Origin of the sequence: Phyllobacterium sp. SYP-B3895 (assembly GCF_009647635.1) — a bacterium.
Taxonomy (GTDB): domain Bacteria; phylum Pseudomonadota; class Alphaproteobacteria; order Rhizobiales; family Rhizobiaceae; genus Phyllobacterium; species Phyllobacterium pellucidum.
Genome location: NZ_WJIG01000004.1, coordinates 284,122 through 340,801, shown reverse-complemented (window position 1 = coordinate 340,801; position 56,680 = coordinate 284,122). Strand labels below are relative to the sequence as shown.

General features: G+C 58.7%; 57 protein-coding genes (2 of these 57 running past the window's edge). 39 read left to right on the top strand and 18 right to left on the bottom strand.

Translation table 11 applies throughout. The features are described from left to right. Nucleotides 1-165, bottom strand: partial view of a TIGR02281 family clan AA aspartic protease gene (locus GF108_RS19335; protein ID WP_153669992.1) — the start only. It extends 1,020 nt beyond the left edge of the window; only the first 165 of its 1,185 coding nucleotides appear in the window; the start codon lies at nt 163-165; the stop codon falls past the left edge of the window. Nucleotides 166-552: 387 nt separating this feature from the next. On the opposite strand from GF108_RS19335, the gene GF108_RS19330 reads away from it, so the two are divergent. The 6 genes from GF108_RS19330 to GF108_RS19305 all read left to right on the top strand — a co-directional run bounded on the left by GF108_RS19330 (nt 553) and on the right by GF108_RS19305 (nt 6,747). Beyond that, nucleotides 553-2,148, top strand: a complete 1,596-nt coding sequence (locus GF108_RS19330; RefSeq protein ID WP_027232278.1) for a peptide ABC transporter substrate-binding protein — start codon at nt 553-555, stop codon at nt 2,146-2,148. Between the two features lie 226 nt (nt 2,149-2,374). Further along, nucleotides 2,375-3,298, top strand: a complete 924-nt coding sequence (gene oppB, locus GF108_RS19325; RefSeq protein ID WP_027232277.1) for an oligopeptide ABC transporter permease OppB — start codon at nt 2,375-2,377, stop codon at nt 3,296-3,298. After that, nucleotides 3,291-4,430: an ABC transporter permease subunit gene (locus tag GF108_RS19320; RefSeq protein WP_153669991.1), complete on the top strand. Its 1,140-nt coding sequence runs from the start codon at nt 3,291-3,293 to the stop codon at nt 4,428-4,430. Before oppB ends, GF108_RS19320 begins: the two co-directional genes overlap by 8 nt. Nucleotide 4,431: 1 nt before the next feature. Continuing rightward, nucleotides 4,432-6,036 (top strand): ABC transporter ATP-binding protein, encoded by a 1,605-nt coding sequence (locus GF108_RS19315; protein ID WP_153669990.1) that lies wholly within the window; start codon nt 4,432-4,434, stop codon nt 6,034-6,036. Nucleotides 6,037-6,112: 76 nt separating this feature from the next. Further along, nucleotides 6,113-6,352: a type II toxin-antitoxin system VapB family antitoxin gene (locus GF108_RS19310; RefSeq protein WP_153669989.1), complete on the top strand. Its 240-nt coding sequence runs from the start codon at nt 6,113-6,115 to the stop codon at nt 6,350-6,352. Continuing rightward, nucleotides 6,349-6,747, top strand: coding sequence for a type II toxin-antitoxin system VapC family toxin (locus GF108_RS19305; RefSeq protein ID WP_153669988.1), 399 nt, complete (start codon nt 6,349-6,351; stop codon nt 6,745-6,747). The genes GF108_RS19310 and GF108_RS19305 overlap by 4 nt, the downstream gene beginning before the upstream one ends. Nucleotides 6,748-6,756: 9 nt before the next feature. On the opposite strand, the gene GF108_RS19300 is transcribed toward GF108_RS19305, so the two are convergent. From GF108_RS19300 to GF108_RS19290, 3 genes are read right to left on the bottom strand one after another with little or no spacing between them, the layout of a single operon-like run. Next, nucleotides 6,757-7,692: a carbohydrate kinase gene (locus GF108_RS19300; protein ID WP_153669987.1), complete on the bottom strand. Its 936-nt coding sequence runs from the start codon at nt 7,690-7,692 to the stop codon at nt 6,757-6,759. Continuing rightward, nucleotides 7,689-8,132, bottom strand: coding sequence for an RbsD/FucU family protein (locus GF108_RS19295; protein WP_153669986.1), 444 nt, complete (start codon nt 8,130-8,132; stop codon nt 7,689-7,691). Before GF108_RS19295 ends, GF108_RS19300 begins: the two co-directional genes overlap by 4 nt. Nucleotide 8,133: 1 nt before the next feature. After that, nucleotides 8,134-9,330 (bottom strand): ROK family transcriptional regulator, encoded by a 1,197-nt coding sequence (locus GF108_RS19290; protein WP_370462259.1) that lies wholly within the window; start codon nt 9,328-9,330, stop codon nt 8,134-8,136. Nucleotides 9,331-9,581: 251 nt separating this feature from the next. Here GF108_RS19290 and GF108_RS19285 point away from each other — a divergent pair, with 251 nt between their 5' ends. The 7 genes from GF108_RS19285 (at nt 9,582) to GF108_RS19255 (ending at nt 15,570) form a co-directional block, all read left to right on the top strand. Beyond that, a complete protein-coding gene (locus GF108_RS19285) occupies nt 9,582-10,616 on the top strand; it encodes a sugar ABC transporter substrate-binding protein (RefSeq protein ID WP_036814663.1) in 1,035 nt (344 codons plus the stop codon). Between the two features lie 92 nt (nt 10,617-10,708). Further along, the gene (locus GF108_RS19280) at nt 10,709-11,791 is read left to right on the top strand and encodes an ABC transporter permease (RefSeq protein WP_027232270.1); all 1,083 of its coding nucleotides are present in this window, start codon (nt 10,709-10,711) and stop codon (nt 11,789-11,791) included. Further along, nucleotides 11,791-12,570: an ATP-binding cassette domain-containing protein gene (locus GF108_RS19275; protein WP_027232269.1), complete on the top strand. Its 780-nt coding sequence runs from the start codon at nt 11,791-11,793 to the stop codon at nt 12,568-12,570. The genes GF108_RS19280 and GF108_RS19275 overlap by 1 nt, the downstream gene beginning before the upstream one ends. A 25-nt stretch (nt 12,571-12,595) precedes the next feature. After that, nucleotides 12,596-13,288, top strand: coding sequence for a D-lyxose/D-mannose family sugar isomerase (locus GF108_RS19270; protein ID WP_027232268.1), 693 nt, complete (start codon nt 12,596-12,598; stop codon nt 13,286-13,288). A 123-nt stretch (nt 13,289-13,411) separates the two neighbouring features. Then, nucleotides 13,412-13,723 carry a DUF3302 domain-containing protein gene (locus GF108_RS19265; RefSeq protein WP_370462258.1) on the top strand — a complete coding sequence of 104 codons (312 nt, stop codon included), beginning with the start codon at nt 13,412-13,414 and terminating at the stop codon, nt 13,721-13,723. Then, nucleotides 13,720-14,868, top strand: a complete 1,149-nt coding sequence (locus GF108_RS19260) for an HlyD family secretion protein (protein WP_153669983.1) — start codon at nt 13,720-13,722, stop codon at nt 14,866-14,868. The genes GF108_RS19265 and GF108_RS19260 overlap by 4 nt, the downstream gene beginning before the upstream one ends. A gap of 78 nt (nt 14,869-14,946) precedes the next feature. Continuing rightward, on the top strand, nt 14,947-15,570 hold the full coding sequence (locus tag GF108_RS19255) for a nucleoside triphosphate hydrolase (RefSeq protein ID WP_153670283.1): 624 nt from the start codon (nt 14,947-14,949) through the stop codon (nt 15,568-15,570). A 4-nt stretch (nt 15,571-15,574) separates the two neighbouring features. Here the strand turns inward: GF108_RS19255 and GF108_RS19250 are convergent, their stop codons facing one another. Beyond that, nucleotides 15,575-16,375, bottom strand: a complete 801-nt coding sequence (locus tag GF108_RS19250; RefSeq protein WP_370462234.1) for an IclR family transcriptional regulator — start codon at nt 16,373-16,375, stop codon at nt 15,575-15,577. A 167-nt stretch (nt 16,376-16,542) separates the two neighbouring features. Here GF108_RS19250 and GF108_RS19245 point away from each other — a divergent pair, with 167 nt between their 5' ends. The 9 genes from GF108_RS19245 to GF108_RS19205 all read left to right on the top strand — a co-directional run bounded on the left by GF108_RS19245 (nt 16,543) and on the right by GF108_RS19205 (nt 23,658). After that, nucleotides 16,543-17,310 (top strand): SDR family NAD(P)-dependent oxidoreductase, encoded by a 768-nt coding sequence (locus GF108_RS19245; RefSeq protein ID WP_153669981.1) that lies wholly within the window; start codon nt 16,543-16,545, stop codon nt 17,308-17,310. Beyond that, nucleotides 17,307-18,218, top strand: a complete 912-nt coding sequence (locus GF108_RS19240; protein WP_370462233.1) for a 2-dehydro-3-deoxygalactonokinase — start codon at nt 17,307-17,309, stop codon at nt 18,216-18,218. Before GF108_RS19245 ends, GF108_RS19240 begins: the two co-directional genes overlap by 4 nt. Before the next feature lie 13 nt (nt 18,219-18,231). Continuing rightward, the gene (locus GF108_RS19235; protein ID WP_153669978.1) at nt 18,232-18,870 is read left to right on the top strand and encodes a 2-dehydro-3-deoxy-6-phosphogalactonate aldolase; all 639 of its coding nucleotides are present in this window, start codon (nt 18,232-18,234) and stop codon (nt 18,868-18,870) included. Between the two features lie 9 nt (nt 18,871-18,879). Continuing rightward, on the top strand, nt 18,880-19,749 hold the full coding sequence (locus GF108_RS19230; protein WP_153669976.1) for an SMP-30/gluconolactonase/LRE family protein: 870 nt from the start codon (nt 18,880-18,882) through the stop codon (nt 19,747-19,749). Between the two features lie 130 nt (nt 19,750-19,879). Continuing rightward, a complete protein-coding gene (locus GF108_RS19225) occupies nt 19,880-20,386 on the top strand; it encodes a ferritin-like domain-containing protein (RefSeq protein WP_027232259.1) in 507 nt (168 codons plus the stop codon). A 233-nt stretch (nt 20,387-20,619) separates the two neighbouring features. After that, nucleotides 20,620-21,465, top strand: a complete 846-nt coding sequence (locus GF108_RS19220; protein ID WP_153669974.1) for a transporter substrate-binding domain-containing protein — start codon at nt 20,620-20,622, stop codon at nt 21,463-21,465. A gap of 84 nt (nt 21,466-21,549) precedes the next feature. Further along, complete coding sequence (locus tag GF108_RS19215; protein WP_153669972.1) at nt 21,550-22,212, top strand: amino acid ABC transporter permease; 663 nt, start codon at nt 21,550-21,552, stop codon at nt 22,210-22,212. Nucleotides 22,213-22,216: 4 nt separating this feature from the next. Beyond that, nucleotides 22,217-22,879, top strand: a complete 663-nt coding sequence (locus GF108_RS19210) for an amino acid ABC transporter permease (protein ID WP_153669970.1) — start codon at nt 22,217-22,219, stop codon at nt 22,877-22,879. A gap of 11 nt (nt 22,880-22,890) precedes the next feature. Further along, a complete protein-coding gene (locus tag GF108_RS19205) occupies nt 22,891-23,658 on the top strand; it encodes an amino acid ABC transporter ATP-binding protein (protein ID WP_113281367.1) in 768 nt (255 codons plus the stop codon). Here GF108_RS19205 and GF108_RS19200 read toward each other — a convergent pair. From GF108_RS19200 to GF108_RS19185, 4 genes are all read right to left on the bottom strand, one after another. Next, a complete protein-coding gene (locus GF108_RS19200; RefSeq protein ID WP_153669968.1) occupies nt 23,636-24,043 on the bottom strand; it encodes a DoxX family protein in 408 nt (135 codons plus the stop codon). The genes GF108_RS19205 and GF108_RS19200 overlap by 23 nt on opposite strands. Before the next feature lie 136 nt (nt 24,044-24,179). After that, a complete protein-coding gene (locus GF108_RS19195) occupies nt 24,180-24,356 on the bottom strand; it encodes a Flp family type IVb pilin (RefSeq protein ID WP_027232253.1) in 177 nt (58 codons plus the stop codon). 352 nt (nt 24,357-24,708) lie between these two features. Further along, a complete protein-coding gene (locus tag GF108_RS19190; protein WP_153669966.1) occupies nt 24,709-24,885 on the bottom strand; it encodes a Flp family type IVb pilin in 177 nt (58 codons plus the stop codon). A gap of 224 nt (nt 24,886-25,109) precedes the next feature. Further along, nucleotides 25,110-25,466 carry a hypothetical protein gene (locus GF108_RS19185; RefSeq protein ID WP_113281366.1) on the bottom strand — a complete coding sequence of 119 codons (357 nt, stop codon included), beginning with the start codon at nt 25,464-25,466 and terminating at the stop codon, nt 25,110-25,112. 225 nt (nt 25,467-25,691) lie between these two features. Here GF108_RS19185 and GF108_RS19180 point away from each other — a divergent pair, with 225 nt between their 5' ends. The 6 genes from GF108_RS19180 to GF108_RS19155 are packed head-to-tail and all read left to right on the top strand — an operon-like array spanning nt 25,692 to nt 31,571. Then, the gene (locus GF108_RS19180; RefSeq protein WP_153669964.1) at nt 25,692-27,047 is read left to right on the top strand and encodes an LLM class flavin-dependent oxidoreductase; all 1,356 of its coding nucleotides are present in this window, start codon (nt 25,692-25,694) and stop codon (nt 27,045-27,047) included. 28 nt (nt 27,048-27,075) lie between these two features. Beyond that, complete coding sequence (locus GF108_RS19175; RefSeq protein WP_153669962.1) at nt 27,076-27,969, top strand: ABC transporter ATP-binding protein; 894 nt, start codon at nt 27,076-27,078, stop codon at nt 27,967-27,969. Between the two features lies 1 nt (nt 27,970). Further along, on the top strand, nt 27,971-29,044 hold the full coding sequence (locus GF108_RS19170; protein ID WP_153669960.1) for an ABC transporter substrate-binding protein: 1,074 nt from the start codon (nt 27,971-27,973) through the stop codon (nt 29,042-29,044). 24 nt (nt 29,045-29,068) lie between these two features. Next, a complete protein-coding gene (locus tag GF108_RS19165; protein ID WP_153669958.1) occupies nt 29,069-29,914 on the top strand; it encodes an ABC transporter permease in 846 nt (281 codons plus the stop codon). Further along, nucleotides 29,914-30,699 carry an ABC transporter permease gene (locus GF108_RS19160; RefSeq protein WP_153669956.1) on the top strand — a complete coding sequence of 262 codons (786 nt, stop codon included), beginning with the start codon at nt 29,914-29,916 and terminating at the stop codon, nt 30,697-30,699. Before GF108_RS19165 ends, GF108_RS19160 begins: the two co-directional genes overlap by 1 nt. Before the next feature lie 11 nt (nt 30,700-30,710). Continuing rightward, a complete protein-coding gene (locus GF108_RS19155) occupies nt 30,711-31,571 on the top strand; it encodes an NADPH-dependent oxidoreductase (protein WP_153669954.1) in 861 nt (286 codons plus the stop codon). A gap of 6 nt (nt 31,572-31,577) precedes the next feature. Here the strand turns inward: GF108_RS19155 and GF108_RS19150 are convergent, their stop codons facing one another. Then, nucleotides 31,578-32,402 (bottom strand): class I SAM-dependent methyltransferase, encoded by an 825-nt coding sequence (locus tag GF108_RS19150; RefSeq protein WP_153669953.1) that lies wholly within the window; start codon nt 32,400-32,402, stop codon nt 31,578-31,580. Nucleotides 32,403-32,732: 330 nt separating this feature from the next. On the opposite strand from GF108_RS19150, the gene GF108_RS19145 reads away from it, so the two are divergent. The 4 genes from GF108_RS19145 (at nt 32,733) to GF108_RS19130 (ending at nt 38,562) form a co-directional block, all read left to right on the top strand. Beyond that, nucleotides 32,733-33,794, top strand: coding sequence for a siderophore-interacting protein (locus tag GF108_RS19145; RefSeq protein WP_153669951.1), 1,062 nt, complete (start codon nt 32,733-32,735; stop codon nt 33,792-33,794). Nucleotides 33,795-33,803: 9 nt separating this feature from the next. Next, on the top strand, nt 33,804-34,688 hold the full coding sequence (locus GF108_RS19140; RefSeq protein WP_153669949.1) for an AraC family transcriptional regulator: 885 nt from the start codon (nt 33,804-33,806) through the stop codon (nt 34,686-34,688). A gap of 134 nt (nt 34,689-34,822) precedes the next feature. After that, nucleotides 34,823-36,970 (top strand): TonB-dependent siderophore receptor, encoded by a 2,148-nt coding sequence (locus GF108_RS19135; protein ID WP_153669947.1) that lies wholly within the window; start codon nt 34,823-34,825, stop codon nt 36,968-36,970. Nucleotides 36,971-37,116: 146 nt separating this feature from the next. Next, nucleotides 37,117-38,562, top strand: coding sequence for an amidohydrolase family protein (locus GF108_RS19130; RefSeq protein WP_153669945.1), 1,446 nt, complete (start codon nt 37,117-37,119; stop codon nt 38,560-38,562). Between the two features lie 5 nt (nt 38,563-38,567). Here GF108_RS19130 and GF108_RS19125 read toward each other — a convergent pair whose 3' ends face one another. The 3 genes from GF108_RS19125 to GF108_RS19115 form a co-directional block, all read right to left on the bottom strand. Then, nucleotides 38,568-39,617 (bottom strand): AI-2E family transporter, encoded by a 1,050-nt coding sequence (locus GF108_RS19125; protein ID WP_246664029.1) that lies wholly within the window; start codon nt 39,615-39,617, stop codon nt 38,568-38,570. Between the two features lie 149 nt (nt 39,618-39,766). Continuing rightward, on the bottom strand, nt 39,767-40,258 hold the full coding sequence (locus GF108_RS19120; RefSeq protein WP_027232239.1) for a DUF1269 domain-containing protein: 492 nt from the start codon (nt 40,256-40,258) through the stop codon (nt 39,767-39,769). Nucleotides 40,259-40,408: 150 nt separating this feature from the next. Beyond that, nucleotides 40,409-42,085 carry an alpha/beta-hydrolase family protein gene (locus tag GF108_RS19115; RefSeq protein ID WP_246664028.1) on the bottom strand — a complete coding sequence of 559 codons (1,677 nt, stop codon included), beginning with the start codon at nt 42,083-42,085 and terminating at the stop codon, nt 40,409-40,411. A 212-nt stretch (nt 42,086-42,297) separates the two neighbouring features. Here GF108_RS19115 and GF108_RS19110 point away from each other — a divergent pair, with 212 nt between their 5' ends. Further along, the gene (locus GF108_RS19110; RefSeq protein WP_153669943.1) at nt 42,298-42,609 is read left to right on the top strand and encodes a hypothetical protein; all 312 of its coding nucleotides are present in this window, start codon (nt 42,298-42,300) and stop codon (nt 42,607-42,609) included. A gap of 21 nt (nt 42,610-42,630) precedes the next feature. Here GF108_RS19110 and gltS read toward each other — a convergent pair whose 3' ends face one another. Continuing rightward, nucleotides 42,631-43,824, bottom strand: a complete 1,194-nt coding sequence (gene gltS, locus GF108_RS19105; protein ID WP_153669941.1) for a sodium/glutamate symporter — start codon at nt 43,822-43,824, stop codon at nt 42,631-42,633. Between the two features lie 219 nt (nt 43,825-44,043). Here gltS and GF108_RS19100 point away from each other — a divergent pair, with 219 nt between their 5' ends. From GF108_RS19100 to GF108_RS19075, 6 genes are all read left to right on the top strand, one after another. Next, nucleotides 44,044-45,969 (top strand): adenylate/guanylate cyclase domain-containing protein, encoded by a 1,926-nt coding sequence (locus GF108_RS19100; RefSeq protein ID WP_172982678.1) that lies wholly within the window; start codon nt 44,044-44,046, stop codon nt 45,967-45,969. Nucleotides 45,970-46,223: 254 nt separating this feature from the next. Then, complete coding sequence (repA, locus tag GF108_RS19095) at nt 46,224-47,501, top strand: plasmid partitioning protein RepA (protein ID WP_246664060.1); 1,278 nt, start codon at nt 46,224-46,226, stop codon at nt 47,499-47,501. 7 nt (nt 47,502-47,508) lie between these two features. Continuing rightward, entirely contained in the window at nt 47,509-48,573 is a 1,065-nt protein-coding gene (repB, locus tag GF108_RS19090; RefSeq protein WP_370462232.1) for a plasmid partitioning protein RepB, read from the top strand. A gap of 205 nt (nt 48,574-48,778) precedes the next feature. After that, nucleotides 48,779-50,095, top strand: a complete 1,317-nt coding sequence (gene repC / locus GF108_RS19085; protein WP_153669935.1) for a plasmid replication protein RepC — start codon at nt 48,779-48,781, stop codon at nt 50,093-50,095. Between the two features lie 258 nt (nt 50,096-50,353). Continuing rightward, the gene (locus tag GF108_RS19080) at nt 50,354-52,144 is read left to right on the top strand and encodes a HAMP domain-containing protein (RefSeq protein ID WP_153669933.1); all 1,791 of its coding nucleotides are present in this window, start codon (nt 50,354-50,356) and stop codon (nt 52,142-52,144) included. After that, nucleotides 52,072-52,860 (top strand): EAL domain-containing protein, encoded by a 789-nt coding sequence (locus GF108_RS19075; RefSeq protein ID WP_153669931.1) that lies wholly within the window; start codon nt 52,072-52,074, stop codon nt 52,858-52,860. Before GF108_RS19080 ends, GF108_RS19075 begins: the two co-directional genes overlap by 73 nt. 39 nt (nt 52,861-52,899) lie before the next feature. On the opposite strand, the gene GF108_RS19070 is transcribed toward GF108_RS19075, so the two are convergent. The 4 genes in view from GF108_RS19070 to GF108_RS19055 are tightly spaced (at most 5 nt apart) and all read right to left on the bottom strand, a layout consistent with a single transcriptional unit that may run on beyond the window. Further along, nucleotides 52,900-53,973 (bottom strand): D-TA family PLP-dependent enzyme, encoded by a 1,074-nt coding sequence (locus GF108_RS19070; RefSeq protein ID WP_153670277.1) that lies wholly within the window; start codon nt 53,971-53,973, stop codon nt 52,900-52,902. After that, nucleotides 53,963-54,838 carry a MurR/RpiR family transcriptional regulator gene (locus GF108_RS19065; protein WP_153669929.1) on the bottom strand — a complete coding sequence of 292 codons (876 nt, stop codon included), beginning with the start codon at nt 54,836-54,838 and terminating at the stop codon, nt 53,963-53,965. Before GF108_RS19065 ends, GF108_RS19070 begins: the two co-directional genes overlap by 11 nt. Before the next feature lie 5 nt (nt 54,839-54,843). Then, complete coding sequence (locus GF108_RS19060) at nt 54,844-55,914, bottom strand: ABC transporter ATP-binding protein (RefSeq protein WP_153669927.1); 1,071 nt, start codon at nt 55,912-55,914, stop codon at nt 54,844-54,846. Nucleotides 55,915-55,918: 4 nt separating this feature from the next. Next, nucleotides 55,919-56,680 carry the 3' portion of an SDR family oxidoreductase gene (locus tag GF108_RS19055; protein WP_153669925.1) on the bottom strand. 27 nt of this gene lie beyond the right edge of the window, so the window shows 762 of its 789 coding nt (coding positions 28-789); its start codon lies off the right edge, out of view — the gene reads right to left on this strand; it ends in the stop codon at nt 55,919-55,921.

Sequence of the window (56,680 nt, the reverse complement as noted above, 5' to 3'; positions counted from 1 at the left end):
GCCCTTCGACGGACGACCATTCAAGAGGTCTTCGCCGAAAAAATAGAGCGCGATTCCACCGGCTGCGATGAGCAAGATGACGATGATAATGAAGCTGTATGCGCTCCAGAAGGTTTCGCGTGGCGGCATTCCGCCGTTCCTGTCGTTCCAATCGACGTTAAGCATTGGCCGCTTTCAAAATTCATTATGAAAAAGTCTTGAGTAACCCACTATGCAACAGGAGGTGGGAGCCATGAAATACGACCTAGTGCTACGAATTCATGCTATCACCTAGCCGATACCAGGGGTTTCGCGTCCGAAATTGAGTCCTAGAGGGCAGTTTTCCACATGATCCGCGGTTGTTTGGTCCCGAATCTGAATCTGCCGCATTTTCTCGATAAAACGGCGCCAAATGACCATCTGGTCCATATGGTGCAACAATTTTTTGACGTGCTCGTAAGCCCCGAGAGAACAAAATATTACGACTAAAGCATTACACCCTCCTTGCGTTTGGGAAAATTTTGTCATTTGTTCATGCCTTCGCAATTCTCTTAGAGGGGAAGGAAAAGAAAAATGACCTTTATGAAACTGAATATCCGCGCGGCAATGCTGCTTGGATCGCTGATGATGGCGGCAAGCCCGGCGCTGGCTGAAGCTGTGCTGCATCGCGGCAATAGCGGTGAGCCGCAGACCCTCGATCAGTCACAGACTTCCATCGATATCGAAGCCTTCATTCTGAAGGATCTTTACGAGGGCCTGACGATCTATGACGCCAATGGCAAGATCGTTCCGGGCGTAGCCGAAAGCTGGACTGTATCCGACGACGGTCTCGTCTATACGTTCAAGCTGCGTGAAAACGCCAAGTGGTCCGATGGTTCGCCGGTCGTTGCTGAAGATTTCATCTTCTCGATGCAGCGCGAGGAAGATCCGAAGACGGCTGCCGGCTATGCCAACATTCTTTATCCGATCAAGAATGCCGAAGCGATCAACAAGGGCAAGATGCCGGTGGACCAGCTCGGCATGAAAGCCGTCAACGACAAGACGCTTGAAATCACGCTCGAGCGCCCGACGCCGTTCTTTATCGAACTTCTGTCGCACCAGTCCGCGCTGCCAGTCAACAAGGCGAGCTTCGAGAAGAACGGCGCTGAATTCGTCAAGCCAGGCAAGCTGGTCGGCAATGGCGCCTTCAAGCTTGTGGAGCACGTTCCGAATGACCACCTCACGGTCGTGAAGAACGAAAACTACTGGGACGCTGCCAACGTAAAGCTCGATAAGGTCATCTTCTACCCGCTCGAAGACCAGGCCGCTGGCCTGCGCCGCTACGAGGCCGGCGAACTCGATCTCGTCTATAATTTCTCCTCCGACCAGATCAAGCGCCTGCGCGACGCCAATCCGAAGCAGGTTCATGTGACGCCTGCCGCCGCGACCTATTATTATCCGTTCGACACGCGTACCGAACCCTTCAACGACGCCCGCGTGCGACGTGCCTTGTCGATGGCGGTTGACCGCGACTTCCTCGCCAAGGACATTTACGACGGCACGAAACTTCCGGTCTATTCGCTGGTGCCTCCAGGCCTTGAAAATTATGGCGAGCCGTCCAAGGCCGATTTCGCCGGAATGTCGCAGCTCGACCGCGAAGACAAGGCTATCGAGTTGATGAAGGAAGCCGGATATGGCGAGGGCGGCAAGCCGCTCAACATCGAAATCCGCTACAACACGAACCCGAACCACCAGAAGGTTGCGACAGCCGTCGCCGACATGTGGAAGAAGACCTTCGGCGCCAATGTAACGCTGATGAATCTTGATATTTCGTCGCACTACGCCTACCTGCAGGAAGGCGGCAAGTTCAACGTTGCGCGCGCCGGCTGGACCGCCGACTATGCCGACGCCGAGAACTTCCTCAATCTGAACGTCAGCACCAACAAGACCTTCAATTACGGGCACTATGAGAACCCGGAATTCGATGCGCTGATGAAGAAGTCCTATGAGGAGCGCGACCCCGCGGCCCGCTCCAAGATCCTGCATGAGGCCGAGGCGCTGATCATGAAGGATCAGCCCATCGCCCCCTTGATGAACGATGCCAATCTCTGGCTCGTCTCCGACAAGGTGAAGGGTTGGGGTGACAACGCCAATAATGAACATCTGAGCAAGTATCTGAGCGTCGAATAGCATCGTGGGCGCAACCCGGTTTTTCCCGGGTTGCGCCGTTCGTTTGCCCGGCTCGCAATGCGGCACGTTCCGACAGAACAACAGTTCAAGAGCGCCAAACCGGTGATCCTCATGGGTCGGCCGGGCGGAACCATTTGCGCCGTGCAACGGGATGATGCAGTCTTCAAGTTGAGAGAAACACAACCTCATTCTTGAACTGTTCCGACAAGAAGAAGAGACTAGTTCGATGTTTCATTTCGTCCTTCGCCGACTGGCGAGCGCCGTGCCGACGCTGTTTATTGTCGTCACGATTTCCTTTTTTCTCATGCGCTTTGCGCCAGGCGGACCATTCAACCTGGAACGACCTTTGCCGCCGGCCACGATGGAAAACCTGATGCGGGCCTACCACCTCGATCAGCCGCTATGGAACCAATATCTCCAGTACCTGAAGAACGCGGTTACCGGCGATTTCGGGCCGAGCTACATCTACAAGGACAACACCATTGCCGAGCTCATTGGCAAAGGTCTTCCTTACTCGGTCCAGCTCGGTACCTACGCCTTGCTGTTTGCCTTGATCGGCGGTGTGCTGATCGGAACGATCGCGGCGCTCAGGCAGAACAGTTTTATCGACTTCCTCGTCATGTCCGTGGCAACGACCGGTGTCACCGTGCCAAATTTTGTCGTCGGCCCGATCATGACACTGATCTTTGCCCTCATGCTTGCCTGGGTTCCGGCCGGCGGCTGGGGCGACGGATCGCTTAAATTCCTCATCCTCCCAGTGATCACGCTGGGCCTGCCCCAGCTCGCGGTGTTTGCTCGCCTTACGCGCGGGTCGATGATCGAGGCGCTCCATGCGGATCACATCCGCACCGCGCGCGCCTACGGCCTGCCTGCGAAGGTGGTGGTCGTAACCCACGCTATGCGCGGCGCGCTCCTGCCGGTCGTTTCCTATCTCGCGCCTTGCGCCGCCGCCTTGCTGACTGGCTCGGCGGTCGTCGAGTCCATCTTCACAATTCCCGGCGTCGGTCGCTATTTCGTTCTGGGCGCAATCAATCGCGACTATACGCTAGTGATGGGAACGGTCGTACTCGTCGCCATTTTCGTCATTGTTTTCAATCTTGTGGTCGATATTCTCTACGGCCTTCTTGATCCGAGGGTTCGTCATGACTGATCTGATCGATGTTCCCATCAGCGTCATTCCTCCAGAGGAATCCAAGGGTCGCAGCCTGTTCCAACTTGCGGTCATGCGCTTTCGCCGCAACTACGCGGCGATGGCCGGCTGCGTCATGCTTGCGCTTATCACGATCTTTTCCTTTGTCGGTCCCTACTTCCTGAGCCACACCTATGACCAGGTGTTTCCGTCCTACGTAAACATGGGTCCGAGCCTCGAGGCCTATCCGAAGGCCGATACCCTCAACGACGTGATGAAGGGCGTAGCTAGCCGGGCTCGCGTCGAGCTCAACGAGTTTGCCGTGGATGGTAACAACTTCACCGCGAGCGTCAGCTCCGAGCAGCCGATCGATCCCCGCGTAACGCGCTATTTCGACCGGGCCAACGAGTTTGAAAACACCAAGGTCACGGCCACGGAAAATGACGGCAAGACCCTGAAGCTCGCGGGCGAGGTCAAGCGCGAGTACTTCCTTTTCGGCACGGACGACAATGGCCGCGATCTCATGGCGCGCGTCATGCTAGGCGGACAAATCTCGCTCGCCGTTGGTTTGCTTGCCAGCCTGGTTTCCCTGGTTGTCGGCGTCGTCTACGGCGCCATCTCCGGTTATATCGGCGGGCGTCTCGACAATGTCATGATGCGTCTTGTCGAGATTCTCTATTCGCTGCCCTTCGTCTTTCTCGTCGTCGTGCTTGTCGTTTTCTTCGGACGCAGCTTCATCCTGATATTCCTGGTGATCGGCGCGGTGGAATGGCTCGACATGGCCCGTATCGTGCGCGGCCAGACGCTCGCGCTGAAGCGCCGCGAATTCATCGGCGCTGCGCAAGCCCTGGGACTGACCGATTGGCAGATCATTCGCCGCCACATCATTCCCAACACGATCGGTCCGGTCATCGTTTTCGTCACTGTGGTGGTGCCGAAGGTCATCCTGCTCGAAAGCTTCCTTTCCTTCCTCGGATTGGGCGTGCAGGAGCCGTTGACGAGTTGGGGCGCATTGATCTCGGCCGGCGCCAACAAGATGCAGTCTTCACCGTGGTTCCTGATCTTCCCCGCGATTTTCTTTGTTCTGACGCTGTTCTCGCTCAACTTCATTGGCGACGGATTGCGCGATGCTCTCGACCCGAAGGACCGCTGATATGACGGACGCCAAAGAAAATATCTTGTCCGTACGCGGGCTGAAGGTCGACTTCACGACACCCGACGGCGACGTCAATGCTGTCAAGGGGATCGATCTCGACGTCAAAGCGGGCGAAACCCTTGCGGTCGTCGGTGAATCCGGCTCGGGCAAGAGCCAGACCATGATGGGCATCATGGGCCTCCTTGCCAGGAACGGCAGGGTAACGGGCTCAGCGAAATACCGCGGCAAGGAACTGGTCGGTCTGCCGCTTAAGCGCCTTAACGAGGTGCGCGGTTCGAAGATCACCATGATCTTTCAGGAGCCAATGACCTCGCTCGATCCGCTCTATACTGTGGGCCGCCAGATCGCCGAGCCGCTCGTCCACCACAAGGGAATGACCTTCAAGCAGGCAAAGGTGCGCGTCCTGGAGCTCTTGAAGCTCGTCGGCATCCCCGACCCAGAGCGGCGCATCAACAGCTATCCGCATGAAATGTCAGGCGGACAGCGCCAGCGCGTCATGATCGCCATGGCGCTTGCCAACGAACCGGATCTGCTCATCGCCGACGAACCCACCACGGCCCTCGATGTGACGATCCAGGCCCAAATCCTCGACTTGTTGCGATCCCTGCAAAAGCGTTTCGGCATGGCCATCGTGCTGATCACCCATGATCTCGGCATCGTCAAGCACTTCGCCGACCGCGTCGTCGTTATGCGCCGCGGCGATGTTGTCGAACGCGGCAGCATCAAGGATATCTTCGAAAATCCGCAGGAGGATTATACCAAGATGTTGCTTGCCGCAGAGCCGAGTGGAAGCAAGGAGCCGCCGGCCGACAATGCGCCAATCATCCTCGAGGGGCGCAATGTCGCGGTCGACTTCGCCATTGGCGGCGGATTCTTTACCAGCGCGAAGACCATGTTCCGCGCGGTAGACGGCGTGAGCGTCAGACTGAAAAAGGGCCAGACCATCGGGATTGTCGGCGAATCCGGCTCCGGCAAATCGACGCTCGGAAGGGCGCTGCTGCGGCTCCTGCCAAGCAGCGGCCAATATCATTTCGGCTCTAGGAATATCTCCAACTTCGACCGATCCGCCATGCGCCCGCTGCGGCGCGAATTGCAGCTGGTGTTCCAAGACCCATACGGTTCCCTGTCGCCGCGCCAGACCGTCGGTGAGATCATAACCGAGGGCCTGTTCATCCACGAGCCGCAATTATCACGCGCCGAGCGGGACAAAAGGGCAATTGCGGCGCTCAAGGAGGTCGGGCTCGATCCCGCAGCGCGCAATCGCTATCCCCACGAGTTTTCGGGCGGCCAGCGCCAGCGCATCGCCATCGCCCGCGCTGTGATCCTCAAGCCGAAGGTGGTCATACTCGACGAGCCGACGTCGGCGCTTGATCGTTCCGTGCAGGGACAGGTCATCGATCTTCTCCGTGACCTACAGGACAAGCACGACCTCTCCTATATCTTCATTAGCCATGATCTCGCAGTGATCAAGGCTATGTCCGACTACGTTATCGTCATGAAGAACGGCAAGATCGTCGAGGAAGGCGAGACCGATGATATTTTTGAAACGCCGACTCAGAACTATACGAAAACGCTGATGGCCGCCGCGTTCGATCTGGAGTGACGACGGCTTGCAAGCGAGCTGCGAAAGGACCATTTTATAGACGCGGGCGTATATCCGTATAGACGCGGGGTATAGAATGGCCTTTTCGGTAAAAGACAAAGCGACTGACGAAGCGGTGCGGCGGCTTGCCAAACTGAAGAAGACGAGTTTGACCGAAGCGATCCGCGAAGCGGTTGTGCACGAATATGAGCGGGTCAAACAGGAAGCTCCGATACACCAACGGCTCGACAAAATCTTCGCGGAATATCGCGGCTATCCCAAGACGGGTCTTGAGGCTGACAAGGCGTTCTTCGACGAACTATCGGGTGACGAATGATATTCATCGATGCGTCTGCCATCATTTCGATTGTGGACGGCGAAGATGATGCCATCGCGCTGGCGGCGAGATTGCCGGAGGCTTCGCCGACCTATATTTCTCCTGTAGTGCTATATGAGGCAGTTACCGGACTTGCCCGCAAGCGTGCTGCGCCGATTGAGGTGGCAGAACGCTCAATCGAAATTTTTATCGCGCAGACCAATGCCCAGATGATTGAGATCACCGCCGAGATTGGTCTCAACGCCATCGAGGCATTCAAAAAATTTGGTCGCGGGCGCCACAAGGCCGGCCTTAACATGGGTGACTGCTTTGCTTACGCCTGCGCTAAGGCGCACAATCTGCCTTTGTTGTTCAAGGGTAGCGATTTTCCTTATACGGATATCGAGTCGGCCTAGCGGACAGCGCTACACCAACTCCGATCGCCACGGCGGGTTGGCGCCCGCGCGCGATACCGTCACCGCCGCGGCTTTCACCCCCAGCGACAAGGCCTCGCGGACTTGGCCTTCAGTGAGGCGCGTGACCGCGTGCTTGGTCAAAAGGCCCGCGTCTTCGAGGGAAGCCAGGACACCGGCGGTAAAGGTATCGCCGGCGCCGACCGTATCGACGACGGGAACTTTCTGGGCCGAGACGTGCACTGTAAGGTTCGCCGTATAACCTGTGACACCGTCGGCGCCGTGGGTAACAAGGATTAGTTTCGGTCCGCTCTTATCGGCCGGCACGATCCAGCGCCGGGCGATCTCGTCCATCGATCCGCTCTCGCCAAACCAGCGCATGTCCTCATCGGAGATCTTGAGGATGTCGGTCATGGCGATCATGCGGCGCATACGGGCCATGTGCTTTTCCCGGTCGGGAATGAAGCCAGGGCGAATGTTGGGGTCAAGAATGGTCACACGCTTCTCATGCTCGCGTGCCATTAACGCTTCATAGGTCGATCCGCAGGGCTCCGGGATAAGGCTGATGGCGCCGAACTGGAGGGCGGTTACGTCGGCGCCCAGCTGTGGCAGATGTTCGACCGCAAGCGAACGTCCGGCGCTGTTCTCGTCATAGAACATGTAGCTTGCCTGACCGTCGGTCAAACGGACGAAAGCGAGGGTCGTCGGCTGCTCCGAAATATGGGCATAGGTGGTGCCGACCTTGTTGGCAGCGAGACTGTCGAGCAGCATCTGCCCGAAAAAATCCGACGAAATTCCGGAAAAGAACTCCGTTGCAATTCCGAGCCGGCCGAGCGCGATTGCCGTATTGAAAACAGCGCCGCCCACATAGGGTGCAAAGGCAGGCTCTCCAGCCTCGCTCTTGCGCTGCAACATGTCGATCAGGGCCTCGCCACAACACAAAATCATAGATCAATCTCTCTTGGATAAATGACACCCTTGCGGATGATAATATTGGCATAGAGCCGCGGTTCGCTTGTCGCAATGATCGTGTGCGCGGCCTTCACACGTCCATAGAAGGCATCGCCGGCCAGTGCAACAAGCTTGAAACCCTTGGCACGGCGGGTACAGACTTGCGCCATTTCTTCGTGTACCGGATCTGCGAGGGCGGGATCGCCTTTTACCGAAGCACGAAACAGCGCCTCCGCGACGAAATCGTCGACGGGCAAGACTTGCAGGATAGCGTCGAGGAGGGGAATGAGCGGCAGCCCGTCCGCACGAATAAGGCGCCTTGCGTGTTCCAGCGCCGGGTAATTGCCGTCGACAAGTGCGATCTCGTCGCCGTGGCCCATGGAGCGCAGGGTGAAAAGCAGTTCCGGCCCCAGCATCGGCGGGATTCCGATGAGCATGTCAGTCCACCTTCCTGTAGATCTTCTGCCCGATCAGGAAGCGGTCGGCGAGCGGAAGGCTGGCCGCGCCGATGGCGCGGGCGTGGATGCCGACGGTCCCTTCGAAAATCGCCGGCAGTTGCAGCCCTTCAAGATCGAAAGTCCCGACATGGAGGCGCACAGCGGCAACGATTCGCGCGCGCACGTCTTCAGGCATCCAGCCGTCGATGATCGCCGCCTCGAAATCGACCACGGATGAAGCGGCGACAACCGCCTGCGCGATCGCTTTGGCAGCCTGGTTGATCCATGCGTCGAGTTCGACACCCATCGGCCCCCAATCCTCGGGCGAAGCCCAAAGCGGGGAGGGGTCACGGCCGAGGCTCGCGACGACCTTCTCGAGTGCGGTGATCGAGGCCACATCGATGAGCTGGCGCGGCGCGCCGTCGGGTCCCGGTACCGGCATTGAGCCGAGCGCGCCTGCATTGCCGCTGCGCCCCGGATAGAGATTGCCGCTGATGACGATGCCGCCGCCGATGAACGAACCGATATAGAAGTAGACGAAATCGCTGATGTCCTTGGTCTTACCGAACACGAGTTCCGCGCCGCAGGCGGCCGTCATGTCGTTCTGCAGGTAAACGGGATAGGGACAGAGCGCTTCGATGCGCGCGCGGATATCGCAGTCTCGCCACTGGTCCATGACTTCCTGTGGACCTCCGAGCGTGTCGGCCCATTTCCAGAGTTCGAACGGAGCGGCGATGCCGATGCCGGCAATTCTGTCCCGCTGCCTCTTCGTCAGGCCCTTTGTCATATCGTCGATCGCCGTCTTGGCAAATGCGAAGATCGGTTCCGGGGCTGGGTAGTCGTAGGAAATATGCAGCAGCGAGCGGATGTTGCCGACAAAGTCGATCAAAACGAGATGCGCGCTACGCCGCCCGATCTTAAGTCCGAAGAAGAAGGCACCTTCCGGATTGAGCGACATCGGAATGAGCGGCTGGCCGATCCGTCCGCGCAGGGGCTCTTCGCGGGTCAGGAGTTCATCCGCTTCAAGCATACGCATGATGATTGAACTCGTTTGTGCCGAGAGGCCGGTCATCCGGGCAATCGCGGTTTTGGCAAGGCTGCCATGCTGGCGCAGCAACGACAGCACAACGCGCTCATTGTGCTCGCGCATCCCGCTTTGATTTGTGCCGTGGTGAAGCGGTGGCCTGGTTCCTCCCATGCCTGCCCGCTCAGTAGCTCGAATGCCCAATTGGGACTCCTCCCGATGTCTTCCGACAATGGAGGCACGAAGCCGGAGTGTCAATATTAAATCAGAGTGATTTATTAATGTTGACAGCCCGAGGCGAGTGGTATTTGCTAGGCGGAACACTTGGCCGGGAGGATAACTGTCCGAGGTGTTAGGAGTTGAACAAGGGACCGGCAGGGCGCCGGCCCATCGCGGACTGGCGCGATTTTTTGGGAGGAAGTGACATGCTCAGAAGCATTTATCTGAAATCAAGCGTTTTTGGTGCCGCCGCAGTGGCGATTACCGCTTTTGCTGCTCCGGCGCAGGCGGCGGATGTTGGCGCCTGCCTGATCACCAAGACGGACACCAATCCCTTCTTCGTCAAAATGAAGGAAGGCGCCGTCGCCAAAGCCAAGGAACTTGGCGTTAATCTGAAGACCTACGCCGGCAAGATCGACGGCGACAGCGAAAGCCAGGTCGCTGCAATCGAGACCTGTATCGCCGACGGCGCCAAGGGTATTCTGCTGACTGCGTCCGACACGGCCGGCATCGTTTCGTCCGTCAAGCAGGCGCGCGACGCCGGCCTTCTGGTCATCGCACTGGATACGCCGCTCGACCCTGCTGATGCCGCCGACGCAACCTTCGCCACCGACAACCTCCTCGCGGGCGAACTGATCGGCAAGTGGGCCGCCGGTACGCTCGGTGACAAGGCGAAGGACGCGAAGATTGCCTTCCTCGATCTGACGCCGTCGCAGCCAACGGTCGATGTCTTGCGCGATCAGGGCTTCATGAAGGGCTTCGGCATCGATGTTGTCGACATCAACAAGATCGGCGACGAAAAGGATCCGCGTATCGTCGGCCATGACGTCACCAACGGCAATGAAGAAGGCGGCCGCAAGGCGATGGAAAGCCTTCTGCAGAAAGACCCGAGCATCACCGTCGTCCATACGATCAATGAACCGGCAGCTGCCGGCGCCTATGAGGCCCTGAAGGCCGTCGGCAAGGAGAAAGACGTTCTCATCGTTTCCGTCGACGGCGGCTGCCCAGGCGTCAAGAACGTCGAGGCCGGCGTCATCGGCGCGACGTCACAGCAATATCCGCTGCTGATGGCATCGCTTGGCATCGAGGCGATCAAGAAATTTGCCGATACCGGCGAAAAGCCGAAGCCCACGGAAGGCAAGTCGTTCTTCGACACGGGCGTTGCTCTCGTTACCGACAAGCCGGTTCAGGGCCTCGAGTCCATTGATGTGAAGACCGGCATGGGCAAGTGCTGGGGCTGATCCAGGTTTGAGCCAGCAATAAAGCAAGCAGGGGAAGAGAGGAGGGTGTAACCTCCTCTCTCCGACTTCAGCGGTTCAGGGAGGGCCCAGCCATGACGGAAACCAACACCACATCTCAGACCGGGCAAGAGTTCGAGCGCGTGCTGTCGCAAAGTGCGACGACGGTCGCGAGCTTCGACCAACATGAGCGAAGCCCCCTCGAAAAGCTGCGGCACTTTCTGCACTCGAGTCCGGCCTCGGTACCCCTGATCGTTCTCGTCCTGTCACTGCTGATCTTCGCGGTCATCGTCGGGTCGCGATTTTTCACGCCCTTCGCGCTGTCGCTTATTCTTCAGCAGGTGGCCATTGTCGGTATCGTCGGCGCGGCGCAGACCTTGGTCGTGCTTACCGCTGGCATCGACCTTTCGGTCGGCGCAATCATGGTACTGACCTCCGTGGTCATGGGCCAGTTTACCTTTCGCTATGGAATGCCGGTTGAACTTGCGATCCTCTGCGGCGTTGCGCTCGGCGCATTGTGCGGCTTCATCAACGGTTTTCTTATCGCGACCGTGAAGCTGCCGCCTTTCATTGTCACCCTCGGCACCTGGCAGATTTTCCTCGCAACGACCTACATCTATTCCGCCAATGAGACGATCCGGGCCCAGGATATTGAGACAAACGCGCCCTTGCTCCAGTTCTTCGGTCAGAAGATCAATATTGGCGGGGCCACTTTCACCTATGGCGTCTTTGCCATGCTCATTCTGATTGCCGTCCTCTGGTATGTCCTCAACCATACGGCGTGGGGCCGCCACGTGTACGCCATCGGCGACGATCCCGAGGCGGCGAAGCTTTCCGGCGTCAGGACGAAGCGCGTCGTGATCACCGTCTACGTGCTTGCCGGTCTCATCTGTGCACTGGCCGGGTGGGCCTCCATCGGGCGCAACGGTTCGGTTTCGCCGCAGATCGGCCAGTTTGCCAACATCGAATCGATCACCGCCGTCGTGATTGGCGGTATGTCGCTCTTCGGGGGACGGGGCTCCATCCTCGGCATGCTATTCGGCGCGCTCATCGTCGGCGTGTTCTCGTTCGGAATGCGCATGTACGGCACTGACGTGCAATGGACGTACCTGATCATCGGCGTCCTGATCATCCTTGCCGTCGCAATCGATCAGTGGATCAGAAAGGTAGCAGGCTGATGCAAAGCGAACCCCTTCTAACCGCTCGTGGACTGGTAAAGCGTTACGGCCGGGTCACAGCCCTCGATTACGCGGATTTCGACCTCTATAAGGGCGAGGTGCTCGCGGTGATCGGCGACAATGGCGCTGGAAAATCCTCGCTCATCAAGGCGATTTCCGGCGCTATCCACCCCGATGACGGCGAGATCAAGCTGGACGGCAAGCCCATCCACTTCCGCTCCCCCATGGAAGCCCGCGACGCAGGCATCGAGACGGTGTATCAGAATCTTGCCCTGTCGCCGGCGCTTTCGATCGCCGACAACATGTTTCTCGGCCGGGAGATCCGCAAGCCCGGCATCATGGGCAAGTGGTTCCGCATGCTTGACCGCAAGGCCATGGAGAAGCGGGCGCGCGACAAGTTGACGGAGCTCGGCCTGATGACCATCCAGAACATCGGCCAAGCTGTGGAGACGCTTTCGGGCGGGCAGCGCCAGGGCGTTGCTGTCGCCCGTGCCGCGGCGTTTGGCTCCAAGGTGGTGATTATGGACGAACCCACGGCTGCCCTCGGCGTCAAGGAATCGCGGCGCGTGCTTGAACTCATCCAGGATGTGAAGAAACGCGGACTTCCGATCGTTCTGATTTCGCACAACATGCCGCACGTCTTCGAGGTGGCCGACAGAATTCATATCCATCGCCTCGGAAAACGTCTTTGCGTCATCAATCCGAAGGAATATACGATGTCCGACGCCGTCGCTTTCATGACTGGCGCAAAGAGCCCGCCGGCCGAACTGGTTGCGTAATTTACATGAAGGAAAAATTTGAAAAATGAAGCGTTCCGAAGTCAATGAAATCATCCGCGAGAGCGACAAGTTCATCCGCTCTTTCGGCTATGTCATGCCGCCCTTCGCTTATTGGTCACCGGAGGAATTGAAGGCGCGTACCGCCAGCGATTCAAAGGCCATTCTGCAGGCCCGCCTCGGTTGGGACATTACGGACTATGGCCAGGGCAAGTTCGATGAACTCGGCCTGTTTCTGTTCACGACCCGCAACGGCAACCAGGAAGACCTGAAGAAGGGCGGCGGCATGCTCTACGCGGAAAAGATCATGATCTCGCGCGAAAAGCAGCTGTCCCCGATGCACCGCCATATCGTCAAAGCGGAAGACATCATCAACCGCGGCGGCGGCACGCTTGTGCTCGAACTTTTCAATTCCAATGCCGACGGCAGTGTCGATGAGAAGACCGACGTCGAAGTCGCGACGGACGGACGTATCGTCAAGCTGAAAGCTGGCGGTTTGCTGAAGCTGCAGCCGGGTGAAAGCGTAACCCTGCTACCGGGCAACTGGCATGCATTCTGGGGCGAAGGCGGTGACGTGCTGATCGGCGAAGTGTCGACCGTCAACGACGATCTGACCGACAATATCTTTCGCGAGCCCATCGGCCGTTTCTCGTCGATCGACGAAGACGAAGCGCCGCTGCATCTCTTGGTTTCCGATTACGACAAGTGGCTCGCCGCCTGAGTTGATACCTTCCCCGCCGCTTTTTTGCGGCGGGGATTCGGTCCTTGTTACGGTTACGTACTTTTTAAACATACCAATCCGAGCTAATCGCTTCGCATTTGATATACCCATTGCGAGGTTGATATTGTGCTTGACTATGTTGCGCTCGCGCTTCTGTTTTTTCTGGCCGTTACTCTCGTCTACGGCATTATCGCGATCCACGATGTTCCCTATAAGATAGCCAAGGCGCGCGACCATCCGCACCAGGATGCGATTGAAGCTGCAGGTTGGGTCAGTCTCTTTACGCTGCACGCCATCTGGCCGTTCCTCTGGATCTGGGCGATGATGTACCGGCCCGACCGGGGATGGGGCATGGGCTCTGGCGGGTCGAAAGCGCTTGAAGACCGGATTGCCGCGCTGGAACGCTGGCAGGTTACCGGGCCCTCCGCGAAATGACCACGCTCCTTTGCCTCCTTTATGCGGCTCTCTGCATTGTCGCATTCCGGCTCCTGCGGCTGCCGGTCAATCAGTGGACACTGACGACGACCGTGCTCGGCGGCGTCGTTCTCATCGGCGGCATCGTCATCGCCATGAACTATAACCACCCGTTCACGACCGAGGCCCGGCTCTATTTTTATGCGACGCCCATCAGCCCGGCCGTCAACGGCCAGGTGGTCGACGTTCCCGTCGCACCCAATACCCATGTGAAGAAAGGCGACGTCCTGTTCCGGCTCGATCCGCGCCCCTTCGAATATGCGCTCGCCCACCGGAAAGCCGCTCTGGCCAAGGCACAGCAGGACGCGCTCGAACGCCAGGCGGCGCTTAAGGCTGCCAACGCAGCCGTCGATGGCGCGCGCGATTCACGCGACCGCGCCAAGGATGACTACGACCGGCGTGCGACGGCCAATGCGCATGCGGGCGGGAAGGGCGATGCGCCATTTTCTGAAGCTGAAGTGGTCAACCGGCGCGACCTCTATCTGGCGGCGGAAAGCGCGCTTGCGAGCGCCGCCGCGCAGGCCGATCAGGCACGCCTTGCCGCCAACGCGCAGATTGGTGGTGTCGATACGACGGTCGCACAGCTCGAGGCCGAGGTGGCGCGAGCGGAGTTCGATCTCGAGCAGAGCGTCTACCGCGCGCCAACGGATGGCTATGCGGCGCAGGTGTTCCTGCATCCGGGGATGATGGCCGTCTCCCTGCCGCTCCGTCCTGTCATGACGTTTGTGCACACAGACCGGCGCGTCTTTGCGGCAGCCTTCAATCAATTGTCGCTGCAACGGGTCGCGGCTGGCGACGAAGCAGAGATCTCCTTCGCAGCTGTTCCAGGCCAGGTCTTTCGAGGCACGGTAAAGACCGTGGTTGAAACCATGGCGACGGGACAGCTTGAACCCTCGGGTACGCTCCTTGCTCCCGACGACCGCCAAGCGCCTGGACGCATGATTACGGTGATCGATCTTGGCGAGGAGGTTGCCGCCTACAATCTGCCGGGTGGCGCCACGGCGGAGGTCGCTGTTTATACCAAAAGCATGGAGGCGCTCGCCATCATCCGCAGGATATTGCTCAGAATGCGTGCATGGGAAAACTATCTCGTCTTTGACCGCTAGTCCCAAGAAAATACTTCCTCCGCATCGTTGGGGACGGTAGAAGCGGTAGCGTAGAACATCGCAGAGTATCGCCCCATGATGATCACCGTCGAAGATCTCGTTCCCGAACTTCTTGCCCGGGCGGCAAGGACCGACCGTCTGATCGTCGCGATTGCGGGCGCGCCCGGCGCAGGTAAATCGACTGCTTCGGCGGCGCTTTGCGAAGCCATCAATGCCCGCGAACCCGGTGCCGCGATAGTCGTGCCGATGGATGGGTTTCACCTCGACAACGCCATTCTCGACGCCATGAACCTGCGCAAGCGCAAGGGTTCGCCGCCAACCTTCGATTGTGCCGGTTTTGAGGCGCTGCTGAAACGCCTGCGGCACATCGGCGATGACGTGGTCATCCCGCTATTCGACCGCAAGCTCGATCTGGCGCGGGCGGGTGCCGACATCGTGCGCGCCGGCCAGCGCATCCTGCTCGTCGAGGGCAACTACCTTCTCTTGGATCAGGCTCCATGGGATCGGCTCGCGCCGCTCTTCGACGTCACCGTCTTTCTCGAAGTCGATCGCCTCGAACTCGAAAACCGTCTCGTCCAGCGCTGGCTGGGCCTCGGCCACAATGTCGGCTCGGCCCAGCAACGGGCACTTTCCAACGACATGCCCAATGCCGAACTTGTTCTCGAAGAGTCGCGCGAGGCGGATTTTACCATCCGCAACTAGTCGCTCAGGCTGAACGGCGCGGCGAGAACTGGATCGCCATGTCGTGCATGATTGCTGCTGCTGCTGCGCGGGTGATCCCGGCCCAGGAGGAGAGGATTTCCGGCGTGATACGGTATGCGGGCCCCGTCACCGATACGCCAGCGATGAGCTTTTTGTCAGTCGACGAGACGGGTGCGGCCACGCAGCAAATCCCGAGTTCATGTTCCTCTCGATCATAGGCGTTGCCCGCAATGCGGATCGCGGAAATCTCGCTCAGCAGGCTCGGTACATCGGTAATCGTATGCGGTGTATAGCGAGTAAAATTAATTTTGCCGATACGGTCGTGCAGATCTTCATCGGCCATCGCCGACAGTGCGGCCTTGCCGACACCGGTGCACCAGGCTGGCGCCGTATTGCCGATGCGCGAGACGAGGCGGATATTTTGCCGGCTTTCGATCTTGTCGAGGTAGACGACCTCAGTGCCCTGCAAAACACCGAGATGCACGGTTTCGCCGGTGGCCTCGTGCAGTTTGCGGATATGCGGTTCGGCGATGGCGCGCAATTCATTGCTTGCCCATGCGCGGGATGCAAACTGCAGCAGCCGAAGGCCAAGGCCGTAGGACTGATCGCGATTGACTGTGAGCAGGCCCTCTTCAATAAGGTTTGAAATCTGCCGGTGGAGCGTGCCGCGCGGTTGACGGGTAAGACGCAGAACATCGGTAAATCGTAGCGGCTCGCTCGCGTTGGCGATTATATCCAGTACGCTGACCGCCTTGCCGAGTGTGCCCGTATCTCTGGCGCTGGCAGTCGTTCGGCTCTTGCTCACTCGCGCTCTCCATGCACCTTCACCTTGAATTGGGGCTCACTACACAAATGTGAGTTGTCCGGGTGCGGAATTCAGGGTCACATCTTGACTTCCGGGAGCCTAGGAGATCAATTCGATATAGTCAAACACTGTTCCAAATAATGGAACTTATGCTGTGAGTTCGAGCCATGATGCCTTCTGCCGTTTTCCCCGACTTGAAGAACCGCTCCGTGCTCATAACAGGTGGCGGCTCCGGCATCGGCGCTGCCCTCACTGAGGGGTTCGTCGCGCAAGGTGCACGCGTCGCGTTCATCGACATTGCTGAGGCTGCCTCCGAGGACCTGGCCAACGAGCTCGACAAGAATTACGGCAACCGCCCGCTCTATTTGAGGGCTGATCTCACTGACATCGAGGCCCTGCGCAACGCTGTTGCCACCGCAATTTCGAAGAACGGACCGGTAACCGTTCTCGTCAACAATGCCGCCTGGGATGACCGGCATGACATTGACGATGTGACAGAGAATTACTGGGACGGGAACCAGGCGATAAATCTCCGCCCGCACTTCTTTACCGCCCAGGCGGTCGTGCCCGGCATGCGGGAGGCAGGTGGCGGATCGATCATTAATTTCACGTCGATCTCCTTTATGATCAACCAGGGCAACCTGCCGGCCTACACCGCTGCCAAGGCCGGGATCATAGGCCTGACAAAGGGATTGGCGGGTCGGCTCGGACCGGAGAAGATCCGTGTCAATGCCATCGCCCCCGGCTGGGTGATGACGGAACGGCAACGCACGCATTGGGTGACGGAAGAGGGGCTGGGAGCGTATATGAAAAGGCAGGCCATCCCGGAGGAATTACTGCCCGGCGACATGGTGGGACCTTGCCTTTTCCTGGCCTCGGACGCATCACGCATGCTCACAGCGCAGACGCTGATCGTCGATGGAGGCTGCCTGTGACGTCTGCACCCGCCTATGGCCTCAGCGATTGGGGAACGAGCCGGTTTCGCCTCTGGCTTGTGGATGGCACGGGGAACATCATTGCCGAGAAGCGTTCGGATGATGGGCTCGATGCGTCGCGGGACCGCGGATTCGCAACGACACTCGAAAGCCACCTTTCCGAGCTTGGTGCGCCCGTGCAGTTGCCGGTCATCGTCTGCGGCATGGCGGGCTCACGCCAGGGTTGGGTGGAGGCCAACTACGTTGCCGTCCCGGCGGATCTCAATGCGATTCTTTCTGGTGCCGTGAAAATTACAGGGATCGACCGTGATGTGCGGATCATCCCGGGTCTGTCGCAGTCCGGGCGCTTTCCCAACGTCATGCGCGGCGAGGAAACCCAACTTCTTGGCGCCATGCTGGCGCGAAATATCACGGACGGTGTCGTCGCCATGCCCGGCACCCACTCGAAATGGGTCGAACTCCAGAGCGGCAGGGCGAAGACGTTTTCAACCTATTTGACGGGCGAACTTTATGCGCTCCTCGCCTCGCAGTCGATCCTGCGGCACTCAGTGCAGGGTGCTGCGAGTTCCGCCTCCGCCGATCATCCGCAATTTACCGCAGCAGTGGAGTTGATGCTGTCTGGAGAAGCGATGCTCGGCGAACTCTTTGCTATTCGCGCGGCGATGCTGCTCGAAAACCTTTCGCCTGAGGGGGCGGCCTCACGACTTTCTGGTCTGCTTATCGGCGCGGAAATTGCCGGCGCAAGATCGAAGCACCAGGGCCGGGTCGCGCTCGTTGCTTCCGGCAGCATGGCTACGCTCTACGGCAAGGCACTTTCGCTCGCGGGCATCGAGTTCGGTGCGGTCGACGCCGATGAAGCCGTTCGCAAGGGTCTGTTTGTCGCCGCCTCGGCCATCTGGCCCCGTTGATAAGGACTATGCAATGACAAGCGCATCCACCCCATGGCCCAAGCTGCAACGCGATCTCATCGCCATTTTGCGCGGCGTGAAGCCGGATGAAGTTCTGGGCATTGCTGAGGAACTGGTGAGGGCCGGCATTGAAGCGATCGAAGTCCCACTGAATTCACCTGATCCGTTTCGATCGATTGAGTTGCTGGCGAAGAAATTGCCGTCCTCCGTTCTGGTTGGTGCCGGAACGGTGCTTGACGCCGCGGATGTCGCACGTCTGGCGGAAGCGGGTGGACGTCTGATGATCAGCCCTAATGTCGATCTGGCCGTATTGAGTGCGGCGGTCGCGGCAGGCATGGTGACCATGCCTGGCGTTTTCACGCCTACCGAAGCCCTGGCCGCCTTGAGCGCTGGCGCATCAGGCTTGAAATTCTTTCCTGCAAGCGTCCTCGGGCCTGAAGGGATCAAGGCCATCAGCGCGATCTTGCCCAAGGGAACGGTCATCGGCGCCGTTGGCGGTGTCGACGAAAATGGCTTTGCTGCCTATTCGAAGGTCGGGGTGCGCACGTTCGGCCTTGGCTCCAGCCTTTACAAGGTGGGCGCATCCGCCGCCTTCGTCGGCGAACGCGCAAGGGTTACGGTGGCGGCTTATGACCGCGTGTTCGCTGCCTAAGGGCTACCGATGACGAAGATCAGCATATTTCATGACGAACCCTGCGAACTTGGAGAAGGGCCGGGTTTTGATCCACTGACCAATACAGTGTGGTGGTTTGACATTCTTGCCGGTCGGCTCTTTGAAAAGCCGCTCGCCGGCGGCGAGGCTCGCATGCATAGCCTCGGTCAGATGGCGAGCGCGCTTGCGGTCGTTGACAAGGAGCGCCAACTCGTCCTGACGGAGACCGGGCTCTTCGTTCGCGATCGCTCGACAGGGCACACGATGATGCACCAGCCGATCGAAGCCGATAATCCGGCAACGCGGTCCAATGACGCGCGCGTGCATCCGGCCGGAGCGTTCTGGGTCAGCACCATGGGCAAGAAGGCTGAGCCGGGCGCGGGCGCCATCTATTGGTATCGCGAGGGCGAGCTGCGCAAACTGTACGGCAATATTTCGATCGCTAATTCGATCTGTTTCGCACCCGATGGGCGTGCTGCCTATTTCGCGGATTTGGCGCTTAATATCGTCTGGCGGGTGAATACGGATCCTGAGACGGGACTGCCGAACGGCGAGCCCACCGAGTTTCTCAGGAATACCGGGAGCGGGGGCTTTGACGGTTCGGTGGTCGATGCTGACGGCAACCTTTGGAATGCCTCCTGGGGCGGCTCCCGTATCGATGTCTTTGCTCCATCGGGAAAGCGTATCCGAACAATTGAACTGCCCATTCCGCAGCCGACCTGTCCCGCATTCATCGGCACGGATAGCGCGAGCCTGATCGTGACCAGTGCCTATGCCGAGATGGATGAGGCTTCACGCAAGACGTACCCGGATGCCGGCAAAACCTTCCGCATCGAGATGGCAGGGAAGGGCAGGCTGGACCCGCAAGTGAGAATTTGAAAACCTGAAAATTATCTCGGAACAATAACCAGAACCTCCCCGTTTCCTCTGGGCAATCGAAACACACTGACTGCAGGTCGACGCTTTTGGGCGCCGAATGTCGATGCATGTCCAAACAAGGGAGAATGACATGGGTTTCTTTTCGAAAGACATCAAAACGATGGACGATCTTTTCGTTCATACACTGCGCGACATTTATTATGCCGAGAACCAGATCGTAAAAGCCTTGCCTGAAATGATCGACAAGGCATCGGATCAAGAACTGAAGATGGGGTTTGAAAAACACCTGCAGGAAACCGAGACCCAGATCGACAGGCTTGAGCAGGTCTTCAAGCTGCATGGCGTCGAGGTCAGCGGCGTAAATTGCCCGGCGATCGACGGAATTCTGGAAGAGGCAGATGAGGTCAGCGGCGAAGTCGATGACGACCAGGTGCTCGATGCCGCGCTCATCGCCGCCGGTCAGGCCGTCGAACACTACGAGATCACGCGCTACGGTACGTTGATCGCGTGGGCAAAGCAGCTTGGACGCGAAGATTGCGCTTCGCTTCTCCAGCAGAATCTCAACGAAGAGATGAATGCCGATAAGGCCTTGACCAAGATTGCTGAGGGTCACGTCAACGCTGCTGCCGCAGCATAAGACGAAATTCGCAATCAACGTAAAGAATCCAAGCTCGCATCCGCCGATGCGAGCTTTTCTTTTGGGCCGCGCGAGCGCCCATTTCAGGCACCCCCAAGCGCCCAGAGAGCAGCGGTAAATCCCGCTTGACAAGTTCAAGCCACTGTAATTCTATATGTCATCCATTATTAGGTATTATATTCCACTATAATGGATAACGACACAAGATTCGCTTTGACGAATAGGGGAACAAAATGTCCAAACGACTTTACATTGCGGCCCTTGCAGCCGCTCTCGTTGCGCTGCCTTCGATTGGCGCATTCGCTCAAGAAACCAAAAGCAAGCTCGACGAAGTGTTGGCGCGCGGCCATCTGGTCATGGGAACCGGCAGCACCAATGCGCCCTGGCATTTCAAGAGTGCCGACGACAAGTTGCAGGGCTTCGATATCGATATGGGCCACATCATCGCCAAGGCCCTGTTCAACGACCCGGACAAGATCGAATTCGTCAACCAGTCTTCCGATGCGCGCATTCCCAACATTACCACGGATAAGGTCGATATCACCTGCCAGTTCATGACGGTGACCGGCGAGCGCGCCCAGCAGATCGCATTCACCATCCCCTATTATCGCGAGGGCGTCGGCCTCATGCTGAAGGCCGACGGCAAATATGCCGACTACGCCGCGCTCAAGGCTGCCGGCTCCGGCGTCACGATTTCGGTTCTGCAGAACGTCTATGCCGAAAGCATGGTCCACGCGGCGCTCCCCGAAGCCAAGGTCGACCAATATGAATCGGTCGATCTCATTTATCAGGCGCTCGAATCCGGACGCGCCGACGCTGCCGCGACCGACCAGTCGTCGCTTGCCTGGTACATGACGCAGAATCCCGGCCGCTACAAGGACGGTGGCTACGGCTGGAACCCGCAAACCTATGCTTGCGGTGTGAAGCGCGGCGATCAGGATTGGCTGAACTTCGTCAACACCGCCCTGCACGAGGCCATGACCGGCGTCGAGTTCGACTTCTACGCCAAGTCCTTCAAGACCTGGTTCGGCAAGGACCTTACCCCGCCGCAGATCGGCTTCCCGGTCGAATACAAGTAACCGGCATCGCGCAGCGGCTCCGGGTCTCTCCGGTGCCGTTGCGTGAACGCTGCGCATCAGTCCGGTTCCATCGGGGGGAACGCAATGGGATATACGCTGAATTTCGCTGCCGTCTGGCGCAGCTTCGACCTGCTCCTTCAAGGCCTGGCCCTCAGCCTCACACTTGCGTTCGGTGCAATCCTCATCGGCGCCATCATCGGCCTGATCACCGCGTTCGGACTGATCTCGAAGAACGGCTTCATCAAGCGGCCGGCCGGAATTTACGTAACGATCATCCGCAACACCCCGATCCTGGTGCTGGTGCTCTTCAGCTATTTTGCCCTGCCGCAGCTCGGTTTGCGGCTCGGCAAGATCGAGAGCTTCGTCTTCACCCTCGCGCTCTATTCCGGTGCCTATCTTGCGGAAGTGTTTCGCGCTGGACTTCTGTCGATACCGCCGGGACTTCGTGAAGCGGGGCTCGCCATCGGCCTTACGGAGATGCAGATTCGAACGTCGATCATCGCGCCGCTGATGTTCCGCAACATCCTGCCGTCCTTAAGCAGCACGATAATTTCGCTGTTCAAGGATACCTCGCTCGCCGCCGCGATCGCGATTCCGGAACTGACCTTCGAAGCGCGCAAGATCAATGTCGAAAGCTTCCGTGTCATCGAAACCTGGATCGTCGCCAGCTGCCTCTATGTATTCACCTGCTCGATCCTCGCGGCGCTGATGCGCGGCGTCGAGCGCCGTTTGTCCTTGCCGAGGTGATGCGATGGATATAGCTCACTTCCTCGATGTCCTTTGGCTCGCGCGCTTCCCGATCCTCAAGGGTCTTGGTGTCACGATATCGATATCGGTCCTCGCCATCTGCTTCGGCACCGTGCTCGGCGTATTCGTCGGGCTCGCCCTGACCTACGGTGTGCGCCTGCTGCGCTGGATCGTTCGCGGCTACACGGATTTCATCAGGGGCACGCCGGTCCTGGTACTTGTCCTTGCGAGCTATTACGTGCTTGGCACGATCGGGCTTGATCTTGGCCCCTTTCAGGCAGGCGTTCTTGCCCTTGCGGTATTCTGTAGCTCGCATGTCGGCGAAATCGTCCGGGGCGCCCTGCAATCGATCCCCAAGGGGCAGACCGAGGCGGCCAAGGCCATTGGTCTCACCTTCCCGCAAACCTTCGCCTATGTTCTCGGCCCTCAGGCATTGCGCCAGGTCCTGCCGGCCTGGGTGAACACTGCGGCGGAGATGGTCAAGGCGTCGACGCTCCTTTCGATCATCGGCGTTGCCGAACTTCTGCTGCGCACACAGGAGTTGATCTCGCGCTCGTTCATGAGCCTCGAGTTCTATTTCTTCGCCGGTTTCCTCTATTTCGTCATCAACTACGCCATCGAGCGCTTCGGCCGTTATGTCGAGCGCAAGACCGCCGTTCCATCGTAAGGCATTTTCCGATGTCCAACCTTCTTGAAATCCGCAACCTGCACAAAAGCTACGGCGACGTGGAAGTGCTGAAGGGCGTCGACTGCACCATGGCGCAGGGAGATGTCATCAGCATTATCGGTTCGAGCGGTTCGGGCAAGACCACGATGCTCCGCTGCATCAACATGCTGGAAGAGTTCCAAGGCGGCTCGATCAGCATCGACGGCGAAGAGATTGGATATGAAACAGCTGGTGGCCAGCGCCATCGCAAGAAGGAGAAGGAAATTGCCCGCCAACGCGCCCTGACCGGCATGGCCTTCCAGCAATTCAATCTCTTTCCGCACATGACCGCCGCCCGCAACGTCATGCTGGGGCTGATGAAGGTGAAGAAGCTCGGAAAGGACGAAGCGCGATCCATAGCCGAAAAATGGCTCGATCGTGTCGGCTTGCGATCACGTGCCGACCATTTCCCGGGTCAGCTTTCAGGCGGGCAGCAGCAGCGTGTCGCGATCGCCCGCGCCATCGCCATGAACCCCAGGCTTATGCTCTTCGATGAAGTGACATCCGCGCTTGACCCCGAACTCGTCAACGAGGTGCTGCAGGTGATCAAGGCGCTGGCGCAGGACGGCATGAGCATGCTGCTCGTCACCCACGAAATGCGCTTTGCCTATGAGGTTTCCAACCGCGTCATCTTCATGAACCAGGGTCGTATCGGCGAGGAAGGCAATCCGCGCGAAATGTTCCACAAGCCGCAAACGGAACGCCTTGCCGAGTTTCTCAAGACATCGAGTTTTGGATAACGCCGCGCTTCATCGCGTCGATCGACCAGGCGCCCGGCCCGAAGGCCATGAGGGCGAGAAATCCACCGGCAATGGCGATATTCTTGTTGAAGTTGATGACCTGCTCGATATTGCCGAAATCGCTGTGGAAGAGCAGCGCCGTCAGCAGGCAGAAGCCGGCAAGCGCGAGCGCGGCATAACGGGTCATAAATCCTGCAGCGATCAGCGATCCACCGCCAAGCTCGGTCAGGATGACAAGTGGCAACAGACCGGGCGTGACACCGTTGGTCTGCATGTAGCTTGCGGTCGCCGAGTAGGCGGAGATCTTGCTCCAGCCTTCGACAACGAAGATATAGGCGAGAAACAGTCGCGCCAGCAGCGCGAGCGGAGCCTGCAATCTTTCCATTTCTTCCTCCAGATATTGGACTGAATATGGAACACGCAAATCCGCCGCTTTATTCATATGTCGGAAAAGCGAAAGAGCCACCTTGCGGTGGCTCTCCGGTAGTATTAGGTCGCCGGTAAGGCGACCCTGAAGTAAATTAGTTTGCAGCGTCGGTCATCGTCGTGCCGAGGGTATTGAAGGTCGAGCTCAGGCTGGAGCCGAGGCTGCGTACACCAGCGATGATGCCGACGGAGATGAGGGCTGCAATCAGGCCGTATTCGATTGCTGTTGCGCCAGATTCGTCCTTGAGGAAGCGTGCGAAGAGGTTGCTCATGATCATGTATCCCTGTTTGTTTGTTGACGCGGTTTCGTTGAACCGTCTCGAACTTAGGCGGCGGCCATTTACGGCCGACTTAAGGAACATGGTTGAGAAATAGCTAACCCACGTCGTGATTAACACGCGATTACATCAGATGGTTGTATTTGCGTAAAATACCGTGAGCGTTGCATGGCCGGTTGCCAAAAGTGGTAGAGGTCTTACTTGGATATGGTCCGGGCCCAGCTGTAGCCAAGGCGCAATTACTACGAAACTTGATGAGAAAGTGAGCAAATCCTCATACTCTCAATCGACGGTCTAACTTTCGACCGCAGGTTTGCATGACAGGCTTGCCAACGCACCTACCGGCTTACTTGCCGTTCTTCTCTATCGTGGTGCCAAGTGTGTTTAAGGTTGTGCTGAGGCTGGAGCCGAGGCTCCTCACTCCGACGATGATGCCCACGGAGATGAGAGCTGCGATCAGGCCGTATTCGATTGCCGTCGCGCCGGATTCATCCTTGAGGAACCGTTTGAAAAGTTTGTTCATATCAATATCCCTGTGTGCGAAATAAGGTGGTGTTGAAACGCCCTGAACCTCAGTCGCAGCGGTTTACACACCCCTAAAGAACGTGGTTGAACAACCTTTAGCACACCTTGCAATAAACAAGGTATTACTTTAAGTATCGGTATTTATATTGATGTTTACTATATTTTTATTAAAGTTTTAACAAAATAACTCTGTGAAGAGCAAGACTAGCCGAGTTTGCTGCGTTACCAAATCCATGGGTAGCGTTCTGAAAGCAGACGGACGGAGTCGATGACGATTGCCACGAAGACGCCCGAGCCGGTTATGACGATGCCAATCAGGAAATAGCGGCTCGCCCGTTCATAGACGGACTTTTTCAGGGATTCGGTTTTCAAGAGGAGCGCGAGGGAACGCAGCTGAAATGCAATGCCGATCGATATGAGAAAGAGGGTTGGCAAATCCGTGATTTTCCAGGGTACCGGATTGCTTGCCCATTGGGTGAGGAACCCAAGCGAAAATGACAGGACGACGCCGACGACAGTTATCGTGCCGTTGCGAAACACCGTTTCAATGAGATGTTCGTCGTGATCGTTGCGGTTCATCCCAAACCCTCCGCTTGATCAGCTTAGCACGATATCCGACCGGCGACGCGGGCAATCAATCACCGCGGGCACGTCGGCGCCACCGTCATCGAAAATCAACCTCCGCGGATAAGTCATCTTAAATCAATAAAACCCCGTAGACTGGATTTTAAAGAATACCATTTCTGTCGTGATTAAAATTTGCGGCCTAGGCTTTTCGTCACGCAATGGACGAAAGGCGAAGTCATGGGCAAACGAACCGGCCAAATCAAACTTGGAGCATTCCTCTATCCGACGGGCCATCACATCGCGGCCTGGCGCCATCCTGAAGCGCAGGCCGATGCGGGTTCGAATTTTGCCCATTACGCCGAACTTGCCCGGATTGCCGAGGCCGCAAAGTTCGACCTGATCTTCATGGCCGATGGCGTCGGCACCCGGGGCACGGACACGGAGGCCTTGAGCCGGACGGCGATCCGCTATGTGGCCCAGTTCGAGCCGCTCACCTTGCTCTCGGCGCTTGCAGCACTCACGACCCGGATCGGGTTTGTCGCAACCGCCTCGACGACCTACAACGAGCCCTATCATATCGCCCGCAAATTTGCCTCGCTCGACCACATCAGCGGCGGGCGCGCCGGCTGGAACCTTGTGACCTCCGCCAGTGAGGACGAAGCGCACAATTTCAACCGGGACCACCACGTTGCCCATGCCGAGCGCTACGAACGGGCGGAAGAGTTCGCTGATGTCGTGCGCGGTCTTTGGGACACATGGGAAGAAGATGCCTTCCTGCGCGACAAGGAGAGCGGCATCTATTACGACCCGTCGAAGCAGCACCTCCTCAATCACCGCGGCAAGCATTTCAAGGTCCGCGGCCCGCTCAACGTTGCACGTGCACCGCAAGGGCATCCGGTGATTGTTCAGGCCGGGTCGTCCGAGCCGGGCAAGGAGCTTGCGGCGCGGACGGCAGAGGTCATTTTTACCGCACATCAGAATGCCGACGATGCACGCGCCTTTTACAGTGATGTGAAAGGGAGGCTCGCCCGCTATGGCCGCTCGCCGGACGAACTCAAAATCATGCCCGGCATCTTCCCGGTCGTTGCGAAAACAGAATCGGAAGCCAGGGAAAAGTTCGAGCAGATCCAGGAGCTTATTCATCCGGCAGTCGGACTCTCGCTGTTGAACGGCATGGCAGGTGACGTCGACCTGTCCAAGTATCCGCTTGATGGACCGCTTCCGGAAGTTACCGAAACCAATGGCAGCAAAAGCCGTCAGAAGCTGATGATCGATCTGGCCCGACGCGAAAACCTGACCATCCGCCAGCTCTATCTGCGCGTTGCCGGTGCGCGCGGCCACTGGCAGGTAATCGGGACGCCCGAGCAGATCGTCGATCAGATGGAGGACTGGTTCAAGACTGGCGCAGCGGACGGCTTCAACGTCATGCCGCCACATTTGCCGGCCGGACTGACCGATTTCGTCGAGCACATCGTTCCGGAACTCCGTCGTCGCGGTCTCTTCCGCAGCGAATATGAAGGCCAGACGCTGCGCAGTCACCTCGGTCTGCGGGAGCCGCAGCATCCGGCGCACGCCGCCGTCGCGGCCGAATAACATTTACTCGCGAAAGAGAGCGACCAAGATGACCAGCACAGCCCATCTGAAGATCAGCAATGTCAGCCGGCAATTCCGTGTCAATGGCGGCGAACTCACGGCGCTCGACCGCGTCAGCCTTGACGTCAAGGCCGGTGAATTCGTCACCATCGTCGGCGCGAGTGGCTGCGGCAAGTCGACATTGCTGCGCCTCGGCGCGGGTCTCGATACCGGGCATGACGGGCTTGTCGAACATGCAGGCAAGCCAGTGACCGGTCCGAGCCTCGACCGTGGTATCGTATTCCAGGAGCCGCGATTGTTCCCCTGGCTGACCGTCGAGCGCAATGTGGCGCTGGGGCTGGAAAATGCGGCTTTTTCCAAGGCCGAGAAGCAGGACCTCGTTGCCAAGCAGATCGCGCTTGTCGGCCTTACCGGGTTCGAAAAGGCCTATCCGCACCAGCTCTCGGGCGGCATGGCCCAGCGCGCCGGGATTGCGCGCGGGCTCGTCAACCGTCCTGACGTCCTTTTCCTCGACGAGCCCTTCGGCGCGCTGGATGCGATCACCAAGGCGCATCTGCAAGGCGAGCTGCAGGACATATGGGCGAGGGAGCAAATCACAATGGTGCTGGTTACCCACGATGTCGACGAAGCCGTCTACCTCGGCGATCGCGTCGTCGTCATGTCGCCGCGCCCGGGCCGGATCAGGGAGATCGTACCTGTCGACCTGCCACATCCGCGCGAACGGACCTCGGCGCAACTCGCCAGTATCCGCAACCATGTTCTCGACATTCTCAACAGCACGACGCGGAACGGCCAGCCGAAGACAATCGCAAAGCAACCCGCACAGGTGAAGCGCCCGCCAATCAAGACCGCCAGTGCTGCACGGAACGCGCCACGTTCGCGGCCATCGGGGCGCCCCATTCTTTCAACGACGGAGATCTGAAATGAGCCTATCGCAACTCACCCGCCGCACGGTCCTGGCCGCATTTGCCGCTTCGCTGCTGGCGGTTCCGGCCGTTGCCGAGCCGGTCACCCTCAATATCGGTTACGCCGCGATCGGCGTCGACAGCAGGCCCTACGCGGAGGGGACTTCGGCCGCGACGGCGCGTGCCGGCGAGTTTCTCGAGAAGGAGTTTGCCAACGACCCTGACGTCAAGATCGAATGGTTCTTCTTCAAGGGTGCGGGACCTGCGGTCAACGAGGCCTTTGCCAACAACCAGCTTGATTTTGCCTATCAAGGCGATCTCCCGTCATTGATCGGCCGGGCCAACGGCTTGAAAACAAAATATCTCCTGGCTAGTGGGGCGCGCAAACCGCTTTACCTTGCCGTTGCCAAGGATTCTGACATCAAGTCAGTTGCGGATCTGAAAGGCAAGAAGGTCGCATATCAGCGTGGTACCAACGGCCATCTCGCAGCGATCAAGATCCTCGAGGCGAATGGTCTGACGGAAAAGGATATTCAGGTCATCAATCTCGACAGCGCCGGCACGGTCGCAGCGTTGACCAGCCAGGACATCGATGCCGCCTTTGGCGATACGCCACTGATCAACCTCGCTGCCAAGGGCAACGCGAAAGTGATCTACACCACCAAAGGCGATGATCCGCGATTCGGCCGCAATGCGGGTATCGTCGGCCGCGAAGACTTCATCGACAAGCATCCAGAAATCACCCAGCGCGTCGTCGATGCCTTCGTCAAGGCGGCGCAGTGGTCGTCGGACGAGCCGAACCGGGCTGCGCTTTTCGAGCTCTGGCACAAGTCGGGAACGCCCGTGCCGATCCTCGAGGACTACTTCAGCAATGACACGCTCGCCTACCGCAACTCGCCGCTGATCGATGACCTGCTTGTTTCCCAGTATGAAGAGCAAGCCGTCAAAGCCAAGGAATTCGGCTTGATCCGGCGTGATGTGAGCACCGATGGCTGGTTCGAGCCGAAATATCTGAATGCAGCGCTGGCCAAGCTCAATCTTCAGAATTTTTGGCAGTCCTACGGCGCCAATGGCAAGCCCCTCGGCTCCTGATCTGGCCTCAAATAAAGAGACGACATGACGCTCCTGTCCGATAATACCGCCCTTGCGCCGAGATCGTTGCAGGGGCGGGCCAGAATATGGCGATGGCGACGCGGTGGTTTGAAGCTTCGCCGCGTCGCGGTTGCGCTGATCCTGCCGCTGGCGCTCGTCGCAGCATGGTGGCTGGCTTCAAGCCGGGGATGGCTCCCGGAGCAGATCCTGCCATCGCCAGCCTATGTCTATGCCACCGCGGTCGAGATGATCGCGTCAGGTGAAATCCTGTACCACACCGGGGTGAGCCTGCGACGCGTGGTGGTCGGGTTTCTGTTTGGGGCGGCAGCAGGCCTTACACTCGGCGTCGCAATGGGATTGTCGCGGCGCGTGGACGACTACGTGCGCCCGCTCTTCCTCGCCTTCGCCCAAATTCCGACCCTTGGATGGATCCCCTTGCTGATGCTGATCTTCGGCATCGGCGAAACCTTGAAGATCATCGTGATTGCGAAGGGCGCTCTTGTCCCGATGACCCTGAACACCGCGGCTGGCATTCGCTCCGTGCCAGCCAATTTTGTCGAAGTGGGCCACGCACTCCGCTTCAACCGCTGGCAGACGCTGCGGCTGATCGTTCTTCCGGGCGCAGCACCTTCGATCTTCACCGGTATTCGCTACGGTCTGACCCATTCCTGGACGGCGCTTGTCGGCGTCGAGCTGCTCGCCTCCTCCGAGGGGCTCGGGTACCTCCTCGTCTGGGGCCGGCAGATGTTCTGGCTCGATGTCGTTATCGTTGCCATGATCGCAATCGGGATCGTCGGGTTCCTCATGGATAAGGGATTCGACGCTGCCGAAAACCGCGTGCAGCGCTGGAAGCAGAAGGAAGAAAGCTGATGGCGGCTACCTATGTGAGTTCCGAACGGGTGCTGAAAATTCGCCGTGGTTTGACCCTCCCGATCCTTCTCCTTATCTTGTGGGAAGGTTCAAGCCGGAGCGGCCTCGTCGATCCGCGCTTTCTTCCATCGCTCGAAGATGTCTTCCTGACTGCAAAGCGCGAACTTATCGACAACAACCTCTTCGGCGAACTTGGGTTCAGCCTGTTTCGGAATATTGCGGGCTTTCTCCTCGGTTCTGCTCTCGGCGTGCTCTTTGCAACGCTGCTTGCCCTGTCGCGCGTGGCCGATGCCCTGATTACCCCTACCTTCAACGGCCTGAAGCAGATTTCACTGCTCGCATGGATCCCGCTCATTTCTATCTGGTTCGGCTTCGGCGAACAGGCCAAGATTGTCTTCGTCGCGCTCGCCGCCTTCATTCCCGTCGTGCTCAACACCTATGAAGGCATGCGCAATGTGCCGGCGGATCTGATCGAGGTGGGCGATGCCCTGCGGTTTACGCCGGTGCAGCGCATGACGCGCATCTTCCTTCCGTCGGCCCTGCCATCGATCGCTACAGGCGTGCACCTCGGGTTGATCTATTCATGGCTTGCAACGGTCGGGGCTGAGTATTTTCTTGCTGTTGGCCCGGGCATCGGCGGCTTGATCATTGCCGGCCGCGAACGCTTCGACATGGCCCTTGTTATGGTCGGCGTGATCATTCTCGGCATTGTCGGGTTTATTCTCAACCGGCTCGCCGCTAAGGTCGAAAACTATCTCTTGCGCTGGCGCGTAAGCACTCATTGAAAGCAATATTGATGCCCATCACTGCAGCCGAAACCCTGAACGATACGCCGCGCGACCGCCTGGAAAGGCTGTTGGAACAACGATACGGCGAAAATCATCCTTTGGTAGGCCATGGAATTTCGACAGAGACGATTGATGTTCTGCTCGATCATCGCAGCGTGCGGTCCTACCTGCTAAAGCCTGTTCCGGCCGAGGTCGTGGAACTTGCGATTGCCGCCGCGCAATCGGCTCCCACATCATCGAACTTGCAGGCATGGAGTGTCGTTGCGGTCGAAGACCGAGAGCGCAAAGCGCGGATCAACGCCGTTGCTGGCAACCAGAGGCAGATCGACCAGGCGCCTTTGCTTCTCATTTGGCTTGCGGACCTTTCCCGGCTGCGCCGTATCGCCGATGCGGAAGGATCGACATCTGACGGCCTGGACTATGTCGAGGGCTTTCTCCTTGCCATCATCGACGCTGCCCTTGCCGCACAGAATGCCCTGGTTGCCTTTGAGTCCCTTGGCCTTGGCACCTGCTATATCGGAGCGCTGCGCAACGATCCGGCTACGGTTGCCCGGGAACTCGATCTGCCCGCATTGGTCTTTCCAGTGTTCGGCCTGACGGTCGGATATCCCGATCCTGCGATCAAGACAGATGCCAAGCCGCGCCTCCCGCAACCCACCGTGCTTCACCGCGAGCGGTACAGCGAGAACCCCAGCAAAGACGACCTCGGTCTCTACAATGAGACTTTGCGCGCCTTCCAAAAAATCCAGTCGATGACACCGATCGATTGGTCGGAACAGGTCTCCCGCCGTATCGCCACGAAGGAGGCGCTGAAGAACCGCGACAAGCTTCGCGACGTACTGGAAGGGTTTGGGTTCCAGCTGAAGTAGGCGAGGCTATGCCCGTGCAACAATCTCGATTGGTTCGATAATTCCGTTTTCGAGGGCTTCAAAAGCGTTTGCCAGTCGTTGCTTGGCCGTTGGTCCCATGATGATCTGTCCACTGAGCACGGGCGGACCCTCCGCCGCGGCCTTGGCCTGCATCTCTCGGACGATTTTTATGGCGAGATCGCGCCGGGTGTTCTTTGCCTGTATCTCGAAACCTGCGGCGCTCAATGTCTTGCTATAGAAGCCCGGCGTCTCGACAAAGCTCGTTTCCTTGTTCATGGCCCAGGGCATGGGATAGTTCAGCGGCGCATCGCCCACACGCATGATGTCATAGACGACAAAGCGCCCGCCCGGCTTCAAGACGCGCCAGACCTCAGCAAAAAGCGTGTGCTTGTCTTCAATGTTCATGCCGACGTGTATCATGTAGGCAGCGTCGAAACTGCCTTCATCGAAAGGAAGGGCGAGCGCACTGGCCTGATGAAAATCGATGCGGTCATCAAGGCCGCAGCGGTCGGTCAGCGCCCGGGCGACTTCGACGAACTCGTCAGTAAGATCAACACCTGTGATGCGGCACTCATAGGTTTCGGCGAGATAGCGGGCCGGCCCGCCTATGCCGCAACCGACGTCAAGGAGGTGCATTTGCGGCTCGATACGCAAGCTTCTGCCGAGTTCTATGGTCGCGGGAAGCCAGCCGAAGTGAAACTCGTCAATGGGCGCAAGATCAGACGCCGTCAGGGTATCGATGTCTTTACCGGCAGCTATGAGCGCCGCCAATATCGCCTTTTCCAGCGAGCCGTGTGTGTAGTGCCGGGCGACTTGTTCTTCAATGCTCATCGGCGTTCCTATCGGGAGGCGCGGAACAAGGTGAATGCCGGATTATACCTCGTCGCAGTCGGAAGCGATATGACGTCGCCTGGCGTCGGCCGTGAAATCAGCGGATCGCGGCAAATTATTTACCTGTTTGTGCGTCCATGGGGCGTCGAAGACTTCCAGTCGCACGACCGGCCCGGTAACCGCAGAGTCCACAGCCATGCGGGCCGGGCCACTTTCTGTTCAAAGCTGCCCTGTCAGTAATATGACTTGAATTATCATATTATTATCGCGTATTGAGCGATAGATGCTTTCCTGCCGTGTCAGCGCGGGATTGCCTTTGCCGAGGTCAATATGCCAGACACAATTTTGCGCGCATCTGCGCGGATCGCCCTCACCAATCCAGCACTGCATCTCAACAAGCTGCTTGATCACTTTTCAGAGCATGGGGATGTCACACGGCGTCGTGAAGGCGGCACCATCGGTCTGACGTATGGCAAGGCTGACCTTGCGGCCGACGGGGACAGCCTGTCCTTGACAGCCGAAGGCGAGGACGAGACCGGACTTGCCTATATGAAATATGCGCTTGCCAACCACGTGCTGGAATTTGCCCGCGCGGAAAGGCCACGTATTGTCTGGGAGGGTGACGGGGCCGTGGGAAGCGTGCCGCCATTCTTCCGCGAAATGCGCGTGGTCGAAAGCCGCAATGTCTCGCCGAGGATGCGCAGGGTGACGCTGCGGGGCAACAACCTTGCGCGGTTCCAATATGGCGGGCTGCATGTGCACCTGCTGTTTCCGCCAAACGGCGTGGCGCAACCACGATGGCCGGTGATGGGCGAAGACGGCCGCCCGGAATGGCCCGAAGGAGGCGACAAACTCGTCTCGCGCGTCTACACCATTCGCAAGATTGATGCCGCCAGGGGCGAGGTTGATATCGATATCGTCATCCACGATGGAACGCCCGGTTCGCAATGGGCCCTCAATGCCATGCCCGGCGACCTTGTCGGCATGACAGGGCCGGGCGGCGGCGATGTCGAGGTAGCGGACTGGTATCTTCTTGCCGGCGATGAGACGGCCCTTCCTGCGATGGGCCGCATACTCGAGCGTCTGCCTGCAACTGCAAAGGTCGTGGTGCGGATTGAAGTCGAGGACGAGGCAGATGAGCAGAACCTTACCGCGGCCTGCGATCTCGATCTTGTCTGGCTGCATCGTTCCGGCGCGGCCGCCGGAACAACAGATCTGCTTCCCGAAGCAGTGGCTAAGGTGGTGTTTCCAACGCATGTGCGGGTCTTTGTCTGGGCCGGCTGCGAATTTTCGGCCTTCAAATCCATTCGCAATCACGTGCGCAAGGAACGCAAGTTGACGCGGGAGGAGCATCTCGTCGTCTCTTACTGGCGACGTGGGCACGAAGGGTAGCGCGAAACGATGACGTTTCATCCAAGGATGACGAGCAAAGTCGAAGGCGTCACGGTTCTTGGCGAGCTGAAGTGGCGGGCCTGGACCGGTGTCGTTGCCGATGTCTGGTCAGTCAAATGCGAGCCTGGCGCCGAGGGCGAGTATATATCCGAGGATCCGCGTTTGTTCGTAACCCTCGACAAGGCAGGCTCCGGGACCTTCAGTGTCGGTCTTGGTCCGGCCTCGCATGGGACGCCTGGCGACATCGCCGTCTATCCAATGAGCTACATACCTGCGGGCCTTCCGGTTTGGGGTCGCGGCGAAGGCGTGGAATATCTGCGCCACCTCGATTTGCATTTCGATTTCGCCGTCCTGTCGCATCGGTTTCCGGAGGCGAGAAAATGCGGAACGCTCGGCGCTCCCCGCCTCATGTTCTTCGATGACCGCATCGCGAGCCTCGCCAGACTGATTGCCGAGGAATGCCTGAACGAACAGCCGTTGCACGACCTTTATGGCGATGGGCTGACCACAGCCCTCGTCGTCCAGCTTTTTGGCATCGCGCAAGAGCAGAAACGTCAACGCAGCCAGCTCTCGCCGCGCCAGTTGCGATCCGTGACCGGCTATATCGAAGATAATTGCCTGCGCAATATTCGCCTCGAGGAACTTGCTGGCCTTGCTGGCCTGTCGCAATCCTATTTCAGCCATGCCTTCAAGGCCTCCACCGGTGTCGCGCCACACCAGTGGCAGATGAAGGCACGGATGCGCCGGGTACAGGCGCTGTTAAGACAGCCCGGTTCATCATTGCCGGCCATTGCCTCCGCCACCGGCTTCTCCGATCAGGCGCACCTCACTCGCATGTTCAAGAAGATCGTTGGAATCACCCCCGCCGCCTGGCTGCGCGATCTCTGCAAATAGCTTCCCATCGGCAAGTTCGGACCAAAACCGTTCAAAAGGCGACAGAAACTTTCAATCCAATTCTTAAAAGTTGATATATATACTCAACTTATGATTGTTGCGGTCGGTTGGCCGTCTATGTCGAAGAGGGTAGAATGCGTGGGGTTTATCGGTCGGCAACCTTTGCCTTGAGCGGCGGGGTTGCGTTGCTCGTTTGTTTCGGATCGCTTGGAGCGAGGGCGCAGAGCACGACCTCCAACATCGAGCTCAATCCGATCGTCATAGACCAGAGCGACGGATCGGCCACCGGACCGGTACAGGGTTTCGTTCCCAAACGCACGACAACCGGCTCCAAGACGAATACGCCGATCGAAGCAATTCCCCAGGCGGTCTCGGTCGTTGGCCGCGAGCAGATGGATGATCAGGGCGCGACGAAGATCGACGAGGCGCTGCGCTTTACGAGCGGCGTCTTAACCCAGCCTTTCGGTTCCGACAGCGATACCAACTGGTTCTATATCCGTGGCTTCGACGCTACCCAGAAGGGTACATTTCTCGATGGCCTTCAGAACTTCGGCTACGGCTTTGGTGGCTTCTTCATCGATTCATGGGGCATCGAGCGCGTCGAAGTCCTCAAGGGACCAGCCTCGGTCCTTTATGGCGGCAGCAATCCGGGCGGTATCGTCAACTTTATCAGCAAGCGGCCGACTGGCGAACGCCTCCGCTATGTCGAAACCGGGATTGACAGCTTCGGCACGGGTTATCTTGGCTTCGACATTGGCGACAAGGCTTCCGACGTCGTCGATTACCGCATCAATGGCAAGATTCAGGGCGGCGACGGCTATACCGATCTCTCACAGGAGTTTCTTGGCGTGATATCGCCTAGTCTCACGTGGAAACCGGACGAGTCGACCAAATTTACCGTGCTCGCCAACTACACCCACCTTGATGAGACCCATGGCGGCGGCAGCTTCCTGCCGTACTATGGAACGGTGCTCGACGCGCCGTTCGGCAAGATCAAGCGCGATGCCAATTTCACCGAGCCGGGGGTCGACGACTACAATCGCGAACAGGCCGCTATCGGCTACGAATTGGAACACACGTTCGACAATGATTGGACGGTGCGCCAGAACCTTCGCTATGGTTACGGCGACGTCCGCGAACATTCGCTCTATCCGTTCGGATATGTGCCGTTCTCGGAACAGCCGGTCGGCGACAACTACGATTTGTCACGGATCAACTTCCTTCACGACACGACGGTCAACACCTTCATCGTCGACAATCAACTCGAGGGGACGGTGAACACCGGTCCCATCGAACACACGTTGCTCTTCGGCGCAGAATATAAATACTTCAACATCGACCAGATCCAGGCGACGGGTGGTGCGACGCCAATCAGCGCCGTCGATCCGGTTTATGGCGCGCCGCTGGGTCCGATGTTCACGCCCTATATCGACCAGGTTTTGAAGCGTAATCAGATCGGCATTTACGCACAGGATCAACTGCGTTTTGGCGATGGCTGGCTCGTTACCCTCAACGGCCGCTACGACTACGTGAAGACCGAAGCGACCGGCACGCCATCCTATGACGGCAATGACGGCAGCACGAGCGGGCGCGCCGGCATTGCCTATGAGTTCGAAAACGGTCTTTCACCCTATGCCAGCGTCTCGACCTTCTTCAGCCCGGAGATCGGCGTCGATGCCAATCTCGATTTCCTGAAGCCAGAGACCGGCCGTCAATATGAGGTCGGTGTCAAATACCGACCGACCATGTTCGATGGTCTGATCACGGCGGCGCTCTTTGATCTGACCAAGGAGAATGTCCTGACCGGTCCTTTCCTGGCGCAATACCAGGTCGGCGAGGTCAATTCGCGCGGCTTTGAAATCGAGGCGCAGGCAAATATCACCGAGGCCTGGAGGCTGACCGCGGCATTTACTGCGCTCGACATGGAAGTGAAGGACGATGCGGATGCAGCCTTGATCGGCAAGCGCCCCTACCTCATCCCCGAGATACAGGGCTCGCTCTTTGCGCAATACACATTCCAGACCGGGGTGCTCGAAGGTGTCGCGGTCGGCGGTGGCGTGCGCTATGTCGGCTCGAGCTATGCGGACGCCATGAATACATTGAAGGTTCCGGACGCGACCCTCGTCGACCTCAAAGTTGGTTACAAGAAGGACAATTGGGGCGTTGATCTCAACGTTACCAACCTCTTCGACAAGGATTATGTGTCGGGTTGCCAGGGGCTGCTTGTCTGTTCCTATGGCGAAGGCCGCAAGGCCCTGCTCAAGGCGCATCTGACCTGGTAGCGGTTATGGCCGGCGATGAGCAGTGCTGCAAGCTGCTGTAATGCCCATCATTTATTCGGCCGCACGTGCCGATTTCTTCCATGCATTGGCTCGGGCTAGCTGGTATAAGATGACCTCAACCTGAAGTAGTGCAAAGGGGCATCGCAATGCGTCTTGGTGAGAAGTACCAGCACCTCGTCAACGGCGCCGGTTGCGCCTGCCTGTCCCCGGAATTGCAGCAGGTATGCCGCCGCCTGGAAGATCTGACACGCCGCGGATTCTTGACTGGTGTCGCCGCGACAATTGCCGCCGCCGCAACGCCGCGCGGGGCATTCGCCCAGGCCGCCGCACAGCCCGCAAAAGTCCTCTTCCGGCAGTTGAAGCTGTTCGACGGCAAGTCCGACACCGCGCGAACCGGTGTTCAGGTCCTGGTTGAGGGCAACAGGATATCCGCAATCGACACTGGCAATAGCCCGCCGCCCTCAGATGCGACTGTCATCGATTGCGGCGACCGTTTGCTGATGCCGGGCCTGATCGATGCCCACTGGCACACGCTCTTTGCGGCCGTCCCAGTCGGCATTGCAACGACCGGCGACCCAGGTGCAATTTTCACGGCATCGACAGCCGAAGCCGAGCGCACCCTGATGCGCGGCTTCACCACAGTGCGCGACGTCGGCGGACCGGTATTCACGTTCAAGCAGGCGATCGACAACGGCGTCATACCCGGCCCCCGCATCTTCCCGTCGGGAGCGATGATCACGACGTCCGGCGGGCATGGCGATCTGCGTATGCTTTCGGAAATTCCGCGCAACCCGGCTCAGCTTAGCATGATCGAACAAACCGGCGGCGCCATGATCGCCGATAGCGCCGACGAAGTGCGCATGCGCGTCCGCGAGCAGATGCTGCAGGGTGCGTCGCAGATCAAGCTTGTAGGGGGCGGGGGTGTTTCATCGCCGCGCAGTCCGCTCGACATGTCGACATTCAGTGAGGATGATCTGCGCGCCGGCGTTTCGGTGGCGCGCGACTGGAACACGTATGTGACGGTCCATGCCTATGCGCCGAATACGGTACAGCGGGCTATCAATGCCGGGGCGGCCTGCATCGAGCACGCCCATCTCATGGATGAGGAGACGGCGCGCCTGATGGCCGACAAGGGCGTCTGGCTCAGCATCCAGCCGTTCCTCTCGGTAGAGGATTCAGTGCCGCTGACGGGGCCGAGTTTCGACCGGCTGCAGCAGGTCTTCGCCGGTACGCTCACTGCCTATGAACTTGCGAAAAAGCACAGCATCAAGACTGCGTGGGGATCCGACATGTTGTTCTCACCGCAGATGACGGCAAGGCAGGGCACCATGCTCACGCATCTCAGCCGCTGGTACACAAACGCCGAGATTTTGCGCATGGCGACATCGACCAATGCCGAGCTTCTTGCACTTTCCAACCTGCGCAATCCCTATCCTGGCAAGCTTGGCGTGGTGGAGGAGGGCGCGTTCGCCGATATGCTGGTGGTCGATGGCAATCCCCTCGACAACATCAATCTCATGAACGAGCCGGAGAAGTATCTCGCCGTCATTATGAAGGATGGCAGGATTCACAAAAACACCCTGAGCGGATAGCCGCGTCAGGTCGCAGCTCTGTCCGCATCGTCGTCGGAAGGCTTTGCCGACAACAATACCGCAATCCATCTCGCCCCGGGGGACTGTTCACAATAGATGATGAACGCGATCAAGATCGGTACGCCAATGAAAGCGCCCGGCACGCCCCACATGAAGCTCCAGAAGAACACCGAGAAAATCACGGCAAAGGGCGAGATCGCCAGGGACGTGCCGATCAATAACGGCTCGAGATAGCTGCCTATCAGGAACTGGATGAGGTTCAGCCCGACGAATACCGCCACAGCCATCTGCCACGAATCGAATTGACCTATGGCAAAGAGGGTCGGCAGGAAGGTTGCCACGAACGGCCCGAGGAATGGGATATAGTTCAGCGTAAAGGCGATAGCGCCCCAGGCTGCAGCAAGTTCGAGACCTGCGATCAATGCGAAGGCCCAGACGATCAAACCAGTCAGGACACTGGCAAAGGTGCGCACAAGCATGAAACGGCGCAGCTTCTTCGAGATTTCGCGGTTGGCGTGAAGCATCCTCATGCCCTGTGGCTGGACGGCAGGAGAGCGCAGCCGCTTGCCGAAAGCCTCGATCTCCAAAAGGCCGAGCATCACGAAAACAAAGACAAGCAACGCAAATCCGGCAAAACTGTTGAGCCGGCCGGCAAGCCCCTGCGTAAAGCCGACGAGCCACGTCACATCGAAACGATCGGCAAGAGGTCCCGCGATGGCAATGCCATGTCCCTCCAGCCAGTCGGTCCAGTGCACGTAGACATCCTGGAACCTGCGGGCATTGACGAACAGCCATTGGCCGAGCTTGCTGAAGCCCCAGGTGACGGACGAGCCGACAGCGATGATGATGAAGATCGTTGCCGATACCGTCACAAGCAGCGCAAGCAGTTGCGGAATCCAGCGCTGCAACTTGATCTGCAGCGGGCCGACGAGCGCAATGACGAACAGGGAAAAGACCAGCGGGACAAAGATGGATTGGCCAAAGCGCAGGAGCGCGAGTACCAGGATTCCGGTAGCAAGGTAGCCGATCATCGGTTTGGCATTCTGGACTGTCATGTCTTCGTCAACCCGACCCTTGCCCGGCCCACCCATTGATTTCTTTTCTTAAAAGTCAGCATTAATACCCGTCAGCGGCGCCCCACGCGCCGCTGACTGCGGCCGGAGAAGCGAGGGGAAACCTGACGGTTGTCACCCGCATCAAACAGTCACGACGATGCCTTCTGCAAAGCGTCACGCAGGACCTGTTCCTTGCTCTCGTCGAGTGAGGTCTTGAGAACAACACCGCCAAAGTGCGAAATGTCCTTGAGGACCTTGTCAGCCGTCATCGACTGAACCAGCACGAACAAGGCGGCGTTACCGGGCTGGATGCTTGCCGCGAGATCCTTCATGAAGTTGTCGTTGATGCCGACATCCGTCAATGCTCCGCCGAGCGCACCTGATGCCGCGCCCACGGCTGCACCGATGAGCGGATTGAGGAAGAGGACCCCAATGAGCAGACCCCAGAAGCTGCCCGACACGGCACCGGCCGCGGTCGTGCTGACCATCTGGTTCAGCTTGACCTTGCCGGCGTCGGTCTTGGTGGCGATTACCGCATCGCCGAGCGTAATGAGATATTCCTTCTGGAGCTCGAGAAGACGATTGCGCACTTCCTCGGCTTTTTCTTCGGTGGGATAGACGATCACAATCAGATCAGACATGTTGCCTCCAAATTTCACAAAGTTATGAACGCCGTAGCGCACTGGAAAAACTATATCTTGCTCGGCGCGCGCAAGAGATTAGCAATAAATCCCAAGGCCATGCATCGCGTTTCTTTTTCCATCGACACGTCACCGCATTTGCCCGATTGATCAATCACTTGCTGGCGGATTATCAGCGCTGCGCGACCGTTTGATGAAAAATGTCCTCAGCCGAGTAAGATCTTCAGGCGTCACACCCTGCGGATCGGTCACCGCCATCCAGCCGTCGATATAGTGTTCAGGGGCATAGACGTGGCCATATCCCATGGGGGAGGTCGTCGCGATAGCCATGTCGAACAGCAGTTGCAGCATGGTCACGCCCGGAATCCAGCGCAGGCTCGGTGAGACATCCGGACCACGCGGGTTTTGCATCCATGCGGGTTCGCGGTAGAGCGCGTGGAAATCGAAGAAGGTCACCGGGTCGCTGGCATATTGCAGATAGACGATGCGAAGCGGGCCCCAGACGGCGTCCGGAATATTCAGTGCATTGTCCTGGTTGGTAAACCGGATGACAGATCCGTCACGGAACCGCGGCAGCCATGCCGGCGAGCCGGGAATCCGATCCGCCGTGACTGAGTTCCAGATGCGGCTCTGAAAGGGCGGTCCACTCCACAGGGCGCCCTGAAACGGGTCGCCAATAATATCGTAGAGATGGGCCGAAAGTTCGGAGTTCATGGCGCCGAGGCTGAGGCCATAAAGATAGAGTTTCGGCCTGTGGTCACGCGGCAGCGTCGTCCAGTAGCGATAGACTTCGCGAAACAGCGCCTGCCCAGCCTCGGCTCCGTAGCCCGGTTCAACGAGTAGCGACAACCAACTGCTGAGGTAGGAGTACTGCATGGCGACGCTGGCTATATCGCCGTGGTGAAGATATTCGACTGTATCGATGCCCTCGGGATCGACCCACCCCGTTCCCGTCGGAACGATGACGAGCAAGGCCGATCGTTCGAAGCCGCCCTCCCGCTTGAGTTCCTCGAGGGCAAGACGCGCCCGCTCATCGACGGTTTCCGCAGCGTTCAGCCCGACATAGACCCTAACGGGGTCAAGTGCTTTTGCGTTGAAAAAACTGCCGATCTCGGCACCCGTGGGTCCCGTCGCAATGAAGGCGCGCCCTTGCCGTCCGAGATTCTGCCAGTCGAGAAGCGAGCCGGGGCCCCCGGGTTTGTTCGGATCCGCCGGAGGCGCCGAACCGTCATCGATGCGGGCGTCGAGCTCACGAAAGGACGTATCGACCATGCGCAGGACGCCCTTGAACAAGATGCCCTGTGCCACTGACCAGAAGAGGATAACCGCGAGCACGCCGCCAACCAGGTTTGAAATGCGACGCGGTACCAGCCGGTTCAGCCAGCGGGAAAACAGGCGGAATGTTTGCCGGAAGAGGCGCGCCAGCATGATCACAACGAGGAATATAACGAAGGCGATGATGGCAAGTTCGATCGGCTCGACGCTCTCGACCGGCCCGAGCCCCATGAGCCCGCGCACCGTGTTTTGCCATCCCGCGGCCTTCCACAGGAAAACGCCTGCGGTGCCGATGCAGACAATGATCGCGATCCAGTTGGCGGCGCGCTGAACGCGGGCACGGGGCACCGGGATTTCCAGATAACGCCAGAGCCAGACGCACGCGACGCCGACACCGTATCCGAGCGCAGCGCAAAACCCCGAGAGCGCCCCCTGGACGAGATAAGAGCGCGGCATGAGGCTGGGCGTCAGCGACGCCGCAAAGAACAGGATGCCAACCAGAAGACCAATCGCGGAAAACGACTTCGCCAATACTGCCAGGTAAGCTTTCAAACCGGTTTTCCCCCGACCGACTTCGCCGACTCGTTATCTCGTTGAATAGTGGTAGCAATTCCGTTTGCTGTCACGCTGATATTAACCACCCGATCGCTCATCGCGCCAATTCCAAAGCAATTGTTTTGCTTTTCGACGCTTCTGGTCCCAAAGTTGTCCGGCCGGCATCAGTGCCGCTGATTGCCTCGAATACCGCTTATCCGGAGTTCATCATGCGCCAATCTTTCGTCTCGCTTGCCGTGGCCTGCGGCATACTGCTTTCGCCCGTTGCGCTGTCAAGCGAGGCGAGTGCCACCACCGTCTCCGTCACCATTGGTACGAGCGTCAGCAATGGTCGTGGAATTTCCTGCAGCGAAGGAGAACGGCGGCTCCGCAGCCGCGGTTTTCGCGATGTCCGGCGCATCGATTGCCGTGACCGCTTTTTTGTCTATCGCGCCTGGCGCGGCAGCAACCGTTTCGAGGTCGCGCTGAGGCAACGCGATGGCCGCATCGTCGACATGCGCCGCATCAGCAGCAGGCGTTGATCGGTTCATCGCACCGCCCTGTCAATTGACGAAGAGGCCGATCGCGAAGGCGTTCGCTATATCGATGAAAAATGCCGACACGAGCGGCAGGATGATGAAGGCCATGGGCGCAGCGCCGTGGAGCTTGGTAATGGCGGTCATGTTGGCGATGGCAGTCGGCGTCGCCCCAAGGCTTATGCCGCTGAAGCCTCCGGCAATCACCGCGGCATCATAATTGCCGCCCATGAGAGGGAAGACTGCAAAGAGGATATAGGCGATCGCCGCGATCGTCTGGAGAGCCAGCACCAGAAGCAGCGAAGGACCAAGCCCGCCCAGCGTCCATAGTTGCATGCTCATGAGCGACATTGCGAGGAAGATGCTGAGCGAGAGGTCGGAGACGAGCGCCAGCGCGCGCGTTCGCGTCGGCCAGAACAGGTTCGGCATGATCCGCGGCACGATATTGGTCAAGACGATTGCTGACAGAAGGCAGGCGACGAAGAGTGGCAGACGAAACCCAAGATCCTCCAGGAGTTCGTCAACTGCGTAACCAATAAGGACGGCGACGTTAAGGACGAGGATCGTACGCAGCAGCGTGATATGATTGAGATCGTCTTCCGGGGCCGTGTTCGGCAACCCGATCGACGGGGCAGCGTCCGGGCCTTTCAGCCCATACCGCGCGATCAGAAGACCGGCGACAGGACCACCGATGAGGCTCGCAATGACAAGACCGAGTGTCGCTGCCGCCACACCGATTTCCATCGCATTTGTGAGCCCGAAACGCTCAACGAGAATGGGCGCCCAAGCGATGGTCGTGCCGTGTCCGCCAATCAGCGAAGCTGAACCGATGAGAACGGTAATGCCTTCAGGCAAGCCCAGCGCGGCTGCGCTTCCAGCCGCAATGAGATTTTGGATGACGAGATAGACAAGCGTCAAGCCGAGCAGGATAAGGAGCGGCTTGCCGCCTGCAATCAAGTCGGCAAGGCGTGCGTTGAGACCGATACCGGTAAAAAAGTAGAGGAGCAGAAGGTCTCTTGCCGCCAGATCAAACGAAATCGCAATACCCAGAACGCGGTAGGCAAGAAGCGTCACCAGTGCCGCGAGCAGACCACCGGTCACGGCTTCGGGGATGTTCCATCGGCGCAATGCCGCGATGCGGCCATTGAGACCGGCGCCGATAAAGAAAACGACAATTGCTATTGTCAGACTGACAAAACCTGGGAACTCGATATTTTGCATGGAGGATCGGACCTCATCCGGAGTTGAGCCTTTGGCGCACCTGCACGGTACCATGTTGCCAGTCTCCGAAATCCTCAGCAAATGCATGTTGCACCGATAAGTTGCAGAAACGGGGCTGTTGCTTCTATCATAGGTCATTCGCGAACATCGTGGTCGTGCCAGAATATGAAATCGTCTTCTCGATCGTTTTGGACACGGCCCCTTCGAGTCCATCTCGGAGTGATCATCGTACTGCTGCTTATCGGCGTGTCAGCGCCGTTGCTGTGGCTCGGGTTCGACCGGGCACGGCAGGCTGCTCTTGCTGCGATCGACGAGCAGATGGCCTCGCTTTCCGAACGTATCGTTGACCATTATCGGGTGCTGTTCTCCGATAAACTGGCTTTTGTAGGCCTTGTTGGCGTCCTCGACTCATTTCGTGCGCCGCCCCCCGACCAGCTTGCAGAAAAGATCGAATTCTTAGCTGAAGCTGCGCTTCTTGCACCGGATCTTGATAGTTTGCAGGTTGGCTATCCCGACGGATCGTTCATTCGAGCCTTCAACTTCCACAAGGACGAGCAGTCGCGGGCGAACTTGAAGCCCCCGGAAAACGCAACAATTGCCATTCAGATCATCGCTCCCGGCAGTGGTGGCCACCCCATGTCGACCTGGCGCTTCCTCGATGAGAAGCGCCGCGTTCTTGAGATCCGCGACCCGGTGATCGCGGACTACGATCCGCGCCAGCGCCCTTGGTACAAAGCGGCAATCTCCGCTGACGGCAATGTGGTGAGCCCAATCTATGCTATGCCGCTGACCGGCAATCAGGTGAAGACCTTTGCCGTTAGCCACGCATCGGATCCGAGCGTCGTCGTCGCCGCCAATATCCGGCTTGGCAGCATCGCCGATTTCCTGGCCGACGAACGCATATCGCCGCGCTCGACCGCTTATGTTTTCGATACGGACGGCAAGCTCATTGTTCATTCCGACATCAGGATAATGAATCGCCTTCTGGCGAGCGCCGAGGGCGGCGCCGTTCCGGATGTTTCTGCGCTTGCAACGCTCGACCCCCTGCTCCCAACGTTGATGCAGACGATTGGAAGCGGGAAAAGAAAGGGTGCGACCACATTCAGCGCGGGTAACGAGACCTATGTGATGCTCTTCGTTCCCGTCGATTTCACCTCTGTCTTGAAAGGCAGCACGATCGTGGTGGCGGCGCCACAGTCCGATTTCACCACTGAAACCAACGTGCTCTTGCGTCGGGGATTGCTGACGGCGCTGGCCGTTCTGGCCATCGGCCTTGCCATGGCCATCCTCGTCTCGCGGATGATCAGTGCCTCGCTGACCAAACTCACTGGCCAGGCCCTGCGGTTGAAGGATCTGGATTTTGCTCCCGTCAAACCGATCCGCTCTCGAATCTCCGAAATCGGGTCCCTCGCCTCGGCGCTCGCCTCAGCTCGCGCTGCAATTGCCACTTTCGGCCTCTACGTCCCGAAGGAACTTGTCCGCCGCGTCGTTGAGTCGGATCTGCTAGGCGACCGGAGCGCCACGCGCCAGGTGGTGACGGTGCTGTTCACCGACATACGCGACTTCACCACCCTTTCCGAGAGTAACGAACCGGAAATGGTGGTGGCGCTCCTGTCCGATTATTTCGACCTCATAAGCCGGGGCGTGCGCGAGAGCCACGGGACCATCATCCAGTTTCTCGGCGATTCGGTCTACGCCATGTGGAACGCGCCCGTCGCCGATGAGGATCACGCGGCTAACGCCTGCCGCTGCGCCTTGCGATTGAAAGCCGACCTTGATGTGTTCAATTCTCGCCAACGCGAAGCCGGCTCCCCGGAGTTCGTCACGCGTTTCGGTATCCATACTGGCGCTGCGGTTGTTGGTAACGTCGGTGCGGAGGACCGGCTGCAATACACCGGCATGGGCGACACAGTAAACGTCGCATCGCGGCTCGAGGGCCTCAACAAGGAGTTCGGTACGCTGATCCTGGTGAGCAGCCATACTGTAGAAGCCTGCGCCGACCGATTTGCCTTCCGGTCACTCGGCGCCCGGGCGGTCAAAGGGCGCAAGGGTGCGCTCGACGTGTTCGAACTCATGGGGCTGCGCACTGAAGATCGTCCGGCAGGCTTGGATCAGGGGTCCGAGACACGGTCCGCACCAAAGTAGCTTCACGCTGCCGAAATGGTTAATTTGCGTTAACTATAAAGTTCTTGACGCGACTCGGTTCTTTCCCCAGTTTGGTTACGGTTTTTAGGGGTATCCAGTTAGTTTAACGTTAGAAGAATGTGGCGGTGTTAGTGCCGCAAAGCAGCGTTAAATTGTTGTCCGGCGTTACCCCTTTGGTTTTTCTATCGAATCGGCGCATGGTTTTCCTGCATCGAGGCGATTTGGTTTAGACGATGCAGGATAAATACGTGAACATGATGAACGCGGTACAGACAGGAACACAGGATAGCGCGCAACCGGCGGGCGCTGCAGCTTTGTCTGCTACCCTCTCCGCCGACCGGGCGATTGCCGCCGATGCCGAAATGCTGTCGGCGCAGCTGCAGGCCATGCGCAATCGTTTGTTTCCGCCGACGGCGCAAAAGACCTTACGCAAATTCACCAGTGGCGAGGCTGCAAGGCTGATCGGCGTGTCGGACGGCTATCTGCGCCAGCTCTCGCTTGCCGGGGAGGGCCCACAGCCCGAAACCGGCAGCGGCGGGCGCAGGCTTTATTCCCTCGCCGAGATCAACGCATTACGGCGTCACCTCGCCGAGGCCGGCGGCGCCAAGGCGAAAACCTACCTGCCGCATCGCGACCCGAAGGCGGGCGAGCATATGCAGGTGATTGCCGTCACCAACTTCAAGGGTGGGTCCGGCAAGACAACGACCAGCGCTCACCTTGCCCAGTACCTGGCAATGTCCGGTTTGCGCGTGCTTGCGGTCGATCTCGATCCGCAAGCGTCGATGTCCGCATTGTTTGGCTATCAGCCCGAACTTGACCTGACCGGAAATGACACGCTCTACGGCGCGATCCGCTACGATGGCGACCGCCGCCATTTGCGGGACATTATCTGCAAGACCTATTTTGACGGCCTCGATCTCGTACCGGGCAATCTTGAACTCCAGGAATTCGAGCACACGACCCCGCAAATGCTGGCCGATCGCCAACACGGAACGCACCAGAGCGTCGAACAGCAACTGTTTTTCGCCCGGGTTCAGGCGGCATTGGACACGGTCTCCGATGAATACGATGTCGTCGTTATCGACTGCCCGCCTCAGTTGGGGTTCCTGACGCTCTCGGCGCTGTGTGCCGCGACCTCGGTTCTGGTTACGGTGCATCCGCAAATGCTGGATGTTGCGTCGATGAGCCAGTTCCTCTTCATGACGGCGGATCTTCTCGCAGTTGTCCGCGAAGCGGGCGGTGAATTGAACTTCGATTTCATGCGTTATCTGATCACCCGCTTTGAGCCGAACGATGCACCACAACAGCAGATTGCAGGCTTCCTGCGCTCGCTTTTCGGCGACCGGGTGCTGACGTCGTCCGTGGTGAAGTCGACCGCGTTCTCCGATGCGGGCCTGACCAAGCAAACGCTGTACGAAGTGTCGCGCGACAGCTTTACCCGCGCCACCTACGACCGAGCGATTGAGTCGCTGACATCCGTCAATGCCGAGATTGAGGGCCTGATCGCCAAGGCCTGGAACAGGCCAGGGTGAGGGGGCGGTGATGGACAAGAACCGCAGGGACCAGTTGAAAGCCTTGTTCGGGACGGTTGAAACGGTGCCGCAACCCGAAGCAAAGCCGGCAGAAGCTCCGGCGTCACAGTCGCCCGGCAACGTCGAACCGCTGAAGCCGCGCGCGGCATCTGGCGCCGTGAAAGCCATGGGACTTTCGCTCGGAGGGATTTCGCGCGAACTGGAGGATGCCCGCCGCATCAGGGATAGTTTTGAAGGCAGCGAACGCATCGTCGAACTCGATCCTGCCCTGGTTGAAAGTTCCTTCATCGAGGATCGCCTCAGCAGCGATTCGCCACTCGATGAAAGCTTCGAAGAACTCGTCGAAAGCATTCGCTCGAACGGACAGCAGGTACCAATTCTTGTGCGGCCGCATCCTGACAAGCACGGAGTGTACCAGACGGCCTATGGACATCGGCGTCTGCGCGCTGCAGCGCGGATTGCCAAACCGGTGCAGGCGATCATTCGCGATCTTACCGACGTGCAACTCGTCCTCGCGCAGGGCAAGGAAAACACCGAACGGCGCGACCTGTCTTTCATCGAACGCGCATTTTTTGCCAGCAACCTGGTGGAACGTGGCTTCGAGCGCGGTCTTGTGCAAGACGCGCTGTCTATCGACAAGGCTGAAATGACCCGCTTCCTCCAGGTTGCTGCGGCTGTTCCGGCCCCGATCGTTCGTGCAATCGGGCCCGCACCGAAAATCGGCCGCCCGCGTTGGGTAAGGTTTTCCGAACTGCTGCGGCCGGAAGAAGCGCGCAAGGCGGCACTTGCCGAAATTGCCACGCCGGTCTTCAAGGGTGCGGATAGCAACGGACGGTTCAACCGGCTGTTCGAACTGCTGTTGAAGCAGGAAAAGCCTGTCGTGCTTCCCGTTGCGACGGCTCAGTCGATACCACAATCCGGCAGGAACACTGCCGCGGTCGCTCGTCTTCAGACAGACAACGGCAAGAAGACATTATCCTTTGCCGAGCACGCGCCCGAGGGCTTTGCCGAGTTTGTGGTCAGCGAGCTCGATGCGCTCTTGAACAAGTTCAAACAACAGAAGCGGGGCTGATACCCGCCACAGATCTTTGCGTAAGCGTAAAATCCGAGAGAAAACGAGAGAAGGAACAACGGCAAGAAAAAAGGCCCCCAGAACGTCACCGCCCCGGAAGCCCTCTTCAATGTAGCAATTCGAGAGAATCACTTCCGCCTAGACTTGTCAAGAGTCGGACGCGTTCCGGCAACACCTTTCCCTTGCCTCAATTTGAGGTAAAGACATGACTGACCGTTTCGCGACCACGCCGTTTGGCGGGCGATCGCTGTCGTATGCCATGCTCGCCGCGCAGGAAAAGACTGCGCGAGCCCGCGAAAGAATGGCAGATGCGACAGCGGATCATCCAGAAAAATGGCCGTTGTTGCGCTCGCTCACGGAAGCGCGCGCAGCCTTTTTTCTGTCCGACCGAGCCATTGCGGTTTTGGAAGCCCTGCTTAGCTTCCATCCCGAGACGGTGCTCGACGGCAGCGCGCCCTTGATCGTATTTCCATCCAATGCCGAACTGTCGATGCGCACGCGCGGCATGGCGCCGGCAACAATCCGCAGACATCTGGCGTCCCTGGTTGAGGCCGGCCTGATCATTCGCCGCGACAGCCCGAATGGCAAGCGCTATGCCCGGCGGGGAGACACGGGCGAGATAGAACACGCATTCGGCTTTGACATCTCGCCGCTGGCCTTACGCCATGCCGAAATTGAAGCCCACGCGGCTGACGCACGCAACCTTGCGCGGGCCATCCACCGCATACGCAGCGAGATTACAATTCACCTGCGCGACATATCGAAGACGGTAGAGGCTGGATTGAGCGAGGGCCGGCCGGGAGACTGGACGCAATATGCTGAGGAGCTTGCTGCCCTGTCAGGGCGGGTAGGGCGCAATTTGCCGCTGGAGACCCTCGAGCGGCGGCGTGACGCGCTGACTGCGTTACGTGTGCGTGTGGAGAAAAGCTACCTGGCTTCACTCTCAGATGAAGAAATGAGCGCCAGTGACTCCTCTTTTGAGCGCCACATTCAGAATTCAAATATAGATCACCAATTTGAGAAAAGCCCAGAAAAAGGGCTGAAGCAATCCGCGGCACCGCAAGCGGAGACCGTGAGCAGTGGCAAAACGGCGGCATTAATGAAGATGCGCAAGCAGCTTAATGCCGCGCGGGGCAACCGGAACCACCCGCAGCCGGATGGTCGCAAATCAATGAGTGAGACCGGCACAGCGCAGGTGCCGCTCACCGCCGTGTTGAGTGCCTGTCCGCAGATAGGCGACTACGCCCGCGCTGGAATTGCCGACTGGCGCGATCTGGTGCAGGCGGCCGGCGTCGTCCGGTCGATGCTTGGTGTTTCGCCTAATGCCTGGGACCGGGCGAAGGCGACTATGGGTGAGGTGAATGCCGCCATTACCGTCGCCGCAATCCTCGAACGCGTTGGCGACATCCGGTCGCCTGGCGGATATTTGCGAGCGCTGACCGAGCGCGCGGAAGACGGCTTGTACTCCGTCGTTCCCATAATCAAGGCGCTGGGGGGAAGTGCGCCGGCGAGGCTGGAATGATGCGGAGGCGTTGGTTGCCGCGGGCGCGTTCCTGGCTGGACAATTCAATCTTGCAATTAGGCGTTGCAAGGAATAGGCATATGCTTCTCGGGCAAACCACCATGCAAGTGAAATCGTGGTGCGGCCCGGGAACGAATACTAGGATAGCTATTTATCTGCATGATATTTCGATAGCGAGCGGGCGGTCAGCATTTTCTGTAGAAGTTTGGCCCGTATTTTTATTTTATCGATTTTTTCGTGCGTTTTAGGATCGGTTCCATGAATATTGCGGACGCGGATGCGCAAGATCCTCATAATCCACGACAGGCAAGGGGCCCTGGCATCCCGCTCATTGCGCTCGTTGGTCTTCCCCTCGTGCTCCTTCTATTCCTGGTCTTCCTCGGGATAGGCTGGGTCGTTCAAACCGAGCGGACCAACCAGAGCCGCATCTATTCAGAGCGCACAGCGGAAATATTGGCTGGAGATATTGCCGGACAGTTAGGCCAGCTCATTTCGCCGACGAGCGACTATGTGGAGGCCCTGCGCGCCGAGATCAAATCCGCATCGTGCCGAACTGCCGATTGTGTCTTCGCGATCGTGAAGAAACATGCGGCGGCTCCAGATACGATCCCACCCGAAGCTGCCTATGTGGCCTTTGGCGGGGAGAGCGGACAATTCTTCGGGATCTTCAAGATCAATGCACATGACGACAAGCTGCTCGGGCGTGCGCAGACAGATGCGAATGATCCGACCCAACTGGATCTCATCAGTCCAACGAATACTGTGACTGTGAAGCCTTATATTCTTCACGACCGGGGCTGGTACCAGGGCGGCAGCATCAGGCAGGAACCAATCTGGAGCGCCCCGTTTAAATATGTGGCACCCGGAAATGCGACGGAGATGCTGGGCGCTTGGGCAATGTCGCGGATCGTCAGGGTGGATGACCCCGACGGTAAGCTGCTCGGTGTCATTACGGCGGATGTGGATCTTCGGCCCATCGGTGCATTCCTTCAACAAATGACCGGCAAGGCCTTTGCCAATCTTTCGATTCATACACGATCCGGGGAGTTCATCGTTTTCAGGGACGGCCAGCTTCAGGTCATATCCGATGATTCCAGCGCTGCGAAGATCGAGGACGGGCTGATCTCGAAGGAAGTGCCGTTGCCGATGAGCGATCTGAACGGTTGGAGCCTGACGCTCACGCTGGGGCCGGAACTATCGAAGCCGGCGCTTTGGGGACCGAGTACACCGCTCCTCCTGATGGTCGGACTGCTCGCCAGCCTCGCTGTTGCTGCCTACACAGCTTCATACGTCGCCAATCCTGTGAAGCGGTTGTCCCGTGCGGTCGTCGAGGTGAGCAATCTCAAACTGGACACGCCGGTGAATGTCGAAACCAATGTAACGGAGATCGCTGCGCTCGCGGGAGCGGTAGAGCGTATGCGCGCGGCGCTTCTTCGCAACCAGAATCGCCTTGAATTCCTCGCCTATCACGATCCTGCAACGGGCCTGCTCAACCGCGCCGGATTGAGCAATGAATACTCGGGAATGATTGCGCGCTCCGGTCAAATCGAACTGGTTCTCATCAAGATCCCGAACTACACTCATATCGGCGGCGTTTTTGGCGGCACCGCTCTTGCGAACATCATTGCTCGAAACGTTGCTCGCATAAGGAACGAGTACCCTGACAGCATCGTCGGCAACGTAAGTGAACACGAGACCGCTTCCTTGCTTGCACCGCCTCCGGGCTTGATCATCTCCAGCTCGACAATCTTCTCAAATCATTGCGTGAGCCCTACGAACAGGCGGGCATACGTTGCGCGGTTGAGATCGTTGCTTCAGTCAGCATCAAGCAGAGCGAGCAAACCGACTTTGACCTATTGCTGCGGCGTGCCAACGGCGCACTTCACTACGCGGAGAAAACGCAAAGCGAAGGCGCAATCTGGTACAACCCGGCATTGCTTCATGATCTCGAAGAGGAACTCGAGGCAACCGGGAACGTGGCACTTGCCATCATGGGCGGCGAGTTCTCGGTTGAATTCCAGCCGATCGCCGAACTCAAAACGAGGTTAATCGATTCCGTTCAGGTTTTCGGTGTTTGGAATCATCCGCAACTTGGTGCGATCAGGCAGAAGGAGTTTTTCTCGATTTTTGAAAAGAACGGCTCCATCCGCGATGTCGGGCTTTACATCATCGGCGAGGCGTTCAAATTCCTGCGGACATTCAAGACGCTTCATCCGCAAGCGCCCATGGTCGTTTGTATAAATCTCTCGCAGGTTCAGCTTTTTGATCCGCTCTTTGTCGAACGCGTAACGGAGCTGCAGCGGGAGTGGGATGTTGACGGTGCGGACGTCATGTTTGTCATCGTCCGCAAAGCTTCGAACCTTGAGGACGCACAGATCGTGCGCACCCTGGACAAGCTGCAAGCACTCGGTTTCCGCCTTGCGGTCGATTATTTTGGCTTGGACAATGCCAGCCTTGCGGCGATGACAGCTGTAAATTCCGAATGTCTGATAGCCGGTCCATCATTGCATCGAAATATTGACCGGCCCGGACGGGAGCGCACGCTTCTCCGGGCGATCTGCAGACTCGCCGCCGACCTTGGCATGTATACCGCCGCCGTTGGTGTCAATAATGCAGCCGATATTGAGCCGCTCATTGAATGCGGCTGCACCTACGGCATGGGGCCGCTATTCGGACGCGCGGTTTCTGCTGAGGCATTCCTAGATAATTTCGTGAAGAAAGCCGTGGAACTCAGGCAGCATATGGGACACGGCAGCCATTCGTAGCGTCCTGGCCTCAATCGATGCTGTCCAGTCCGAAACGCCCTAATCGACACGACCGCGCGCAGCCACGGGAGTGACTTCGACAACCTCGTTGCCTGAAGTCAAAACCACCTCGTCAAAGAGGTTCGATACGACACAGGCGTGGTTGGGGACGATCCGAACCCTGTCACCAATCTGCGGCTTGCGGGCGCAACCACTCACATCGACAATGCCGTGCTCTTCACTCAGGGCCGTGATGACGGCATCGGGAAATTCGACCATGCGACCGAACCCCTCCATGCCGAAGGTGTCGCTGGACAGGGATTTTGAGCCCGCATCGATAATGGCGCGCGTCTGAGTTGGGCAACTGACTACGGTCGCGAGTACGGTCAGGGCGCAATCGTCCCAGGTGCCTACGCCTTTCGCAACCTGGAAGCGGTCCATATAGATGTAAGTGCCAGGGCGATGCTCGGTTGCGCTGGTCACTTCATGCGCGCGCCACATATCCGGCGATCCGCCATTAGAAATAATGCGCGGATCGAGCCCGGCCTCGGTTGCTTGACGCTTCGCTGCGGCGAGAAAACCTTCGTTTTCTGCAACCGCACCGGTCTTCGGGTAGGTCATGAAGCCTCTGAAGCGCAAACCGGTGCAACCATCGACGAGCCTGGCGAGTGTCAATGCTTCGTCCGGCGTCTGGACGCCGCATCGGCCCATGCCGGTGTCGCATTCGATGAGGACGTCCAGCGGTTTACCCGTATCGCCAAATACTTCGGCGAGGCCTCGGATCGTCGTCTCGCTGTCGGCCGTCACGGCGAGGGTAACGCGCTCGTTCAATGCCACCAGGCGATCGAGCTTTTCCTTGCCGAGTATGTTGTAGGGAAGAAAAATGTCCGTCAGCCCGGCATCGGCCATGACCTCGGCTTCCCCAAGTTTCTGGCAGGTGATGCCAACAGCGCCGAGCTCAACCTGGCGCTTTGCAAAGCGTGGCAGCTTGTGCGTCTTAATATGCGGGCGAACGGCAAGGCCATGGCTATTGGCATAGGCCTGGAAGCGTTGCAGATTGGCGTCGGCCCGATCCACATCAATAAGGACTGCGGGTGTATCGATTTCGGCGAGGTTCACGGGACTAATCTCCAAGCGGTAGGTTGGGCGCACCGGTCTTGTGCAGGCCCTGCAAGTTCTTGATGCGCCGCATGCGTTCGACGGCGGGTGCGCCGATGCGCTCGGCAATGGTCATCGCCAGCATATCGGTCATTGCGAGCAGGGCATAGCGGGCAGGGGAGGGGCGATATACGTTCGTGCCCTCGTCGATGCTAAGCGGCAGGATCACCTGTGCAGCGGCAGCAAGCGAGGAGCCGGGGGCCGTTATCGCAATAGTCTTTGCGCCGTAACGCCCGGCGATGGTTACGGCTTCGATCAACGGCCTGACTTCACCTGACAGCGAATAGGCGACGATTGCCGTTTCCTTGTTGCTGGTTGCGGCAGTCATCTGCTGCATTTCGCCGTCGATGGAAGATGACGCCCTGAGCCCCAGCCGGAACAGGCGGTTTTCAAGTTCCGTCGCTGCCATGGACGAAGCACCGCCCGAGCCGTATGCGCGTATCATTCCTGCATCGGCGACGATGGCGGCTGCGCGTTCGAGGTCGGTGCGGTCAATTCGCTGGATCACATGGCCGATCGCATCAAGGGCACCGCTGGATATGATCGTCGGAATATCGTTGTCCTTATGAGCGGGCTCAGCCACGATAAAGCGTCCGGCTACGGCCAGCGATTGCGCCAGCTTGACCTTGAACTCACGCGTACCCTCAAAACCCAGCATGCGGCAGAAGCGGGTTATCGTCGGCTCGCTGACGCCCGCCTTCTCGGCGAGAAGCTCGATCGACGCATGCGTTGCAAAATCCGCATCGGCCAAAATTGCCGCCGCAACCCGCTGATCCGAACGCTGCCCGGTATCGGCAATGTCCCGCAGACGGGCGACGATGTCGAAATGCGGCGCGGCCATTTCAATCAGATCCGGTTGCCGGTTCTGCGATCGAACACATGTACTTTATCCGGGTCGATCGACAACTTCATGATGCTGCCAGGCTCGGGCGCGATTCGGTCGCGGAAGACGCAGCGAACGCCAACGCCGTCGATCGTACCGAAGATGTGCGTTTCAGAACCCGTCGGCTCCACAACCGCAACCTGATAGGTAAACCCCTCGCTGTCGGCCGCCGCTAGCCGGAAATGTTCCGGACGAATACCGATCTCGACCTCCTGGCCGGAAACCGCCATTGTGGCGCCGACAGGTATGGTCGACCCATCCGCCATGCGCAGGCGCGGCGCGCCGTCGCCGCGTTCAATGGTTCCCGGAATGAAATTCATCGCCGGTGAGCCGAGAAAGCCAGCAACAAACTTATTGACCGGCTTGTCATAGAGTTCGAGCGGCGAACCTGACTGCTCGATGCGGCCACCATTCATGACGACGATCCGATCGGCCATGGTCATCGCCTCGATCTGGTCGTGGGTCACGTAGACCATGGTCGTCTTCAACTGCTGGTGCAGGGCCTTCAGTTCGGTGCGCATCTGGACGCGCAATTTTGCATCGAGATTGGAAAGCGGCTCGTCAAAGAGGAAGAGATCGGGTTCGCGCACGATGGTGCGGCCCATCGCGACACGCTGGCGCTGTCCGCCCGAAAGCTGGCGGGGCAGGCGGTCAAGATAATCGTGCAGATTGAGGACCTCCGCCGCCTTGTTGACCTTGGTGTCGATCGCATTGGCAGCCTCCCGCCGGATCTTTGGGCCAAATCCAATATTCCTGCGGGTCGTCATATGCGGGAAAAGCGCATAGCTTTGAAACACCATGGAGATATTGCGCTGCTGCGGCGGCAGTTTGTTCGATAGGCGGTCGCCGATCCACAACTCGCCCTCGGAAATGTCGTCGAGCCCGGCGATCATGCGCAGCAGGGTGGATTTGCCGCAGCCGGAGGGGCCGATGAGCACGAGAAACTCGCCGTCTTGGACGTCGAGGTCGATGCCATGCAGGACATTCATCGCGCCGTAAGACTTCACGAGTTTCTTGATCTGCAGTCCGGCCATGCTGCTACTCCCCTGCAAGAACGTCATTGATAAAACGCAGATTGCCGGCAGTCAGGCCGGCATCGACCGCCAAGGCCGTGCCGGTAATACCCGAGGCAGCCGGCGAGGCGAGGAACACGGCTGCCCGTGCCACCTCTTCAGGCGTCACCATCCGCCCCAGCGGATAATGCGGCAACACCTTGGCCAAAAGGCCCGGCTCCTTCTGCAAGCGGTGGTCCCAGGCGGGCGTACGGACAGAGCCGGGGCAGATGGCATTCGCGCGAATTCCGTAGCGTCCGCGTTCGACGGCGAGCGCCTTGACATAAGAAATTAAACCGGCCTTTGCGGCGGAATAGGCCGGATTGCCGAAATGGCTGAGACCATTGACCGAGGAGACGAAGACAATGCTGCCGCTGGCTCGTTTGCTCATCGCGTCGACGACCGGAGCCGTCACGTGATAGGCGCCGTTCAAATTGATCGCTACCTCGCGATCCCAGATCGTGCCATCCAGTTGATCGAGCGTCTCGCCGCGTGTGAAACCCGCATTGTTGATGAGGATATCGGGCGTACCCTTCGCCTTGATAAATTCCCGAATGGCATTCGTCGTTGTTCCAGCTTCGCTCAGATCGAAGGTCAGGCGATGCGCAAGGTCGAGGTCGGCCATCGCGTTTGCATGCTGATCCGCCCCTGACACGACGGCGCCTGCGGCTCGGAACGCTGCTACAAGGGCGCGGCCGATACCACCCCCCGCTCCGGTAATGAGGACGGTCCTGTTCCTGAGCCCGAG

Coding starts and splice junctions, on each gene's coding strand:
- GF108_RS19330 (WP_027232278.1), top strand. CDS start 553: ATGACCTTTATGAAACTGAATATCCGCGCGGCAATGCTGCTTGGATCG.
- oppB (WP_027232277.1), top strand. CDS start 2,375: ATGTTTCATTTCGTCCTTCGCCGACTGGCGAGCGCCGTGCCGACGCTG.
- GF108_RS19320 (WP_153669991.1), top strand. CDS start 3,291: ATGACTGATCTGATCGATGTTCCCATCAGCGTCATTCCTCCAGAGGAA.
- GF108_RS19315 (WP_153669990.1), top strand. CDS start 4,432: ATGACGGACGCCAAAGAAAATATCTTGTCCGTACGCGGGCTGAAGGTC.
- GF108_RS19310 (WP_153669989.1), top strand. CDS start 6,113: ATGGCCTTTTCGGTAAAAGACAAAGCGACTGACGAAGCGGTGCGGCGG.
- GF108_RS19305 (WP_153669988.1), top strand. CDS start 6,349: ATGATATTCATCGATGCGTCTGCCATCATTTCGATTGTGGACGGCGAA.
- GF108_RS19300 (WP_153669987.1), bottom strand. CDS start 7,692: ATGATTTTGTGTTGTGGCGAGGCCCTGATCGACATGTTGCAGCGCAAG.
- GF108_RS19295 (WP_153669986.1), bottom strand. CDS start 8,132: ATGCTCATCGGAATCCCGCCGATGCTGGGGCCGGAACTGCTTTTCACC.
- GF108_RS19290 (WP_370462259.1), bottom strand. CDS start 9,330: ATGGGAGGAACCAGGCCACCGCTTCACCACGGCACAAATCAAAGCGGG.
- GF108_RS19285 (WP_036814663.1), top strand. CDS start 9,582: ATGCTCAGAAGCATTTATCTGAAATCAAGCGTTTTTGGTGCCGCCGCA.
- GF108_RS19280 (WP_027232270.1), top strand. CDS start 10,709: ATGACGGAAACCAACACCACATCTCAGACCGGGCAAGAGTTCGAGCGC.
- GF108_RS19275 (WP_027232269.1), top strand. CDS start 11,791: ATGCAAAGCGAACCCCTTCTAACCGCTCGTGGACTGGTAAAGCGTTAC.
- GF108_RS19270 (WP_027232268.1), top strand. CDS start 12,596: ATGAAGCGTTCCGAAGTCAATGAAATCATCCGCGAGAGCGACAAGTTC.
- GF108_RS19260 (WP_153669983.1), top strand. CDS start 13,720: ATGACCACGCTCCTTTGCCTCCTTTATGCGGCTCTCTGCATTGTCGCA.
- GF108_RS19255 (WP_153670283.1), top strand. CDS start 14,947: ATGATCACCGTCGAAGATCTCGTTCCCGAACTTCTTGCCCGGGCGGCA.
- GF108_RS19245 (WP_153669981.1), top strand. CDS start 16,543: ATGATGCCTTCTGCCGTTTTCCCCGACTTGAAGAACCGCTCCGTGCTC.
- GF108_RS19235 (WP_153669978.1), top strand. CDS start 18,232: ATGACAAGCGCATCCACCCCATGGCCCAAGCTGCAACGCGATCTCATC.
- GF108_RS19230 (WP_153669976.1), top strand. CDS start 18,880: ATGACGAAGATCAGCATATTTCATGACGAACCCTGCGAACTTGGAGAA.
- GF108_RS19225 (WP_027232259.1), top strand. CDS start 19,880: ATGGGTTTCTTTTCGAAAGACATCAAAACGATGGACGATCTTTTCGTT.
- GF108_RS19220 (WP_153669974.1), top strand. CDS start 20,620: ATGTCCAAACGACTTTACATTGCGGCCCTTGCAGCCGCTCTCGTTGCG.
- GF108_RS19215 (WP_153669972.1), top strand. CDS start 21,550: ATGGGATATACGCTGAATTTCGCTGCCGTCTGGCGCAGCTTCGACCTG.
- GF108_RS19210 (WP_153669970.1), top strand. CDS start 22,217: ATGGATATAGCTCACTTCCTCGATGTCCTTTGGCTCGCGCGCTTCCCG.
- GF108_RS19205 (WP_113281367.1), top strand. CDS start 22,891: ATGTCCAACCTTCTTGAAATCCGCAACCTGCACAAAAGCTACGGCGAC.
- GF108_RS19200 (WP_153669968.1), bottom strand. CDS start 24,043: ATGGAAAGATTGCAGGCTCCGCTCGCGCTGCTGGCGCGACTGTTTCTC.
- GF108_RS19195 (WP_027232253.1), bottom strand. CDS start 24,356: ATGAGCAACCTCTTCGCACGCTTCCTCAAGGACGAATCTGGCGCAACA.
- GF108_RS19190 (WP_153669966.1), bottom strand. CDS start 24,885: ATGAACAAACTTTTCAAACGGTTCCTCAAGGATGAATCCGGCGCGACG.
- GF108_RS19185 (WP_113281366.1), bottom strand. CDS start 25,466: ATGAACCGCAACGATCACGACGAACATCTCATTGAAACGGTGTTTCGC.
- GF108_RS19180 (WP_153669964.1), top strand. CDS start 25,692: ATGGGCAAACGAACCGGCCAAATCAAACTTGGAGCATTCCTCTATCCG.
- GF108_RS19175 (WP_153669962.1), top strand. CDS start 27,076: ATGACCAGCACAGCCCATCTGAAGATCAGCAATGTCAGCCGGCAATTC.
- GF108_RS19170 (WP_153669960.1), top strand. CDS start 27,971: ATGAGCCTATCGCAACTCACCCGCCGCACGGTCCTGGCCGCATTTGCC.
- GF108_RS19165 (WP_153669958.1), top strand. CDS start 29,069: ATGACGCTCCTGTCCGATAATACCGCCCTTGCGCCGAGATCGTTGCAG.
- GF108_RS19160 (WP_153669956.1), top strand. CDS start 29,914: ATGGCGGCTACCTATGTGAGTTCCGAACGGGTGCTGAAAATTCGCCGT.
- GF108_RS19155 (WP_153669954.1), top strand. CDS start 30,711: ATGCCCATCACTGCAGCCGAAACCCTGAACGATACGCCGCGCGACCGC.
- GF108_RS19150 (WP_153669953.1), bottom strand. CDS start 32,402: ATGAGCATTGAAGAACAAGTCGCCCGGCACTACACACACGGCTCGCTG.
- GF108_RS19145 (WP_153669951.1), top strand. CDS start 32,733: ATGCCAGACACAATTTTGCGCGCATCTGCGCGGATCGCCCTCACCAAT.
- GF108_RS19140 (WP_153669949.1), top strand. CDS start 33,804: ATGACGTTTCATCCAAGGATGACGAGCAAAGTCGAAGGCGTCACGGTT.
- GF108_RS19135 (WP_153669947.1), top strand. CDS start 34,823: ATGCGTGGGGTTTATCGGTCGGCAACCTTTGCCTTGAGCGGCGGGGTT.
- GF108_RS19130 (WP_153669945.1), top strand. CDS start 37,117: ATGCGTCTTGGTGAGAAGTACCAGCACCTCGTCAACGGCGCCGGTTGC.
- GF108_RS19125 (WP_246664029.1), bottom strand. CDS start 39,617: ATGACAGTCCAGAATGCCAAACCGATGATCGGCTACCTTGCTACCGGA.
- GF108_RS19120 (WP_027232239.1), bottom strand. CDS start 40,258: ATGTCTGATCTGATTGTGATCGTCTATCCCACCGAAGAAAAAGCCGAG.
- GF108_RS19110 (WP_153669943.1), top strand. CDS start 42,298: ATGCGCCAATCTTTCGTCTCGCTTGCCGTGGCCTGCGGCATACTGCTT.
- gltS (WP_153669941.1), bottom strand. CDS start 43,824: ATGCAAAATATCGAGTTCCCAGGTTTTGTCAGTCTGACAATAGCAATT.
- repA (WP_246664060.1), top strand. CDS start 46,224: ATGATGAACGCGGTACAGACAGGAACACAGGATAGCGCGCAACCGGCG.
- repC (WP_153669935.1), top strand. CDS start 48,779: ATGACTGACCGTTTCGCGACCACGCCGTTTGGCGGGCGATCGCTGTCG.
- GF108_RS19080 (WP_153669933.1), top strand. CDS start 50,354: ATGAATATTGCGGACGCGGATGCGCAAGATCCTCATAATCCACGACAG.
- GF108_RS19065 (WP_153669929.1), bottom strand. CDS start 54,838: ATGGCCGCGCCGCATTTCGACATCGTCGCCCGTCTGCGGGACATTGCC.
- GF108_RS19060 (WP_153669927.1), bottom strand. CDS start 55,914: ATGGCCGGACTGCAGATCAAGAAACTCGTGAAGTCTTACGGCGCGATG.